49 protein-coding genes, 1 pseudogene and 1 riboswitch (2 of these 51 running past the window's edge) are annotated in these 57,021 nt (G+C 73.8%); of the genes and pseudogenes, 26 read left to right on the forward strand and 24 right to left on the reverse strand.

The window, feature by feature from the left end; all coding sequences use genetic code 11:
- Positions 1–551: the 3' portion of a glutamine-hydrolyzing GMP synthase gene (guaA, locus tag EV386_RS17860; RefSeq protein WP_242608028.1), read on the forward strand. Its footprint begins 1,039 nt before the window's first position; only the last 551 of its 1,590 coding nucleotides appear in the window; the start codon falls outside the window, past its left edge; its stop codon occupies positions 549–551.
- Positions 552–647: 96 nt separating this feature from the next.
- Positions 648–1,238: an aromatic ring-opening dioxygenase LigA gene (locus EV386_RS17865; protein ID WP_207216567.1), complete on the forward strand. Its 591-nt coding sequence runs from the start codon at positions 648–650 to the stop codon at positions 1,236–1,238.
- Positions 1,239–1,307: 69 nt separating this feature from the next.
- Here the strand turns inward: EV386_RS17865 and EV386_RS18435 are convergent, their stop codons facing one another.
- The gene (locus EV386_RS18435; RefSeq protein ID WP_165399992.1) at positions 1,308–1,949 is read right to left on the reverse strand and encodes a hypothetical protein; all 642 of its coding nucleotides are present in this window, start codon (positions 1,947–1,949) and stop codon (positions 1,308–1,310) included.
- Between the two features lie 2 nt (positions 1,950–1,951).
- Positions 1,952–3,595, reverse strand: coding sequence for a PspC domain-containing protein (locus EV386_RS17870; RefSeq protein ID WP_130416608.1), 1,644 nt, complete (start codon positions 3,593–3,595; stop codon positions 1,952–1,954).
- Between the two features lie 147 nt (positions 3,596–3,742).
- Between EV386_RS17870 and EV386_RS17875 the strand changes: the two genes are divergently transcribed.
- Together EV386_RS17875 and EV386_RS17880 are read left to right on the forward strand one after the other, a co-directional pair.
- Positions 3,743–5,134 carry an ATP-binding protein gene (locus EV386_RS17875; RefSeq protein ID WP_130416609.1) on the forward strand — a complete coding sequence of 464 codons (1,392 nt, stop codon included), beginning with the start codon at positions 3,743–3,745 and terminating at the stop codon, positions 5,132–5,134.
- 59 nt (positions 5,135–5,193) lie between these two features.
- Positions 5,194–5,814: a LuxR C-terminal-related transcriptional regulator gene (locus EV386_RS17880; RefSeq protein WP_242608119.1), complete on the forward strand. Its 621-nt coding sequence runs from the start codon at positions 5,194–5,196 to the stop codon at positions 5,812–5,814.
- On the opposite strand, the gene cobA is transcribed toward EV386_RS17880, so the two are convergent.
- The 4 genes from cobA to EV386_RS17900 form a co-directional block, all read right to left on the reverse strand.
- A complete protein-coding gene (gene cobA / locus EV386_RS17885) occupies positions 5,772–6,614 on the reverse strand; it encodes a uroporphyrinogen-III C-methyltransferase (protein ID WP_130416611.1) in 843 nt (280 codons plus the stop codon). The two genes, EV386_RS17880 and cobA, sit on opposite strands and share 43 nt — an antisense overlap.
- A complete protein-coding gene (locus EV386_RS17890) occupies positions 6,611–8,323 on the reverse strand; it encodes a nitrite/sulfite reductase (protein ID WP_130416612.1) in 1,713 nt (570 codons plus the stop codon). Before EV386_RS17890 ends, cobA begins: the two co-directional genes overlap by 4 nt.
- 188 nt (positions 8,324–8,511) lie before the next feature.
- Entirely contained in the window at positions 8,512–9,678 is a 1,167-nt protein-coding gene (locus EV386_RS17895) for a YeiH family protein (RefSeq protein WP_130416613.1), read from the reverse strand.
- Positions 9,678–9,866: a hypothetical protein gene (locus EV386_RS17900; protein ID WP_130416614.1), complete on the reverse strand. Its 189-nt coding sequence runs from the start codon at positions 9,864–9,866 to the stop codon at positions 9,678–9,680. The genes EV386_RS17895 and EV386_RS17900 overlap by 1 nt, the downstream gene beginning before the upstream one ends.
- Positions 9,867–10,156: 290 nt before the next feature.
- Between EV386_RS17900 and EV386_RS17905 the strand changes: the two genes are divergently transcribed.
- Together EV386_RS17905 and EV386_RS17910 are read left to right on the forward strand one after the other, a co-directional pair.
- A complete protein-coding gene (locus tag EV386_RS17905; protein WP_130416615.1) occupies positions 10,157–10,525 on the forward strand; it encodes a hypothetical protein in 369 nt (122 codons plus the stop codon).
- Between the two features lie 36 nt (positions 10,526–10,561).
- Positions 10,562–11,041, forward strand: coding sequence for a DUF456 domain-containing protein (locus EV386_RS17910; protein WP_130416616.1), 480 nt, complete (start codon positions 10,562–10,564; stop codon positions 11,039–11,041).
- Between the two features lie 95 nt (positions 11,042–11,136).
- Here EV386_RS17910 and EV386_RS17915 read toward each other — a convergent pair whose 3' ends face one another.
- Positions 11,137–11,781, reverse strand: a complete 645-nt coding sequence (locus EV386_RS17915) for an NAD(P)-dependent oxidoreductase (RefSeq protein ID WP_130416617.1) — start codon at positions 11,779–11,781, stop codon at positions 11,137–11,139.
- A gap of 144 nt (positions 11,782–11,925) precedes the next feature.
- Between EV386_RS17915 and pcrA the strand changes: the two genes are divergently transcribed.
- On the forward strand, positions 11,926–14,574 hold the full coding sequence (gene pcrA / locus EV386_RS17920) for a DNA helicase PcrA (RefSeq protein WP_130416618.1): 2,649 nt from the start codon (positions 11,926–11,928) through the stop codon (positions 14,572–14,574).
- 234 nt (positions 14,575–14,808) lie between these two features.
- Here pcrA and EV386_RS17925 read toward each other — a convergent pair whose 3' ends face one another.
- Together EV386_RS17925 and EV386_RS17930 are read right to left on the reverse strand one after the other, a co-directional pair.
- A complete protein-coding gene (locus tag EV386_RS17925; protein ID WP_130416619.1) occupies positions 14,809–15,360 on the reverse strand; it encodes a Clp protease N-terminal domain-containing protein in 552 nt (183 codons plus the stop codon).
- A 34-nt stretch (positions 15,361–15,394) separates the two neighbouring features.
- Entirely contained in the window at positions 15,395–15,607 is a 213-nt protein-coding gene (locus EV386_RS17930) for an RNA polymerase subunit sigma-70 (RefSeq protein ID WP_130416620.1), read from the reverse strand.
- A gap of 229 nt (positions 15,608–15,836) precedes the next feature.
- On the opposite strand from EV386_RS17930, the gene sucC reads away from it, so the two are divergent.
- From sucC to purN, 4 genes are all read left to right on the forward strand, one after another.
- A complete protein-coding gene (sucC, locus tag EV386_RS17935) occupies positions 15,837–17,024 on the forward strand; it encodes an ADP-forming succinate--CoA ligase subunit beta (RefSeq protein WP_130416621.1) in 1,188 nt (395 codons plus the stop codon).
- A gap of 34 nt (positions 17,025–17,058) precedes the next feature.
- Entirely contained in the window at positions 17,059–17,955 is an 897-nt protein-coding gene (sucD, locus tag EV386_RS17940; RefSeq protein WP_130416622.1) for a succinate--CoA ligase subunit alpha, read from the forward strand.
- 98 nt (positions 17,956–18,053) lie between these two features.
- Positions 18,054–19,283: a cell division protein PerM gene (locus tag EV386_RS17945; RefSeq protein WP_130416623.1), complete on the forward strand. Its 1,230-nt coding sequence runs from the start codon at positions 18,054–18,056 to the stop codon at positions 19,281–19,283.
- A gap of 41 nt (positions 19,284–19,324) precedes the next feature.
- The gene (gene purN / locus EV386_RS17950) at positions 19,325–19,969 is read left to right on the forward strand and encodes a phosphoribosylglycinamide formyltransferase (RefSeq protein ID WP_130416624.1); all 645 of its coding nucleotides are present in this window, start codon (positions 19,325–19,327) and stop codon (positions 19,967–19,969) included.
- Between the two features lie 69 nt (positions 19,970–20,038).
- Here the strand turns inward: purN and EV386_RS17955 are convergent, their stop codons facing one another.
- Complete coding sequence (locus EV386_RS17955) at positions 20,039–20,620, reverse strand: ArsR/SmtB family transcription factor (RefSeq protein WP_130416625.1); 582 nt, start codon at positions 20,618–20,620, stop codon at positions 20,039–20,041.
- A gap of 109 nt (positions 20,621–20,729) precedes the next feature.
- Here EV386_RS17955 and EV386_RS17960 point away from each other — a divergent pair, with 109 nt between their 5' ends.
- On the forward strand, positions 20,730–22,031 hold the full coding sequence (locus EV386_RS17960; RefSeq protein ID WP_130416626.1) for an MFS transporter: 1,302 nt from the start codon (positions 20,730–20,732) through the stop codon (positions 22,029–22,031).
- 12 nt (positions 22,032–22,043) lie between these two features.
- Here the strand turns inward: EV386_RS17960 and EV386_RS17965 are convergent, their stop codons facing one another.
- From EV386_RS17965 to EV386_RS17980, 4 genes are all read right to left on the reverse strand, one after another.
- Positions 22,044–23,249, reverse strand: a complete 1,206-nt coding sequence (locus EV386_RS17965; RefSeq protein WP_130416627.1) for an ABC transporter permease — start codon at positions 23,247–23,249, stop codon at positions 22,044–22,046.
- On the reverse strand, positions 23,246–23,902 hold the full coding sequence (locus tag EV386_RS17970) for an ABC transporter ATP-binding protein (RefSeq protein ID WP_242608120.1): 657 nt from the start codon (positions 23,900–23,902) through the stop codon (positions 23,246–23,248). Before EV386_RS17970 ends, EV386_RS17965 begins: the two co-directional genes overlap by 4 nt.
- A gap of 98 nt (positions 23,903–24,000) precedes the next feature.
- Positions 24,001–25,614, reverse strand: coding sequence for a hypothetical protein (locus tag EV386_RS17975; protein WP_242608029.1), 1,614 nt, complete (start codon positions 25,612–25,614; stop codon positions 24,001–24,003).
- Entirely contained in the window at positions 25,611–26,579 is a 969-nt protein-coding gene (locus tag EV386_RS17980; protein WP_130416629.1) for a hypothetical protein, read from the reverse strand. The genes EV386_RS17975 and EV386_RS17980 overlap by 4 nt, the downstream gene beginning before the upstream one ends.
- Before the next feature lie 507 nt (positions 26,580–27,086).
- Here EV386_RS17980 and purH point away from each other — a divergent pair.
- Positions 27,087–28,757: a bifunctional phosphoribosylaminoimidazolecarboxamide formyltransferase/IMP cyclohydrolase gene (gene purH / locus EV386_RS17985; protein WP_130416630.1), complete on the forward strand. Its 1,671-nt coding sequence runs from the start codon at positions 27,087–27,089 to the stop codon at positions 28,755–28,757.
- A gap of 78 nt (positions 28,758–28,835) precedes the next feature.
- On the opposite strand, the gene EV386_RS17990 is transcribed toward purH, so the two are convergent.
- The gene (locus EV386_RS17990) at positions 28,836–30,266 is read right to left on the reverse strand and encodes an NAD(P)/FAD-dependent oxidoreductase (RefSeq protein WP_130416631.1); all 1,431 of its coding nucleotides are present in this window, start codon (positions 30,264–30,266) and stop codon (positions 28,836–28,838) included.
- Positions 30,267–30,319: 53 nt separating this feature from the next.
- On the opposite strand from EV386_RS17990, the gene EV386_RS17995 reads away from it, so the two are divergent.
- Complete coding sequence (locus EV386_RS17995; protein WP_130416632.1) at positions 30,320–30,646, forward strand: DUF3017 domain-containing protein; 327 nt, start codon at positions 30,320–30,322, stop codon at positions 30,644–30,646.
- A 224-nt stretch (positions 30,647–30,870) separates the two neighbouring features.
- Here the strand turns inward: EV386_RS17995 and EV386_RS18000 are convergent, their stop codons facing one another.
- On the reverse strand, positions 30,871–31,875 hold the full coding sequence (locus EV386_RS18000) for an MIP/aquaporin family protein (RefSeq protein ID WP_130416633.1): 1,005 nt from the start codon (positions 31,873–31,875) through the stop codon (positions 30,871–30,873).
- Positions 31,876–32,070: 195 nt separating this feature from the next.
- On the opposite strand from EV386_RS18000, the gene EV386_RS18005 reads away from it, so the two are divergent.
- Together EV386_RS18005 and EV386_RS18010 are read left to right on the forward strand one after the other, a co-directional pair.
- The gene (locus tag EV386_RS18005) at positions 32,071–33,057 is read left to right on the forward strand and encodes a malate dehydrogenase (protein WP_130416634.1); all 987 of its coding nucleotides are present in this window, start codon (positions 32,071–32,073) and stop codon (positions 33,055–33,057) included.
- Positions 33,058–33,157: 100 nt separating this feature from the next.
- Complete coding sequence (locus tag EV386_RS18010) at positions 33,158–36,889, forward strand: ATP-binding cassette domain-containing protein (protein ID WP_130416635.1); 3,732 nt, start codon at positions 33,158–33,160, stop codon at positions 36,887–36,889.
- 140 nt (positions 36,890–37,029) lie between these two features.
- On the opposite strand, the gene purU is transcribed toward EV386_RS18010, so the two are convergent.
- A complete protein-coding gene (gene purU / locus EV386_RS18015; RefSeq protein ID WP_130417032.1) occupies positions 37,030–37,905 on the reverse strand; it encodes a formyltetrahydrofolate deformylase in 876 nt (291 codons plus the stop codon).
- Between the two features lie 165 nt (positions 37,906–38,070).
- Between purU and EV386_RS18020 the strand changes: the two genes are divergently transcribed.
- Positions 38,071–38,577, forward strand: a complete 507-nt coding sequence (locus EV386_RS18020; RefSeq protein ID WP_130416636.1) for a GNAT family N-acetyltransferase — start codon at positions 38,071–38,073, stop codon at positions 38,575–38,577.
- A 175-nt stretch (positions 38,578–38,752) separates the two neighbouring features.
- On the opposite strand, the gene EV386_RS18025 is transcribed toward EV386_RS18020, so the two are convergent.
- The 3 genes from EV386_RS18025 to EV386_RS18035 form a co-directional block, all read right to left on the reverse strand.
- Positions 38,753–39,802, reverse strand: a complete 1,050-nt coding sequence (locus EV386_RS18025; RefSeq protein WP_130416637.1) for a hypothetical protein — start codon at positions 39,800–39,802, stop codon at positions 38,753–38,755.
- Positions 39,803–40,203: 401 nt separating this feature from the next.
- On the reverse strand, positions 40,204–41,004 hold the full coding sequence (locus EV386_RS18030) for an ATP-binding cassette domain-containing protein (protein WP_130416638.1): 801 nt from the start codon (positions 41,002–41,004) through the stop codon (positions 40,204–40,206).
- Positions 41,001–42,179, reverse strand: a complete 1,179-nt coding sequence (locus tag EV386_RS18035) for an ROK family transcriptional regulator (protein ID WP_130416639.1) — start codon at positions 42,177–42,179, stop codon at positions 41,001–41,003. Before EV386_RS18035 ends, EV386_RS18030 begins: the two co-directional genes overlap by 4 nt.
- Before the next feature lie 224 nt (positions 42,180–42,403).
- On the opposite strand from EV386_RS18035, the gene chvE reads away from it, so the two are divergent.
- The 7 genes from chvE (at position 42,404) to EV386_RS18070 (ending at position 50,746) form a co-directional block, all read left to right on the forward strand.
- A complete protein-coding gene (gene chvE / locus EV386_RS18040) occupies positions 42,404–43,528 on the forward strand; it encodes a multiple monosaccharide ABC transporter substrate-binding protein (RefSeq protein WP_130416640.1) in 1,125 nt (374 codons plus the stop codon).
- Positions 43,529–43,612: 84 nt separating this feature from the next.
- Positions 43,613–45,235, forward strand: coding sequence for a multiple monosaccharide ABC transporter ATP-binding protein (mmsA, locus tag EV386_RS18045; protein ID WP_130416641.1), 1,623 nt, complete (start codon positions 43,613–43,615; stop codon positions 45,233–45,235).
- On the forward strand, positions 45,232–46,404 hold the full coding sequence (mmsB, locus tag EV386_RS18050; protein WP_130416642.1) for a multiple monosaccharide ABC transporter permease: 1,173 nt from the start codon (positions 45,232–45,234) through the stop codon (positions 46,402–46,404). The genes mmsA and mmsB overlap by 4 nt, the downstream gene beginning before the upstream one ends.
- Before the next feature lie 156 nt (positions 46,405–46,560).
- Positions 46,561–46,680: riboswitch (ZMP/ZTP riboswitch) on the forward strand.
- A gap of 75 nt (positions 46,681–46,755) precedes the next feature.
- Positions 46,756–48,048 carry a serine hydroxymethyltransferase gene (glyA, locus tag EV386_RS18055; protein ID WP_130416643.1) on the forward strand — a complete coding sequence of 431 codons (1,293 nt, stop codon included), beginning with the start codon at positions 46,756–46,758 and terminating at the stop codon, positions 48,046–48,048.
- Positions 48,048–48,956, forward strand: coding sequence for a bifunctional methylenetetrahydrofolate dehydrogenase/methenyltetrahydrofolate cyclohydrolase (locus EV386_RS18060; protein ID WP_130416644.1), 909 nt, complete (start codon positions 48,048–48,050; stop codon positions 48,954–48,956). The genes glyA and EV386_RS18060 overlap by 1 nt, the downstream gene beginning before the upstream one ends.
- Before the next feature lie 238 nt (positions 48,957–49,194).
- Positions 49,195–49,677 carry a VOC family protein gene (locus EV386_RS18065; RefSeq protein WP_130416645.1) on the forward strand — a complete coding sequence of 161 codons (483 nt, stop codon included), beginning with the start codon at positions 49,195–49,197 and terminating at the stop codon, positions 49,675–49,677.
- A gap of 238 nt (positions 49,678–49,915) precedes the next feature.
- A complete protein-coding gene (locus EV386_RS18070; RefSeq protein ID WP_423218987.1) occupies positions 49,916–50,746 on the forward strand; it encodes an exodeoxyribonuclease III in 831 nt (276 codons plus the stop codon).
- Between the two features lie 95 nt (positions 50,747–50,841).
- Here the strand turns inward: EV386_RS18070 and galK are convergent, their stop codons facing one another.
- The 3 genes from galK to EV386_RS18085 form a co-directional block, all read right to left on the reverse strand.
- Positions 50,842–52,128, reverse strand: coding sequence for a galactokinase (gene galK, locus EV386_RS18075; RefSeq protein WP_130416646.1), 1,287 nt, complete (start codon positions 52,126–52,128; stop codon positions 50,842–50,844).
- A 114-nt stretch (positions 52,129–52,242) separates the two neighbouring features.
- Complete coding sequence (locus tag EV386_RS18080) at positions 52,243–52,914, reverse strand: response regulator (RefSeq protein WP_130416647.1); 672 nt, start codon at positions 52,912–52,914, stop codon at positions 52,243–52,245.
- Complete coding sequence (locus tag EV386_RS18085) at positions 52,911–54,194, reverse strand: sensor histidine kinase (protein WP_130416648.1); 1,284 nt, start codon at positions 54,192–54,194, stop codon at positions 52,911–52,913. Before EV386_RS18085 ends, EV386_RS18080 begins: the two co-directional genes overlap by 4 nt.
- A gap of 152 nt (positions 54,195–54,346) precedes the next feature.
- Between EV386_RS18085 and EV386_RS18090 the strand changes: the two are divergent.
- Positions 54,347–55,003: pseudogene (locus EV386_RS18090) on the forward strand (ABC transporter ATP-binding protein); the annotation flags it as partial.
- 62 nt (positions 55,004–55,065) lie between these two features.
- On the forward strand, positions 55,066–55,860 hold the full coding sequence (locus EV386_RS18095) for an ABC transporter permease (protein ID WP_130416650.1): 795 nt from the start codon (positions 55,066–55,068) through the stop codon (positions 55,858–55,860).
- A gap of 36 nt (positions 55,861–55,896) precedes the next feature.
- Here the strand turns inward: EV386_RS18095 and EV386_RS18100 are convergent, their stop codons facing one another.
- Positions 55,897–57,021 carry the 3' portion of an Mrp/NBP35 family ATP-binding protein gene (locus EV386_RS18100; protein WP_130416651.1) on the reverse strand. It continues 39 nt past the right edge of the window, so 1,125 of the gene's 1,164 nt are visible here — the last part of the coding sequence; the start codon falls outside the window, past its right edge; it ends in the stop codon at positions 55,897–55,899.

Consider the following 57,021-nt stretch of genomic DNA (forward strand, 5'->3'; position numbering starts at 1 on the left):
TCGAGTCCGGCGGCGGCGAGGGCGCGGCCAACATCAAGTCGCACCACAACGTCGGCGGCCTGCCCGACGATCTGACGTTCGAGCTCGTCGAGCCGCTGCGGGCGCTGTTCAAGGACGAGGTGCGCGCGGTGGGCCGCGAGCTCGGTGTGCCCGAGGAGATCGTCTCGCGTCAGCCGTTCCCCGGGCCGGGCCTGGGCATCCGCATCATCGGCGAGGTCACCGCGCACAACCTCGACATCCTGCGCCGGGCCGACGCCATCGCACGCGAGGAGCTCACCGCGGCGGGGCTCGACGGCGAGATCTGGCAGTGCCCGGTGGTGCTGCTGGCCGACGTGCGCAGCGTGGGCGTCCAGGGAGACGGGCGCACCTACGGCCACCCCGTGGTGCTGCGTCCCGTCTCGTCCGAGGACGCGATGACCGCCGACTGGACGCGCCTGCCCTACGACGTGCTCGCCACGATCTCGACGCGCATCACCAACGAGGTGCGCGAGATCAACCGCGTCGTGCTCGACGTGACGAGCAAGCCGCCGGCGACCATCGAATGGGAGTGATAGGGGTCACAAACCGCGCGTGACCTGGCTCTCACTGGGCGCGACATCCTCCTGGCCGATAGCGTGACTTAGGCCACTCCCAGTCAGGAGGAAGAGATGTCAAGCACGGTCACCGTTCGTCCGACCCGCAGTGTTCGGGGCATCGGCCTGGTCGCGGTCGTCGCAGGGGTTGTCATGATCGTCGCGGGGATCCTGGTGTGGGCTCTGGTCGCCTCGCAGTTGGCCGACGAGAAGATCACCGTCTCCGGCGACGCGTCATTCATGGGCGGGATCTTCCAGGGCGACCGTGTCGTGGGCCCGCTGAGCGCGTTCGCCCAGGCCGACGTCATCAACCACCACGCGCTCAACGCGACCGACGGCCAGACCTACGCCGAGCTCGGCTCGGACGACCCGCGGCGCGAGGTCGTCATGACCGCGTCGTTCCTGCGCGCCTCGCTGTTCACCTCGGTCGTGTCGTTCGGCATCTGCGCGCTCGTCATCGCACTCGGCGTGCTGTTCCTGCTGGTGGGCCTGGCGCTGCGCCGACTCGCCACCGGCCCCGAGGTCGCCATCAGCGGCGTCGGCGCGCAGGCGCTGGCGTCGGACGCCGAGGCGTACGGCCGCCACTCCGGCTCGACCGCCCCGACCACGCCGCCGTCGGCCGGCGGGGCTCCGCCCGGGGACGTGAGCGATCCCGGGCCCGTGTAAGCCGCCCGATCGAGCACAGGCCCCGGCCGCCGCACGGCGACCGGGGCCTGCTCGTGAGCCGGGCGTGTCTCACACGCTGGGCCGCGGCTCCGTCCGCGACCGGCGCCGAGCGGCGCCCACGACCGACGCGACGACGAGCACGGCGCCCGCGGCGGCCAGCAGGTAGATCATCGCGAGGCCGACGTCGAGGCGGGCGCCCGCGGCGACCGACAGCGCGCCCACGCCGATCGCGACGATCACAAAGCCCCACACGATCGTGCCCGTGCGCGGTGTGGTGCGAACCAACGGCGCGGGCGGGGGAGTCCATGCGGGCGCCGTGTAGCCGGGCGCGGGGTCTGCGGTCGCGTACGACGGCGTCGCGTAGGTCGGCGTCGCGTACGACGGTGTCTCATAGGACGGTGTCTCATAGGACGGTGTCTCATAGGACGGTGTCTCATAGGACGGCGTCTCGTAGGACGGCGTCGGCGCGGTGGGCTGCGACGGTGGCACGTCGAAGACCGACAGCGGGTCGTCGGCGCGGGCCGGCTCGGCGGGGAACACCTGGGTGTCGCCGGCCGGGGCCTCGACGGGGGCCCCGATCACCTCGGTCTGGCCCTCGGGGTCGGCGCCGGGCTCGATGACGGCGGGCTCGATGACGGCGGTCTCGTCCACGGCGGTCTCGTCGTGCTCGACGGCGTCGTCGGGACGCTCGTCCTGGGGGTTCTGGCTCATCATCAGTCCTTCTCGGTGACGGTGACGTTTCCGGCTCCGGCCGAGACGAGCAGGCGCAGGGTGGCGCCGTCATCGCTGGCCTCGTCGGAGGTGAGGTAGGCGGTCGTGGAGCCGACCCGGCTCAGGGTGCGGGTCTCGTCGTCGACGTCCCAGACGATCTGCCCGGCCAGCAGCCGGACGTCGGCCTCGATGGCTGAGTCGGGCGGCACGACGACGGTCAGGTCGCCGGCCGTGAGCTGGATGGGCACCTCGACCGGGTCGTCGGTGGTCGCCTCGGACAGGTCCAGGCTCGACAGGTCGATGGTCGCGTCGCCGAACTGCACCCGGAACCCGCGCTCGGCCTCGCTGACCGAACGGGGCGTGAAGGTGCCCTCGCCGACGGCGACGCCGCGGCCCTCCACCCCTCGCCAGTTGCCGTGCACGTCGCGCGAGATGTGGGACAGCGGGAAGGTGTCGCCGCTCGTCCCGATGCTCCACGGGACCGCGACCACCAGGCCGACGATCGCCAGGAAGCCGAGCCAGCCGCTCGAGCGCCCACGCACGCCGCTGACCACGATCGCCGCGCCGACGATCACGAGCGCCGCGCCCACCCACGCCAGGATGGGCTCGAACCCGCCGTTGAACGGCCAGGGCAGCGTCAGCCCTGAGCGCTGCTGCGCGAGCAGGAGCGCCCCGGTCAGGAGCAGCAGGCCGAACACCACGCCGACCGTCCCCGCCCCCGCGCTGCGGGTCACGGGCTTCGAGGCGCGCTGCGCGGCGCGCTCCTGGGCGCGCTGCCGCTGGATCTCGGCGCGCGCGTGCGCCTCCTCGCGTGCGGCTCGGGCACGGGACTGCGCGGCCTGGGTCCGGGCGTTGGCGGCCTCGACGCGTGCTGCGGAGCGGGCGCGCTCGGCCTCGGCGCGCGACCAGGCGGCCTGCGCGCGGGGGTCGGCCGACGCCATGGGCGGCACGGGCGGCTGCGAGGGCAGGGGACCCGAGGGGAGCGGACCCGACGGCGGGGTGGCGGGCGCGGTGACGCCGTCGGCAGGAGCCGTGAACGCCGCGGCGCTGGTCGGCCCGAGGGGGCCGGTCGGGCCTGCGTACGAGCCCGCGTGCGGCCCGGCCTGCGCCTTGTGCCGACGGTCGCGCACGAGCCAGATCACCAGCCACACCACGCCCACCCAGAAGGCGACCCAGAACAGCCCGACGACCCAGCCCCAGCCGTCCCACCAGAAGCCGGCGTCCCTGCTCCAGCCGATGCCGACGACGAACGCGGCGGCGGCGCCCAGCAGCGCGACGTCGAAGTCGCCGCGGATCGCCTGCTGCAGGTGGATGCGCCCGTCGCGGCGCTCGGGCAGCAACGCCCAGGCGAGCGCGTAGGCGACCAGTCCGACGCCCGTCAGGAAGAAGCTGATGAAGACGATGCCGCGCACCAGCAGCGGGTCCCAGCCGAGGCGGTGGGCGACGCCGGCGCACACGCCGCCCACCCAGCGGTCCTCGGACCGGGCCAGGCCGGAGCGACGGATCGAGTCGAAGAAGCGGTCACCGCCCGAGGGGGGCGGCCCGGGGTAGGGCTCGTACGGCGGGCTGCCGGGAGGGACGGGCGTCCCCGCCGACGCCGCGTCCGGGCCAGTGCCCGGCTGCGGGGGGAACGGATTGGTGCTCATGACATCGATCCTTGCGGCCGGGGCCCTGCCGGGGCTATGGGGTGGCGCCCTGAGGCGACCCTGAACCGTCCCCTGGGGGTGGCGGCGGGACCCTGATTCTCGGCCCCGGAGGCGTGATGGGGCCGCGCGTCGTGTCACGATCGGGTGGTGAGCTCGCCCACCGCCCCTGCCGGCGTCCGTCCGCGCCTGCCGCTGCGCCGCCCCGAGGCGGGCCGGTGGGTGGCCGGGGTGTGCGCGGGGCTCGCGGCCCACCTGGGCGTGCCCGTCGTCGTCGTGCGCGTCGCGATCGCGTTGCTGACCCCCGTGGGCGGCGCGGGGCTCGCCGTGTACATCTTCTGGTGGGTCACCATCCCCGCGGGCGACCCGCGCGCCGCCGCCGACGCCGCCGCCGACGCCGCCGCGCCCGCGGCGCTGCGCCGTATCGCGCCACGGCTGCGGCTGTCCGGGCCGGTCGCGCGCATGCAGCGGCGCGACATCGTCGTCGGCCTCGTGCTGCTGACGGTCGCCGCCCTGCTGGTCTCGGCGCGCGCGGGCTGGCAGTGGCGGCAGTCGTGGGTGGTCCCGGCCCTGCTCGCGCTGGGCGGCCTCGCGCTCGCCTGGAGCCAGGTCGACGCCGCCCAGCGCGGCGCGTCGGTCGACGGCGCGCGGGGCTGGCCGGCGATCGTGCGCCCCGCGGGCGGGCTGGTCCTGGTCGTGGCGGGCGCGCTGCTGCTGGTGGGGCAGGACACCCCCGGCTGGGCCGTGCTGCAGTCCGCGACCGCGGCCCTGGTGGTGCTGGTCGGCTTCGCGCTCGTGGCGGCCCCGTGGTGGCTGCGGCTGGTGCGCGAGCTCGGCGACGAGCGGGCGGCGCGCGCCCGCGAGGCCGAGCGCGCCGACATCGCCGCGCACCTGCACGACTCCGTGCTCCAGACGCTCGCGCTCATCCGCTCGCGCGCCGACGACGCCGACTCCGTGGCCCGCATGGCGCGCGCCCAGGAGCGCGAGCTGCGCGAATGGCTCTACGACGACCGCCAGGCGCCCGGCACGTCGCTCGCCGCCGAACTGCGCACGCTGGTCGCGCAGGTCGAGGACGGCACCGTCGGCAAACCGGTCGACGGCGCCGCCCCGGCGGGCAGGCCCGTCGCGGTCGACGTCGTCGTCGTCGGGGACTGCCCGCCCACCGACGCCACCACCGCGCTGCTGCAGGCCACGCGCGAGGCGCTGGTCAACGCCGTCGCGCACGGCAAACCGCCGGTGACGGTCTACCTGGAGGTGACCGAGCGCGAGGCGTCGGTGTTCGTGCGCGACCGCGGGGACGGGTTCACCATGGACGACGTGGCGCCCGACCGGTTCGGCGTGCGCGAGTCGATCCTCGGCCGCGTGCGGCGCCGCGGTGGGACGGCCGAGGTCACCAGCCGTGCGGGCTGGGGCACCGAGGTCCGTCTGAGGATGCCGCGGGCCGCGGTGGCCGCAGGAGCGGCGAACGGGACCGCGCCGAACGGGACCACACCGACCCAGAGCGCGCCCCAGGCCGCCGCCGACGAAGGAGCCCATCCGTGAGCACCCCCGCCCCCCAGGTCACCCTGCCGGTGCCCGTCGTGCTGGTCGACGACCACCACATGTTCCGCACCGGCGTGCGCGCCTCGCTCGACGAGCGGGTCACCGTCGTGGGGGAGGCCGCCGACGTCGACGAGGCGGTCGCCGTGATCCACGCCCAGCGCCCGCCCGTGGTGCTGCTCGACGTACACCTGCCGGGCGGCACGGGCGGGGGCGGCGCCGAGGTCGTGCGCCTGTGCGCCGACCTGGTCGGCGCCCAGGTCACGCGGTTCCTCGCGCTGTCGGTGTCCGACGCCGCCGAGGACGTGGTGGCCGTCATCCGCGCGGGCGCCCGCGGGTACGTCACCAAGAACATCTCGGCCCACGAGCTGTCCGGGGCCGTGGTGCAGGTCGCGGGCGGCGACGCCGTCTTCTCCCCGCGCCTGGCCGGGTTCGTGCTCGACGCGTTCGGCACGGCCGCGGGCGAGGTCTCGGTCGCCGACGACGAGCTCGACCGCCTCTCGCGCCGCGAGCAGGAGGTCATGCGGCTCATCGCGCGCGGCTACTCCTACCGGGAGGTGGCCAGCGAGCTGTTCATCTCGATCAAGACGGTCGAGACGCACGTGTCGGCCGTGCTGCGCAAGCTGCAGCTCTCCAGTCGTTACGAGCTCACGCGCTGGGCGGCCGCGCGCCACATCCTCTGACCGCCGGCGACCTCGCCGACCCAGTCGGGCGCGAGCGTCACGACGTCGCCCACGACGACGACGGCGGGGTTGCGCACCCCGGCCTCGGCCGCCGCTTGGGCCAGCGTGCCGAGCGTCGCGAGCGTGGTGCGCTGGCGTGGCCCGAACCCGTCCTCGACGATCGCCGCGGGCGTGTCGATCGGCCGGCCGCCCGCGACCAGCGCCCACGCCGTGTGCGCGAGCCCGGCCACGGCCATGAGCAGCACGAGCGTGTGCCCAGGCCCGCCGGGCGTCCCGCCCAGCAGGGCGCTGACGTCGTCGTGCCCCGACAGCACGGTGAAGCCGCGCGCGACGCCGCGGTGCGTCAACGGGATGCCCGCCGCCGACGGCACCGCGACCGCGCTGGTCACCCCCGGCACCACCTCGACCGGCACGCCCGCCGCGACGCACGCGGCGACCTCCTCGCCGCCGCGGCCCAGCACGTAGGGGTCGCCGCCCTTGAGCCGCACGACGTCGCGCCCGGCGAGCGCGTGCTCGACGATCAGCGCGTCGATCTGCGACTGCCGCACCGGATGGTGGCCGGGGTGCTTGCCGACGTCGACCACCAGCGTCTGCCCCGCCAGGACCCGGGGCAGGTCGTCGAGCAGCGCGCGCGGCGCGAGGCGGTCGACGACGATCACATCGGCGCCCCGCAGCAGGCGCAGGCCCTTGACCGTGATGAGGTCGGGGTCGCCGGGACCGCCGCCCACGAGCCAGACCCGGCCGCGCCTGGGCGCGCGGGCCTCGACGGGCCCGGCCCCGGTCGGCGCGCCTGCGCTCACCGCAGCGCCTCCTCGTCGGCGCGGTGGGCCCACTGGGCGAACGTCTCGCCGTCGGCGTGATCCGCGTCGAAGCGCCGCACGACCCGCTCGACGTACCCGGCGACGTCGTCGGCCGCGACCTTGAGGCCGCGCACCGTGCGCCCCAGCCCGCCGCCCGCGGTGCCCTCACCCGCGAGGCCGCCGCCCAGGTGCACCTGGAAGCCGGGCGCCTGCCGTCCGGCGTCGTCGGTGATGATCTGGCCCTTGAGGCCGATGTCGGCCGTCTGGATGCGCGCGCACGAGTTGGGGCAGCCGTTGACGTGCAGCGACAGCGGCGTCAGGCGGTCCAGGTCGCCCAAGCGCTCCTCCAGCGTGGCGATCGCCGTCGCCGCGGTGCGCTTGGTCTCGACGATCGCGAGCTTGCAGTACTCGATCCCGGTGCACGCGATGGCGCGGCGCTGCCACGCCCCGGGCTCGGCGGCCAGGCCGATCTTCGCCATCGCGGTGATCAGGCCGCGCGCCCGGCGCGGCGGGACGTCGAGCACCAGGAGCTTCTGGTGCGGCGTCAGGCGCACGCGGTGCGAGCCGCGCGCCTCGGCCAGATCGGCGACCTGCCGCAGCTGCGGCCCCGACACACGACCGACCACGGGCGAGAACCCGATGTAGTACTGACCGTCCTTCTGGCGGTGGACGCCCAGGTGGTCGCCCGGCGTCGGCGGGACGGGCGCGGCGGGGCCGTCGGGCAGCGCGTAGCCGAGGTACTCCTGCTCCAAGACGGTGCGGAAGCGCTCGACGCCCCAGTCGGCCAGCAGGAACTTCAGGCGGGCCTTGTTGCGCAGGCGCCGGTAGCCGTAGTCGCGGAAGATCCGCACGACCCCGTGCCACACGTCGGCCGCCCGCTCGGGTGCGACGAACGCGCCCAACCGCTCGCCCAGGCGCGGCGCCGTCGACAGCGCGCCGCCCACCCACAGGTCGTAGCCGACGCCCAGGTCTGGGTGGCGCACGGCCACGAACGCGATGTCGTTGATCTCGTGCACGACGTCGAGGCTCGGGTGGCCGGTGATGGCCGACTTGAACTTGCGGGGCAGGTTCGCCAGCGACGGGTCGCCGACGAACCGCGACTGGATCTCCTCGATGACGGGCGTCGGGTCGATGAGCTCGTCGCGCGCGACGCCCGCGACCGGGCTGCCGAGGATGACGCGGGGCACGTCACCGCACGCCTCCGTCGTCGACAGGCCCACGGCCTCCAGGCGCCGCCAGATCTCGGGGACGTCCTCGACGCGGACCCAGTGGAGCTGGATGTTCTGGCGGTCGGTGAGGTCCGCGGTGCCGCGTGCGAAGTCCTCGCTGACTCCGGCGATGGTCCGCAGCTGCCGCGTGGTCAGCGCCCCGCCGTCGATGCGCACGCGCAGCATGAAGTAGCGGTCCTCGAGCTCGTGGGGCTCGAGTGTGGCGGTGCGCCCGCCGTCGATGCCCGGCTTGCGCTGCGTGTACAGGCCCCACCAGCGCAACCGGCCGCGCAGGTCATCGCTCGGGATCGAGTCGAAGCCCTCGCGGGCGTAGACCCGCTCGATGCGCTCGCGCACCGCGAGCGGGTCGGACTCGGCCTTGAACACCTCGTTGGCGTTGAGCGGCTCGGGGCCGTCGACCTTCCACTGGCCGTTGGAGCGGCCCGCGCGCGGAGGGCGGACGGCGGCCCGGGGGGAGGGCGTGTGGGCGGTGGCGGACATAGGGCACAGGGTCCGGCGCTCGCCGGGAGCGGGCAAGAGAACGGCCCGACTGCTCGCATGCTGGACAGCCCGCGCCGCCCGCTCCGCCCGCGCGGCCCGCTCCGCCAGTCGGCAGTTTGTCGTCGACTCGTGCGCCCGGGCGCGCGAGTCGACGACAAACTGCCGATCGGAGGGTTGTGGGACGGGTGCTAGACCGTCACGTGGGCGAACAGCAGGCTCGCGAGCGCCAGCCCCACGACCAGGTTGAACACCGCCGCCGAGGCGAACAGGACGAGCGGGCGCCAGCCCGCCTCGCGCACGCCGGACAGCCGGAACTCCAGCCCAATCGAGACGAACGCGATGATGAAGAAGATCGTGCTCAGCGCCTTGAGCACCGCGATGTTGGGGGCCGAGGCGTCGGCGCCGACATTGCTGACGTACAGCGTCGCCACGAGCGAGGCGAGGACGAACCCGAGCACGAACTTCGGGAACCGCGTCCACAGCTCGGAGGCCGGGGGAGCCACGGCGCCGGCCTTGCGCTCGACCTTGAAGGCGAAGTACAGGGTCAGCAGGAACGCCACCACGCCGATGAGCACGTTCTGCGAGCTCTTGACGATCGCGGCGACCTGGAGCACGTCGTCGCCCGCGATGGCCGCCGACGCCGTCACGGCCGCCGTCGTGTCGATGTTGCCGCCGATCCAGGCGCCGGCCACGGCCGGGGTGAGGTGGAGCACGTCGACCAGCGCGGGCAGCACGAAGATCGACGGCAGCGCGAACAGGATCACGAGGCTCGCGGCGTAGGCGAGCTGCTCCTTCTTGGCCTGGACCGCGCCTGCGGCGCTGATGGCGGCGCTGACGCCGCAGATCGACACGGCCGAGGACAGCAGCGCACGCAACTTGTCGTCGACGCCCAGGCGTCCGCCGAGCCACCACGTGAACCCGAACACCAGCGTGATGAGCAGGACGGCCTGGAGGATGCCCGGGCCGCCGGCCTTGGCGATGGTGGCGAAGTTGATCGTCGCGCCCAGGACCACGAGGCCGAGCTTGATGAACAACTCGGTGCGGAACGCCGCGGCGAGCCGGTCGCGCACCCCGGCGAGCGAGAGCGCGAGGTTGCCCAGCAGGCCGAGCGCGATGGCGTAGACCGGGTACTCGATCGCCGAGGCGACGCCGTGCAGCGGGGTGTCGGCGAACCAGACCGGCACGTTGTCCGACAGGAATCGGGCCAGCCAGGCCAATCCGAGCAGCACGACGAGGCCGATGACGGCGTAGAGCGGGCCCGGACGGGACTCGGTCTGGACGACGGACTCGTCAAGCGAGGCGGGGCGGCGGGTCCGGGCGGCCTCGGCCGTCGTCGCGGGGGTCTGAGCGCTCATCAGCCCACCAGCCCCTCGGGCAGCAGGGACAGCAAGCCGAGCGCGACGAGCGCGAGCCCGATGATGGTCGCCGCCCAGTCCTCGGACAGGTGGATGCGGCGGGCGGTGGCGACGGTGGCGCCGGGGGCGGGTGTGGTGGCGGACGCGGCGGCGGCGCCGTCGTCGGTGGGGTGGGCGTTGCTGGACATGGGGAGCCTCTTCGTGGGGAGAGCGGACGAGCGGCGAGGCGGGCGACGGCCGACAGGCGCCCCGGGCGGGGTGCGCGCGGGTGCCGCCCTAGGGACAGGTCGCCCGGGTGGAGCGAGGGCGGGTGCGTGACATGGCGCACAAGGTGCAGCGCGATCGCCGCCGACGCCAGAGAAGGGCCGGGTTGTCCACATGGTGGACGGCCCGGCGGGTGGCGATCCGGGCGCCCGGGGTGCGCACCGCCACATGCCCCACGTCAAGGGACCTTCGGCCCCGCCTGTAGCCTGCGAACGTGGATTTCCTTTTCGACGTGTTCGCGTTCCTGCACTTTGTCGGCTGGGCCATCGTGCTCGGCGGCTACCTCGCCTCGATGCGGACCCCCGGTCTGTACCGCGGCGTGTTCCACGGTGCGGCGACGGCGTTCGTGTCGGGCGTCGTGATGATGGGCCTCATCGAGGGTGACTCGGTCACCTCGTACTTCCACCGCGGCACGCTCATCGCCAAACTGCTGATCGCGCTGGTCATCACGGTGCTCGCGTTCGTCGCGCGGCGCCAGGGCGCCAAGGGCGACAACGGGACGGGCGCCGTCGTGCCGTGGGTCAAGCACGCGATCGGCGCCCTGACCATCGTCAACATCGTGCTCGCGGTGTTCGTGCACTGACGTCTGCGACCACCCGGCTGAGGGGAGGACCCGCGCGTGAGCGCGCTCGGTGAGGTGCTCGTCGGCCTCGCGATCCTCGTGGGCCTGGCGGGGACCGTGGTCCAGGTGCTGCCCGGCAACGTGCTCGTGCTCGGCGCGATCCTCGTGTGGGCCTGGGTGACCGGCGGCGCGGCCTGGTGGGTCTTCGCGGTGGCGGCCGTCGTCGTCGCGGTGGCCGAGACCGGGCAGTGGCTCTGGGCGGGCCGTCACCTGCGCCGGGCCGACGTGCCCTGGTCGACGCTCGCCTGGGGTGGGGCCGCGGGCGTCGTCGGGTTCTTCGTGCTGCCCGTGGTCGGTCTGCCGCTGTTCTTCGCCGGCGCGGTGTTCCTCGCGGAGCTGGCACGACGGCGTGACCGCGCGGTGGCCTGGCGGGCGACCGTCGCGGCGCTGCGCGCGGTCGGGGTCACGATCCTGGTCCAGCTCGCGGGCGGGCTGCTGGCGGCGGTGGCGTGGCTCGTGGGCCTGCTCGTCACGTAGACGCGCACGCCCGACGTCCGGGCAGACCCCGCCCGCGCCCGGGGACCGTGTCCTGGTGGCACGTGTCCTGGTGGCAGGAGGGGTCTGCGCGCAGGTCAGTACGCGACGCTGATGTGTGCGCGGTGGTAGTCGGCCTCGTCGATGCGGTCGACGATCGCGCGCGCGAAGTCGGCCCCGCTGATCGCGGAGCGCCCGTTCTCGTCGACCAGGGCGACGTCCCCGCCGATGCGGTAGCGGCCGAGGTCCTCGCCGGGGACGTAGGCGCCGAACGCCTCCGCGGGGGAGACGAACACCCAGTCCAGGCCCTCGGGCTCGGTCTTCAGGTGGTTGAGGATCGCGTGCATCTGCAGGGCCTCGCTGCGGTACTCGGCCGGGATCTGCCCGCCCTCGGCGCCGGTCGGCTCGCCCTCGGCCGGACGCAGCGAGTTGAACCCGCCCACCACGAACAGGCGTGCGCCGTTTCGCCGCGCCAGGTCGGCGAGCGCGCGGTCGACGTCGCCGATCTTGCCGTCGAGCTCACCCCGCGGTGACAGCGTGGAGACGATGACCTCGGCGCCGGCCACCGCCTCGGCGAGGAACGCCGGCGCGGTGACGTTGCCCGTCACGTACGCCACCCCGGGCACGGGGTCCTTCGGAGCGTTTCGGCTCACCGAGGTGACGTCGTGCCCGCGGCTTGCGGCGTCACGGACGACGGCGCCGCCGGCGTACCCGGTTCCGCCGACGACAAGGATCTTCGACATTTCTCTCCTTCAGTCTGAGACGTCGGGCGCTCGGCGCGGCCGACCGCCCGGCGGGTGCAACGCGGAATGGCCGACACTGCTTCCCGTCTCCCGCGGCCGCCGCGCCCCGCAGTGTCCGGGGCGCCGCCTACGCTTGCTCTCGCGATGACCTCTCTCTTCGATCACTTGCCCCTGCCCGGGTTCGGCGCGTCCGCCTCGGGTGACATCTCGCGCCTGCCGTCGACCGCGCCCCGCTGGGACGCCTGGGAGGACGGCGACACCGCCGGCGCCCCCGACTGGGTGCGTGACGCCGCCGCGTCCGCCGACCACGGCGCGCGGGACGACGAGCGTCGCGGCCCGTACGCGCACCTCGACCCCGAGGCGCTGCTCGAAGGGCTCAACCCGCAGCAGCGCGCCGCCGTCGTCCACCACGGGGCGCCACTGCTCATCGTCGCGGGCGCCGGGTCGGGCAAGACCCGCGTGCTGACGCACCGCATCGCGTACCTGCTCGCGACCGGGCGGGCGCGTGCGGGGGAGATCCTCGCGATCACGTTCACCAACAAGGCCGCCGCCGAGATGCGCGAGCGTGTCGCGCACCTGGTGGGGCCCGCGGCGTCGCGCATGTGGGTCTCGACGTTCCACTCGGCGTGCGTGCGCATCCTGCGGCGCGAGTACAAGGTGCTGGGGCTGCGGTCGAGCTTCTCGATCTACGACGCGGCCGACTCGCAGCGCCTGGTCACGCTGGTGACACGCGAGCTCAACCTGGACCCGAAGAAGTACCCGGCCCGCGGCCTGGCCCATCGGATCAGCGACCTGAAGAACGAGCTGATCACGCCGGACGACTACGCCGGGCGCGAGGACAAGGACCCGATCCTCGCCGACGTCTACACCCGCTACCAGGCCCGCCTCCAGCAGGCCAGCGCGCTCGACTTCGACGACATCATCATGACGACGGTGCATCTGCTCCAGGCGTTCCCCGCCGTCGCCGAGCACTACCGCCGCCGGTTCCGGCACATCCTGGTCGACGAGTACCAGGACACCAACCATGCCCAGTACGTCCTGGTGCGTGAGCTGACGGGCGCCGCGCCGGCAGCGCCCGGGGACGCGACGGGCTCGCCCGCCGAGGAGTTCGCGCTGGAGCCGGGCGAGCTCACCGTCGTCGGCGACGCCGACCAGTCCATCTACGCGTTCCGCGGCGCGACGATCCGCAACATCCAAGAGTTCGAGCAGGACTACCCAGACGCGACCACCATCCTGCTGGAGCAGAACTACCGCTCGACGCAGAACATCCTCAGCGCGGCCAACGCCGTCATCTCGCGCAACCTCGACCGCAAGCCCAAGCGCCTGTGGACGGCGTCGGGCGCGGGCGCGCGCATCGTCGGGTACGCCGCCGACGACGAGCACCAGGAGGCCCGGTTCGTCGCCGAGGAGATCGACCGCCTCGGTGACTCGGACGGCGTGCGCCCGGGCGACGTCGCCGTGTTCTACCGCACCAACGCCCAGTCGCGTGCCCTGGAGGAGGTGCTGGTCCGCGTCGGGCTGCCGTACAAGGTGGTGGGCGGCACACGCTTCTACGAGCGCCGCGAGATCAAGGACGCCATCGCCTACCTGCGGGCGCTGGCCAACCCCGACGACGACGTCAACCTGCGCCGCGTGCTCAACGTCCCCAAGCGCGGGCTGGGCGACAAGGCCGAGTCGCTGCTGGCGGCGTTCGCCGAGCGTGAGCGCGTCTCGTTCGGCGCGGCGATCGAACGGGCCGAGGACGTGCCGGGCATGTCCACGCGCACGCTCAACCCGCTGCGCGGCTTCCGCGACCTCATGGCGGGGCTGCGCGCCATGGTCGAGGCGGGCGAGCCGCCCGCGGCGATCCTCGGCGCGGTGCTCGACCGCACCGGGTACCTGGCCGAGCTGCGCGCGTCCGACGACCCGCAGGACGCCTCCCGCGTCGAGAACCTGGCGGAGCTGCACGCCGTGGCCACCGAGTTCTCGCAGACCGACCCCGAGGGCACGCTCGTCGACTTCCTGGAGCGCGTCTCGCTGGTCGCCGACGCCGACCAGATCCCCGACGAGGACGTGGCCGATGGCGAGGCCGAGCATGCGCCCAAGGCCGACCAGGGCGTCGTCACGCTCATGACGCTGCACACGGCCAAGGGTCTGGAGTTCCCCGTCGTGTTCCTCACGGGCATGGAGGACGGCACGTTCCCGCACATGCGCTCGCTGCACGACGACGCCGAGCTCGCCGAGGAGCGCCGGCTCGCGTACGTCGGGCTCACGCGGGCGCGCGAGCGCCTGTACGTCTCGCGCGCCGGCATGCGCTCGGCGTGGGGCATGGCCAACGAGATGCCGCCCTCGCGGTTCCTCGGCGACATCCCGGAGGAGCTGTGGGACTGGCGCCGCCGCGAGTCCGCGACGCAGTACCTGCGCGGCGGCGGCTCGGCGTGGGGAGCGCGCGGGGGCGCGCAGGGGGCGTCGTGGGGCGAGCGGCGGGCCGCGTCGTCGGCTGGCTCGGCGGGCTCGGGCGGTTCGGGTGGATCGGGCGGTTCGGGCGCGGGCTTCGGGCCGTCGCGTCTGGGCAAGCCCAAGGGCGCCGCGTCCTCGCCGTCGACCGGCGCGCGCTTCGGCAGCGCCACGCCGCGCGCCGAGACGGACATCCCGAGCCTGGCCGCCGGCGACCGCGTGACGCACGACGCCTATGGCCTGGGCCGAGTGGTCTCGGTCGAGGGCGTCGGGCCGAACGCGGTGGCCAAGATCGACTTCGGCTCGGACGGCACCAAGCGGCTGCTGCTGCGCTACTCGCCGGTCACCAAGCTCTGACGCGCTGGGGCGCACCCGCGGTGGTTGAGCCTGTCGAAACCACCCGCCCACGTCCGATGGTTGAGCCTGTCGAAACCACCCGCCCACATCCGATGGTTGAGCCTGTCGAAACCAGGGGTGGGCTCAGTGGGGTGGTTTCGACAGGCTCAACCACCGGTGGGGGCTGAGCGGGGTGGTTTCGACAGGCTCAACCACCGGTGGGGGCTCAACGACCGCCGGGGCGGGCTGGCGGGGTCAGGCGGCGTCGCGGCGGCGTTCGACGGCGGCGCGCAGCGCGGCGTCGTCGGAGCCGGCCTGGGCGAGGGCGGCGCGCAGCGCCGAGGCGGCGGGCGAGCCGCCGCGCAGGATCCCGAGCAGCAGGTGCCCCCCGTCGATGCCGGCCGACCCGAGGCGTATCGCCTCGCGCAGCGCCAGCTCGAGCGCCTTCTTCGCGTCCGCGGTGAACGGGATGTGCTTGCGGTCGCGCCGGAGGAGTCCGCCGCCGTCGAGCGAGCCCTCGCCGAAGGTGGCGTCGGTCGCGCGGCGCACCGCGTCCAGGTCGACGCCGATGGCGGCCAGGGCCTCGCCGTCGAGCCCCGCGCCGCCGAGCTCGTCTCGCAGCGCGCGGGCGAGTGCCGCCGCGTCGAGGCCCACGGCGTCGAGCGCGTCGCAGGCCGGGCCGGCGCCCGGCTCGACCAGCGCGACGAGCACGTGCCGTGCGTCGATGGTGCGCGAGTGGGTCGAGCGTGCGACGACCTGGGCGTCGACCACGGCCTCACGGGCGTCCTTGGTGAACCTCTCGAACATCGGATCCTCCTTCGTCGGTCGTCCGGGCCGGGTCTCAGACCCGTCGGCCGAATTTCTTGTGGACGGCCTGCTTGCTCACGCCGAGCACGTCGGCGATCTCCTGCCATGACCACCCGAGGCTCCGGGCGCGTTCGACCTGGAGCGTCTCGAGGCGGTCGGCGAGCTCGCGCAGCGAGCGCACGGCGCGCAGGCCCTGGTGGGGGTCGTCGCTCGCGGCCGAGGCTGCGAGCGTCTGGTGACTGGCCATGCGTCAACCGTAGTTGACGCCGAGTCGAAACGTCAACCTAGATTGACGCGACTTGCGCCGACGCAGAGCCGGCGCGCGTGGCGTGCGTCACGTTCTCGCACCGGGACCGGGGTTCAACCGCCCTGCGGGCCGGGCTACTCTTGGCGAGATGTCTTGACGTCGAGACATCGCAGGCAGCCCCTGCCGGACCACGGGCACAGGGGCTCAACTGAGGGAAGGACGCAGCAGGGTGGACCTGTTCGAATACCAGGCGCGCGACATCTTCGAGAAGCACGGCGTGCCCGTGCTCGGGGGGATCGTGGCGACGACGCCGCAGGAGGCCCGTGCCGCGGCCGAGACTCTGACGAGCGGGGCCGACAGCTCCGTCGTCGTCATCAAGGCCCAGGTCAAGACCGGTGGGCGCGGCAAGGCCGGTGGCGTCAAGCTCGCCTTCTCGCCCGACGAGGCCGCCGAGAAGGCCGGCGAGATCCTCGGCATGGACATCAAGGGCCACACGGTCCACCGGGTGATGGTCGCGCAGGGCGCCAAGATCGCCCAGGAGTTCTACTTCTCGGTGCTGCTCGACCGCGCGAACCGCAACTACCTGGCCATGTGCTCGGTCGAGGGCGGCATGGAGATCGAGCAGCTCGCCGTCGAGCGCCCCGACGCCCTCGCCCGCGTCGCGATCGACCCGATCGTCGGCATCGACGAGGACAAGGCCGCCGAGATCGTCGAGGCCGCGCGCTTCCCGCAGGAGCTGCGCGCCGACGTCGCGCAGGTGATCCGCCAACTGTGGACCGTCTTCAAGGCCGAGGACGCCACGCTCGTCGAGGTCAACCCGCTGGTGCGCACCGAGGACGGGCGCATCGTCGCCCTCGACGGCAAGGTCACGCTCGACGACAACGCCTCCGAGGTCCGCCACCCGGACCACGAGGCGCTCGAGGACAAGGCCACCTCCGACCCGCTGGAGGCGAAGGCCAAGGCGAACGGCCTCAACTACGTCAAGCTCGACGGCGAGGTCGGCGTCATCGGCAACGGCGCGGGCCTGGTCATGAGCACGCTCGACGTCGTCGCCTACGCGGGCGAGGACCACGGCGGCGTCAAGCCCGCCAACTTCCTCGACATCGGCGGCGGCGCCAACGCCGAGATCATGGCCAACGGCCTCGACGTCATCCTGAACGACCCGCAGGTCAAGTCGGTCTTCGTCAACGTCTTCGGCGGCATCACCGCGTGCGACGAGGTCGCCAAGGGCATCGTCGGCGCCCTCGACATCCTCGGCGACGAGGCCTCCAAGCCGCTGGTCGTGCGCCTCGACGGCAACAACGTGGACCTCGGACGCGCGATCCTGCGCGAGGCGAACCACCCGCTCGTCACGCTCGCCGAGACCATGGACGGCGGCGCGCAGAAGGCGGCCGAGCTGGCCGCGGCCGCCGCCTGAGACCGCCCGCACGAGACCTGAGAGAAGCAGGAAAATGTCGATCTACCTGAACAAGGACTCGAAGATCATCGTCCAGGGCATCACGGGCGGGATGGGCGCCAAGCACACCGCCCTCATGCTCGACTCGGGCGCGCAGATCGTGGGCGGCGTCAACGCCCGCAAGGCCGGCACGACGGTCCAGCACAAGGACCACGAGGGCAACGACGTCACGCTGCCCGTGTTCGGCGCCGTCAAGGAGGCCATGGCCGAGACCGGCGCCAACGTGTCGGTGCTGTTCGTTCCGCCGGCGTTCACCAAGGACGCGGCGATCGAGGCCATCGACGCCGACATGCCGCTCATCGTCGTCATCACCGAGGGCGTCCCGGTGCAGGACACCGCCGAGGTCTGGGCCTACCTGCAGGGCAAGTCCACGCGCATGATCGGCCCGAACTGCCCCGGCATCATCACCCCCGGCGAGTCGCTGGCCGGCATCACCCCGCACACCATCACCGGCAAGGGCCCCATCGGCCTGGTGTCGAAGTCGGGCACGCTGACCTACCAGATGATGTACGAGCTGCGCGACCTCGGCTTCTCGACCGCCATCGGCATCGGCGGCGACCCGATCGTCGGCACCACGCACATCGACGCGCTCGAGGCCTTCGAGAACGACCCGGAGACCAAGGCCATCGTCATGATCGGCGAGATCGGCGGCGACGCCGAGGAGCGCGCCGCGGCCTACATCAAGGAGCACGTCACCAAGCCGGTCGTCGGCTACGTCGCGGGCTTCACCGCCCCCGAGGGCAAGACCATGGGCCACGCCGGCGCCATCGTCTCGGGCTCCGCGGGCACCGCGGCCGCCAAGAAGGCGGCCCTGGAGGCCGTCGGCGTCAAGGTCGGCAAGACGCCGTCCGAGACCGCCGCGCTCATGCGGGAGATCCTCGCCGCGGGCTGACGTCCCGCACGACGACGGCGCCCGCACCCCGGTGCGGGCGCCGTCGTCGTGCGGTGTGGCGCCCGCGCGCCGGGCCCCGCGCGGGCGACGATGGGTCCGTGAGCCCCTCCCGCACCAGCCCGCGCACCACCGCGCGCCCGACGCCCGGCGCCGTCGACGCGCGCGCCTTAGGCCCCGCGCGCACGGCGCCCGCGCTCTCGGGCGTCTGGTCCGTCGCTCAGGGCATGGTGCTGAGTTTCACCGTGGTGCTGCTGCTCGCCGTCGTGACCCTGCTCGCCGCGCCCGACGCCGGCGCCGCCCGCGTGCCCTGGGCGACGGCGTCGCGCGTGGCCCAGGGATTGTGGCTGCTCGGCCACGGCGTGCCCGTCGGCGTCGGCGACGCGACCGTGACGATCGTGCCGCTCGGGATCGGGGCGCTCGCCCTGTTTACCACCTACGTCTCGGCCAAGCGGTCGGCGATCGGGTCCCTGTCGGCCGTGGTCACCGGGGCCCTCGCCTACCTGGCGGTGGTGCTCGTGGCGGCGGCCGGCGCCGGAGCGCGCGACGGCGCCCTGGCCCTCGCGGCGGTGGGCGCTCTGGTCGTCGGCGGTGGCGGCATGGCGATGGGCGTGCTGACGCAGCCCGAGGCGCCGCGCGTCGCCGACGTGACCGAGCGGCTGTTCGGTGTGCTGCCGCCCGTGGCGCGGCTCGGTGTGCGCGCGGGGTTCGTGGCGCTCGCGCTGCTGGTCGCCCTGAGCGCGGCGATCGCCGCGGTCTGGATGCTGGCGGGGCGGGGAGCGGTCAACGATATGGTCGGCGCGCTCGCCCCGGGGTGGATCGGTGGCGTGGTGCTCGCCGTCTCCCAGGTCGCGCTCGTGCCCAACCTCGTGGCCTGGGCGGCAGCCTGGACCGCCGGGCCGGGCTTCGCCGTCGGCGTCGACACGGCGTTCTCCCCGCGCGAGGTCATCGACGGACCGCTGCCCGCGATGCCGCTGCTCGCCGCGCTGCCGCGGCCCGACTGGACGGGGGCGCACGCACTGTGGGCGCCGGCGCTCGTCGTGCTGTGCGGGGCGCTGGCCGGTTGGTTCGCCTGGCGGCGCCTGGAGCCGTCGCGTGTGGGCTGGGCCGACCTCGCCTGGGTGCTCGGCGGGATGGCGCTGACCGCCGGCCTGGGCATGGCGGTGCTGCAACTGTGGGCCGGAGGAGCCGCGGGCGCGGGGCGGCTCGCCGTCGTCGGGGCCGACCCGCTGGTCGCGGGCGGGTTCGTCGCCGTCGAGGTGCTGCTGGGCGGCGCCCTCGTGCTCCTGACCGCGCATGAGCGACCGTGGCGGCATGTGACCTCGCGCTGACCGCGCGCCGGCGCGCGCCCGCGCGCGGTTACGCTGCGTGCGTGCAGACCCCCTCCGGCCACACCGTCGACTCGACCCCCGCCACGCGCCTCGTCGTCCTCGCCTCGGGCGCCGGCTCCAACCTCGCCGCGCTCCTCGCGGCCCACGACGCCCCCGCCTACGGGGCGCGCGTCGTCGGGCTGGTGACCGACAAGCCCGCCGCCGGCGCCCTCGACCTCGCGCGTGACGCGGGTGTCGCCTCGGCTGTCGTCGCGCCCGCCGACTTCGAGGACCGCGCCGCCTGGGACCGCGGGATCACCGAGGCGGTCGCGGTGTTCCGTCCCGACGTCGTGGTGCTGGCCGGGTTCATGCGCATCCTCGCGCCGGGCTTCCTCGACCGGTTCCCGGGCCGGGTGGTCAACACCCACCCCGCGCTGCTGCCGTCGTTCCCGGGTGCGCACGCGGTGCGCGACGCGCTCGCGCACGGTGTGCGCGTCACCGGGTGCACGGTGCACGTGGTCGACGCGGGCGTCGACACGGGCCCGATCCTCGCCCAGGCGGCCGTGCCGGTGCTCGACGGCGACGACGAGGCCACGCTGCACGAGCGCATCAAGGTCGCCGAGCGCGCCCTGCTGGTCGAGACGGTGGGTCGCATCGCGCGCGAGGGCCTGACGGTGCGCGACGGCCGCGCCACCATCGGCGCCTGACCCCACACCCCACCACCCACCCGGTGGTTGAGCCCGTCGAAACCACGCCCCCAGACTCAGACCTCGACCTCAACGGCCCCCCGGCGCCCGATCCTCGCCGTCCTCCCGGACGTTTGGCGCAAGGTCCGTCGGACCGACGGCCACCACGACGTTGTAGATCTCCAGCGGCTCACCGTCGTCGCCGCCGGTGGTCGTCTCCTCCCGCGCCCAGCGATCCACGACCTCCTGGAGCTGGCTCGCCAGCTCCCGCGCCTGCGTCGCGCTGAGCGCGGACTGCGCGACGCGGATCGTGAGCGGGCGCCCGTCCTCGGAGGGCGTGATGGTCAGCGCGCGGCGGAACCAGGAGGCGTACCCGCGGGTGAGCAGCTCCATGCCGGGCGTGCCGGGCGAGACGGCGTACGACTCGGCGGCGTTGCGCCAGACGCGGTCGCGACGGTCGCGCGCGAGCTCGGGGGCCTCGACGACGAGGCCCGCCCTCGCGAGTGTGCGCAGGTGAAAGGAGACGGAGTTCGGCGGCTCACCGAGCGCTTTGGCGACGTCGGACGCGCGCCCGTGCCCGTCCCTCTCCAACTGGAGCAGAATCTTGACGCGCAGGGGATGCGCGAGGGCGCGCAGCGCCTCAGGGGTCGTCACCCGCATCGTGTCGGCCACGCCGCCACGCTACCGGGTTGTGCGCCGATTCGTGCGCAAGCACGCGTGAGCACGATTCATTGCGCACTGATTATTGCGCAAGAGAAGTTGCGAGAGTACGTTCCGTCGCATGACCACGGTGAGCCGCGCCACTCAACCCACCCCTGACGCCGAACCCAGCATGCCGCCACTGCGCCACAACCGCCCGTACCTGCTGCTGATGTCGGGCCGCACGGCCCAGCTGGTCGGCGCCGGTGTCGGCGCGTTCGCGGTGCCGCTGCTCGCGTTCGAGGTGACCGGCTCGGTCGCCCGGGCGGGTCTGGTCGCGGGGATCGGGCAGGTCGGCGCGCTGCTCGCCGCGCTGCCGGCCGGCGTTGTGGCCGACCGGGTCGACCGCCGTCGGCTCATCCTGGGGGCAGCGGTCGCAGGTGCGTTGCTGTGGGCGAGCGTGGCCGTGGCGGGCGCGGCCGGACGGCTCACCGGAGCGCATCTGGCCGCCGTGCTGTTCGGCTCGGCGCTCGTGACCGCGCTGGAGGGGCCGGCCGAGTCGGGCGCGATCCGGGCCGTGGTGGACGGCGAGCAGCTGCCGCGAGCCCTGGCGGCCGTGCAGGGTCGCGGGGCGGTGGCGACCTTGGCCTCAGGACCCCTGGGCGGTCTGCTCTACGGCCTCGCGCACGCGCTGCCCGTCGCCGCCTCCGCCGTCGCGCACCTCGCGGTGGTCGTGTGCACCTGGTTCGTCCGCGTCCCGCTCGGCGACGACGCCGCGGCGCGCGGCACGCGGGGCGAGGATGGCCCCGGGACCGGACCCGTCGCGGCGCTGCGCGAGGGGCTGCGGTTCGTGTGGTCGCGCAGGCTGTTCCGGGTGGCACTTGTCGTGTTCCCGATCATCAACCTCGCCGTCAACGGCGTGCTGGTCGCGGTGAACCTCGACCTGATCCGCCAGGGAGTCGCCCCCGTGCGGATCGCGCTCATCGACACCGCCGCGGGCGCGGCGATGCTCGCGGGCGCCGCCGTCGCCGGCCGCGTGCTGGACCGGGTGCGCGCCGGGGCGCTCATGCTCGCGACGCTCGGCTGGATCGCGCTGTGCTTCATCGCGATGGCGGCGCTGCACACCTACCTGGCGTTCCTCCTGCTCACCGCGGCCGCGGTGCTGCCCTTGGCGCCTTCCAACGCGGGCATTCAGGGCTACGTCACGGCCATCACGCCGCAGCGGCTGCAGGGCCGGCTCGCCTCGGTGCTCGGTCTGTCGTTCCTGCTCACCGCCCCGCTCACACCCGCTTTGGCGGGCGCCCTGCTCGCCGCCGTGGGGCTGCGCCCGACGCTGTGGGCGTTCGCGGGCCTGCTCGTGGTCGCCGTCGGCGCGCTCGCGTTCGCCCGGTCGCTGCGCGCCATCGGCACGCCCGACACCTGGCACACCGCGGTCGAGCAGTAGGCGGGGTGGGGGTCAGGTGCCGCCGCGCAGCGCCGCCACCGGCTCGATCGAGGCCGCCTTGATCGCCGGGTACGCCCCGGCCAGCAGCCCGACGACGGCGCCCAGCAACGCCGAGCCCAGGGCCATACGCACGTCGAGGATCGGCGTCCAGTCGCGCGCGGCCGAGACGCCGACGACGACGAGCACGCCGAAGGCCGCGCCCATGAGACCGCCCAGCAGCCCCGTGGTGACCGACTCGACGACGAACTGCCCGGCGATCGCCCGCCGCGAGGCGCCCAGCGCCCGGCGCAGCCCGATCTCCCCGACCCGCTCCAGCACCGACAGCAGCGTCACGTTGGCGATGCCCAGCCCTCCGACCACGAGCGCGACGCCGCCCAGCGCGAGGAACAGCGCGCTGACGTCGGCCTGCACGCTCTCGCGGACACCCGACTCGGTCGAGGGCGCCTGGACCTTATAGGCCTCGGGCGAGTTCGGGTCGAGCGCGATGGGCGCCTGACGGGCCACGACAGGTCCCGCGCCGGTCGCGATGCGGATCTGCAGCTCGTCGGGCGGGCCGGCGTCGAGGTCGCGCTGGGCGGTCCCCGCAGGCAGGATGACGGCGTCCTTGAGCTCGGGCACGCGGCTCATGCCGTCGACCACGCCGATGACCGTGTAGGCCACGTCCCCGATGAACACCGCGGGCTGCCGGTCCACGCGGTGCACGCCGAGGCGCTGCGCCGCCAGGGCGCCCAGCACGACGACGCGGTCGGCCCGCGCGTCGTGGCCCTGGTCGAAGAATCGCCCCGTGACGACATGCCCGCGCACCGCGTCGAGCAGCCCGGCGCTCGCCGCCATCACCTTGGGCGCCGCCTGGGCCGCGCTCGACGGGTCGTTGACGGGCACGGCGGTCACGGTCGCGCGCCCGACGTTGAGCGTCGCGACCGACCCGGCCGCCTCGACCCCCGCGACCTGGCGCACGCGATCCTCGCCGTCCCACGGCAGGCTCGCCAGCGCGCGCTCCTCGCCCTTGATCCGCCCGGTGTCGGGCTTGACGACCACCTGCGTGGCCGCGACGGCGTCGAACTGCTTGTTGATCTGTCCCGCGGCGGTCTGTGCGAGGCCCACGGTCACCACCACGGCGCCGATGCCGAGCACCGTGCCCAGGATCGTCAGGAACAGACGTGTGGGCCTGGTCCCGATGCCGTGCAGGGCCTCGGTCCACAGGTCACGGGGGCTCATGCGATCTCCTCCAGTCGCCCGTCCTCGATGCGCACACGCCGTGCGGCGCGCGCCGAGACGGCGAGGTCGTGCGTGATGACGGCGAGCGTGACGCCGTCGGCGTGCAGCTCGTCGAACAGCGTCATGACCTGGTCCGAGCTGGCCGAGTCGAGGTTGCCCGTCGGCTCGTCGGCCAGCAGCAGGTGCGGCTCGGTGACCAGGGCGCGCGCCACCGCCACGCGCTGACGCTCGCCGCCCGAGAGGGTCGTGGGGGAAAAGTCGACGCGATGGGCGAGCCCGACGCGGTCGAGCGCGGCGCGAGCACGCTGCGAGCGATGGGTGCGCGGCACCCCGCTGTACAACGTGGCGAGCACGACGTTGTCGAGCACCGAGCGCTGCGGCAGCAGGTGGAAGGCCTGGAACACGAACCCGATGCGGCGTGCGCGCAGCCGGGCGCGCTCGCGCTCGGAGGCGGAGCCCGCGGGGCGCCCGTCGAGCAGGTACTCGCCCGACGTCGGACGGTCGAGCAGCCCGAGGATGTTGAGCAGCGAGGACTTGCCCGAGCCGGACGGCCCGACGATCGAGACGTAGTCGCCGCGCTCGACGCGCAGGTCGACCGACCGCAGCGCGTCGACCACCGGCGGACCGGGGAAGCGCCGCGAGACCTGCCGCAGGTCGACGACGGGCGCCTCGGGCTGCGCGCCGTCGGGCGCCCCGGGGGAGTCGTCGGCGTCGGTGTCGTCAGTGTCCGGTCCGTCGAACAGACCGGCCGTCACGTGCCGACCACCACCTGGTCGCCGACGTCGAGGGCGCCGTCGGCGGACACGATCTCCACGAAGCCGGCGGCGGCGAGTCCGGTGGTCACGGTGATCAGCTCGGTCTCGGCGCCCGGCTTGCGGCGCACCTCGACGCGCGACTCGCCGCCCGGCCCGGCCGTGAGCGCCGCGATCGGCACCGCGAGCACCTCGCCCTGCGTGGCGCCGACCGAGACCGTCACGCGCACGTTCTGGTCGCGCAGCGCGTCCACCTGTTCGGGTGTCAGGTCCTGGGGCTCGAGCGTCACCGCGGTGCGTCCGCCCGACGACGAGTCGTCGGACCCGCCGCCGTCCGCGGGGGCGTCGCCGCCCTCGTCCGGCGCGTCGTCGCCCGAGCGCGTGGCCTGGCCGATCGACACGACGGTGGCGTGCGCCGTGGCGCCGTCGGGCAGCTCGAACTCGCCCACGGCGCCCTCGGTCAGCAGCGCGGCGTTGGAGCCGGAGACGCGCGCCTCCAGGCGCAGGGCCGCGCCCGAGACGGCCGCGACCGGCCCGTTGACCAGGCCGCCGCGCTCGACGTAGACCGCGTCGACGCGGCGTGGCAGGCCCGCGACGTAGACGACCTCCGAGGCGGGCAGAGCGGTGAGCGTCGCGGTGGTCGCCTCGGCGAGCTCCTCCTGCGCGTCGGCGAGCGCGCGGCGCGCGGCCTCGACCTGGGCGCGCTCGGCGCTCGTGTCGGCGGGCTGGTCGAGCGCCGCTCGCTGGATCCGGGCGAGGGTGAGCGCGTCCTCGGCGCCGGCGACGTCGATCGGCTCGACGGGCTCGCCCGGCTCGACCGGGGCCGCGTCCTGGGCCTGCTGCGCCGCCTGCGCCTGCGCGAGCGCGCGCTCGGCCGCGCGCACGGCGTTGTCGGCCTCGGTCCGCTCGACGTCGCCCGGGCCCCGCTGGGCGGCGACGACGGCCGCCTCCGCGTCACGGATGGCGGACTCGGCGGCCCGCACCGACTCGCGCGCGCCCTTGAGCGTCGCGTCCGCATCCTCACCGGGGCCGGGGCGCGGGTAGCCCACGGCGGCGTAGAGCGCGTCGACGCCGGCCGCGGTCGCGGCGTCGTACACGTCCGATCCCGCGTCGCCCACGCCGATGCCGAGGGCCGCGAGCGCGGCCTTGAGCTGCAGCACGTCGGGGCCCGACGTTCCCACGCGCAGCGTGCGGTAGACCGGCAGGTCGCCCGGCAGCACGATGACGGGGCGCCCGGCCACCTCGATCAGCACGCTCGCCGCGTCGAGCTGGGCGCCGACGTCGGGCACCTGGCCCGTGACGACGGCGGGCCCGGAGACGTCTCCGGCCTCGATCCGCACGTCGACGGCGTCGGCGTACGCGGCGTCGGCGCGCAGCACGACGTCGTTGCTGATCGTCCGCCGCTCGACGGCGGCCGTGATCGGCCCGGCCTCGGGCGGGGCCGCGTCGGCGGCGGCCTGCGCGGGGGAGATCACGAACCTGCCCGCGAGCAGCCCGGCGACGAGGCTCACCACGGCGGCCCCGGCGACCACGAGCACCAGGCGCGGCCCGCGCAGCCCGCGTGAGCCAGCGGGCTGCTCGGCGTGGGCGGGGCCGGCCTCGGACGGGGTCACCAGCCCGCCTTCTGGAAGGCGTCCTTGACGGCGGCCAGCTCAGCCTGGTGCGTGTCGACGTACTCCTTCTCGTGCTCGAACCGGACCGTGCGCTCCGTGGCCTCGTACTTGACCTTCTCCTTGCAGTCGAAGTCCGCCAGGGCGGTGTCGCGCTCAGCCTTCTTGTCCGCCTCAGACGGCGTCGGGGCCTCAGTCGACTCCGGGTCGACGTTCTCCCACAGGGCGTTCGAGCGCTCGAAGAAGTCGTCCATCGCGTCCTGCGGAGTGGCGTAGCCGCCGAACCCGGCGTCGGCCATGCACGAGGCCCACGCGGCGTTGACGTCGGAGACGCGGGGGTCGTTCTCGATGGTCGACTGAAGCACGTCCATGTCGTCCGAGAACGCCTGGATCTCCTCGCTCTCGAACACCTCCTCCTGCTCTGCGCCGTGGACCTCGAGCTGCGCGGCGCCGTAGCAGCCCTGGTCGGCCAGCGTCGGCTCCTCGTCCACCTCGAACTCCGAGCCGCCGTAGAGCGCCTCGAAGTAGGCGGTCTGCTCGGACTCCGACAGCGACGCGATGTACTCGCCATTGGGGTCGACGAGGTTGTCCTCCTCCGGGGCCTCGAACGAGGCGTCGTCCTGGTTGAGGATGCCGTAGCCGTGCTGCTCGGTGTACTCGCGCGAGGTGAAGTCGATCTCAGCGGCCTCAATGCTGCCCGTCGTGCTGTAGTCGACGGGCGTGTACTCGAAGCCCTCGGCCGTCATGCAGCGGGCCACGGCCTCCTCGACCTTGAGCTGCTTGGCGTTCTGCTCAGCCTCGTCCCACCCGCCGTAGACGTCGGAGAAGAAGGCCTCCAACGGGCTCTCGGCCTGGTCGTCCTTGCCGCCCTTGTCGCTGGTGCAGGCGCCAAGCAGGGCGACGCAGGCGGCGATCCCCGCCGTGCCGGCGAGGCGGAGCGCGTTCGATCGGGTGGTCACGGGCCTCATGCGGCTCTCCTTGTGCGGTCATTGCTGACCGAGTCGTTGCGGACGGATCAGTGCGGACGGATCAGTGCGGGTGGGTCAGTGCGGGTGGGTCAGCGCGTGCGACAGACGCACATGTTCTGTGATCGCACAGCACTGGCACAGCGTGAACAGATCATCTGTCTACAGAGTGTCCATCATCCTCCCAGTTTCGCCGCGTACCCAAAAGGTGTCGTCATGGGTGTCACGCAAGCCCGCGTCCTAGTAGCGCGAGTGCGCGTGTGAGGCGCAATCACCACGAACACAACGGGCCCGAAACGATCAGCCCGAGGCGTGCCAGCGGCCGCACGCCGTGCCGTGGCCCGCCGGTAGAATCGAGGCAGGCCGTGACTGGCGAGGGTGGGTCACCACCGGGGAGCGGCCGGGGCGCCCGCGCGCGAGCGAGGGACGCCGCCCCGTTCGCGCGCCGCCCGCCTGGGCGCCGGGGTCCTTCGACCGCAACCGCCCGAACGACCCTTCGAGGAGCACTCGATGTCCGTGACCGACAGCGCACTGTCGCCCCGAGTCCACGCCACCACGCCCGACGTCCAGCTCGCCGACGACTCGCGGCGCCCCGTCAAGCGCGCGCTGCTGAGCGTGTTCGACAAGACCGGCCTGGTCGAGCTCGCCACCGCGCTGCACGCCGCGGGCGTCGAGCTCGTCTCTACCGGCTCGACGGCCTCGACCGTCGCCGACGCGGGCCTGCCGGTCACGCGCGTCGAGGACCTGACCGGGTTCCCCGAGTGCCTGGAGGGGCGCGTCAAGACGCTGCACCCGCGCGTGCACGCCGGCATCCTGGCCGACGCGCGCAAGGCCGACCACCTGCGCCAGCTCGACGAGCTGGGCATCGCGCCGTTCGAGCTCGTCGTGGTCAACCTCTACCCGTTCGCCGCGACCCTGGCCGCGTTCGAGAAGGCGGGCAGCGCCGACGAGCACACCATGGTCGAGCAGATCGACATCGGCGGGCCGTCCATGGTGCGCGCCGCCGCCAAGAACCACCCGTCGGTCGCCGTCGTCGTCGACCCGGCGCGCTACGACGACGTCGTGGCGGCCGTGCGTGCGGGCGGGTTCACCTACGCGCAGCGCAAGGCGCTCGCGGCCGCCGCGTTCGTCCACACCGCGACCTATGACGTCGCCGTCGCCTCGTGGATGACGACGGCGGTGGCGCCCACCGACGTCGTCGACGGCCTCTCCTCAGGCTTCCCCGTGTGGACGGGCGCCACGTGGCAGCGGGCCGCCGTGCTGCGCTACGGCGAGAACCCGCACCAGGCCGCGGCGCTGTACACCAACGGCGACGGCACGCGCGGCCTCGCCCAGGGCGAGCAACTGCACGGCAAGGAGATGAGCTACAACAACTACCAGGACGCCGACGCCGCCTGGCGCGCCGCCTGGGACTTCGACGAGCCCGCGGTCGCCGTCATCAAGCACGCCAACCCGTGCGGCATCGCGGTCGGGCAGGACATCGCGCAGGCCCACCGCCGCGCGCACGCGACCGACCCGGTCAGCGCCTACGGCGGCGTCATCGCAGCCAACCGCGTCATCACGCGCGAGGCGGCCGAGCAGATCGCCCCGATCTTCACCGAGGTGGTCGTGGCGCCGGGCTTCGAGCCCGGCGCGCTCGACGTGCTGCGGGCCAAGAAGAACCTGCGCCTGCTGGTGGTCGACGCCCCGCCGCGCGCCGCGCTCGAGACCAAGCCGATCAGCGGGGGCCTGCTGGTCCAGACGGCGGACCGCTTCCAGGCCGAGGGCGACGACCCCGCGTCGTGGACCCTCGCGGCGGGCGAGGCCGCCGACGAGGCGACGCTCGCCGAGCTCGCCTTCGCGTGGAAGGCCGTGCGCGCGGCCAAGTCGAACGCCATCCTGCTGGCCCGCGACGGCGCCGCCGTCGGCATCGGCATGGGTCAGGTCAACCGCGTCGACTCGTGCCGCCTGGCCGTCGAGCGCGCCAACACGCTCGCGGGCGACCAGGAGCGGGCGCGCGGCGCCGTCGCCGCGTCGGACGCGTTCTTCCCGTTCGCCGACGGCCTGCAGGTGCTGCTCGACGCGGGCGTGCGCGCCGTCGTCCAGCCCGGCGGCTCGATCCGTGACGCCGAGGTCATCGAGGCGGCGAACGCCGCCGGCGTGACGATGTACTTGACGGGCGCCCGCCACTTCGCCCACTGAGCCGGTCGGTGGTTGAGCCTGTCGAAACCACTCCATTGCGACGTGGGGTGGTTTCGACAGGCTCAACCACCGCGGGGCTCAACCAGCGACGGCCGCGTCGCGTAGCCGCACCGCCGGGTCGACGGCGCGGGTCAGATCGACACGCAGCGGCGTGGGCCCGTTCATGAGCCGTCGCGCCGCGCCGACCTCGCGCGGGGAGTCGACCAGGAGCACCGCCCGGACCGTCGCGACCGGGTGCCCCTGCGGGGTCACCTGCGGATGGCGGTCGAGCGCGCGCTCCAGGTAGAGCGCGGCCCACGGACCCACGGCGGACGGATCGCCGCGCAGCACGACGTCGTCGGCCTCCGACGGCAGCCCGAGCAGCGCGAGGTCGTGCCCGAGCTGGCGGGAGAACACATATGGCGCGTGGCGCGGCACGGGAGCCAGCCCGAGTCGCGCGCGCAGGTCCTCGGGGTCCGACGGCGACGGGTCGAGCCCGAGCATGGCCCGCACGGTCACCTCGGGGTCGTGCAGCGCCGCCGACCAGTGGCCGCCCGGAACGGGCCCGAACACCGGGTGCTGGCGCACGGCGACGTCGCCGACCGCCCACACCCGCGCCAGCGCCGCGGGCGCGAGCCGGCCCGCCGGGTCGGTCGGTCCCGCATGGCCCATCAGGCGTCCCGAGGCGTCGACGTGGAGGCGGCCGTGCGCGTCGAGCGGGAGCGTCCCGGCCAGCCAGCCCGTCGCGGGCCGTGCGCCGACCGCGGCGAGGACCACGTCGGCGGACACGATGTCGGCGGGCGCGGTGTCGGCGGTCGCGCTCGCGAGGGTGACGCCGTCGGGCCGCACCGCCGCGACGCGCGACCCGGTCAGCAGCCGTACGCCCGCCGCCTCGAACCAGGGCGCCAGGCGCGCCCCGACCCCCGCGCCGAGCTGGCGCGCGAGCGGCGCCGCGGCGGCCTCGACGACCGTGACCTCGGCCCCCTGACCGGCGGCGACGCCCGCGATCTCCGCGCCGATCCATCCCGCCCCCACCACGACCAGCCGCAGTCCGGGCCGCAGCGCGGCGCGCAGGCGGGCGGCGTCGTCGGCGGTGTGGAGCGTCCACGCGGACTCCCATCCGCCCGGACGCATCGGCTCCGAGCCCATCGCGAGCACGACGGCGTCGGCGTGGATGCGGTCGCCTGACGCCGTGTGCGCCGTGACGCCGTCGGGCGAGACCGTCAGACGGCGGGCGGGGTCGGCGAGCCGCACCTCGTCGGCGAACTTCTCGACGTCGACGCCGAGGTCGTCGCTCAACCACACGGGATCGGGCCGCGTGAACAGCTCCTTGGACAGCGGCGGGCGGTCATACGGGGCGACGCCCTCGGCGCCCAGCATCGTGACGCGGCCGTCGAAGCCGTGCTGACGCAGCGCCGCGACCGTTTGGGCGCCGGCGAGGCCCGCGCCGACGACGACCACGCTGCGCACAGGCTCCGCGGGCGGGTGGGGCAGGGTCGGGAAGCGTCGCGGTGCGGGGCGGGGAGGCACGTCCACCACGCTATCGGGCCGGGCGCGGCCCAGTGCGCCGGTAGTCTCTCCGGGTGGAATCCCGCCCCCTGCTCCCCGGGCCGGACGCGCCCGGGACGCCCGCACCGCCGCGCCGCGGGCCCAACCCGGCGCGCTCGCTCGTGCTCGCGATGACCGGCGTGGTGACGGCGGGACTGCTCGGCGCGCTCGTCAGCGCGCAACTGGGCGCGTTGACGGTCGCCGCGACGCTCGCGGTGGCCGGGGTGTGGCGGGCGGTCGCGCCGCGCACGGTCAGCGCCGCGGGGATCGCGGTGCGCAGCAAGGCGCTCGACGTGCTCCTCTACCTCGGGGCGGCCGTCGCGATCGCGGTGCTCGCGCTGACGGTGCCCTACCTAGGCTGACCGCCCCGGGCCGGGCGCGCCGGAATGGGGCGTGCGCGCCGGGATGGGGCGTGCGCGCCGGGATGCGCCGTGCGCGCAGTGCTGGGCCATGAGACCTGCGCTGGGCAGAGGGCCCCGGGGCTGGGTGACCGCCGCGCCGGCCACCGCGGTCGCCGCCCACGACACACAGCGGCCCCGTCGTCGTCCGGGGACGACCACGGGGCCGCTGCGTGTGCGTCAGAAGGTCAGGCCTTCGGGTCCTTCGGGTCCTGAGCCTCGGGCGCCTCAGCCGCAGCCTCGGCCTCGACCGCGCTCTCGTCGGTGGCCTCGACCTCCGGCTCGACCTCAAGGGCGAGCTCGTCGGCGGGCGCCGCCTCGTCCTCGACGGGCGCGACGTCGTAGGTCTCCTCAAGCTCGTCGAGGGCCTCGCCGCTCACCAGCGCCGGCACCGGCTGGAACGCGCGGTACAGGAGCGCCGCCAGCGCGCCACCGACCAGCGGGGCGACGATGAACAGCCAGTACTGGCCCCAGACGGCGCCGTCACCCGAGAACACGACCGACGCGAACGAGCGGGCCGGGTTGAACGAGGTGTTGGTCACGGGCCACGAGATGATGTGCAGCGCGCCGAGCGTGAGGCCGATGACGACCGCGGGGAACGTGATCTTCGAGCGCTTCGACGTCACGGCGAGCACCACGCCGACAAACACCGCGGCGATGACGACCTCGACCACCAGGGCGTGGGCGAGCGAGAACTCCGACTGACCCTGCGTGAGCACCGACAGCGGCGAGTGGTCGCCCCAGCCGTTGGCCGTGCGGGCCAGGACGTCGCCGCGCGCGGTCAGGCCCAGCAGGGGGCCGAAGGTCGTGGGCACGAGGAACCACAGCACCAGGGCCGAGACCGTCGCGCCGACGAACTGTGCGAGCCAGTACGGCAGCACGTCCTTCCACGACAGGCGCCCCGCGATGGCGGCGCCGAAGGTCACGGCGGGGTTGAAGTGGCCGCCCGAGACGTGCCCGACCGCGGCGATGCCGGCGATCAGCATGATGCCGCCGCCGAGCGCGACCGTCACGATGGTGTTCTGGTTGAGGGCGTTGAACGTGCCCGTGCCGACGATGCCGAGCACGAGGATGAACGTGCCGAAGGCCTCGGCCGCCATTTTGGTGAAGAGTGTGTAGGGAGCCTCGGCGCGCGTCTCGACGGCGTCGGCCGGGGCGGTGACGCCGGTGGGAGCGGCGTAATCCTGGGACATGAGATTCCTTGAGTCTTCGTCCTGAGCTGTCCGGGGCACCGTACAGGCCTTCACTGGACAACCGCTCGGTATAGCGGACGACACGCGCGCACGTCGGCCACGCGCCGCCCATCGAGGCGCGCGTCGGACCGAGCAGGGCTCGACCGACTATGGTCAAGCCTGGATTCCCGTCCCCGAGTACGCAAGAGTGAAGGCATGACTACACCCGTCACCGTCACCGTCACCGGAGCCGCCGGGATGATCGGGTACTCATTGCTGTTCCGCACCGGCGCGGGCCAGCTTCTGGGCGCCGACACACCGATCCGCCTCCGCCTCCTCGAGGTTCCGCAGGCCGTGCGCGTCGCTGAGGGCGTCGCCATGGAGCTCGACGACTGTGCGTTCCCGCTGCTGGTCGACGTGGAGATCACCGACGATCCCAAGGTCGCCTTCGACGGCGCGAACCTCGCCGTGCTGGTCGGCGCCCGGCCGCGCAGCAAGGGCATGGAGCGATCCGACCTGCTCGGCGCCAACGGCGCGATCTTCGGCCCGCAGGGCCGTGCCATCAACGACCGCGCGGCCGACGACGTGCGCGTGCTCGTCGTCGGCAACCCCGCCAACACCAATGCGCTCATCGCCGCCTCGCACGCTCCGGACGTGCCCAAGGAGCGCTTCAGCGCCATGACCCGGCTCGACCACAACCGGGCCATGGCGCAGCTCGCCCGGCACGTGGGTGTGCGCTCGTCGCAGGTGCGGCGCATGTCGATCTGGGGCAACCACTCGGGCACGCAGTACCCCGACGTCTTCCACACCGTGGTGGACGGGCGTCCGGGCGCCGAGTTGGCCGGCGACACGCAGTGGCTCACCGACGAGTTCATCCCGACCGTCGCGCAGCGCGGCGCGGCCATCATCGAGGCGCGCGGCGCGTCGTCGCAGGCCTCGGCCGCGGACGCGGCGATCTCTCATGTGCGCGACTGGTTCCGCGGCACCCCCGACGGCGACTGGACGAGCGCGGGCGTGTGGTCGACGGGGCACTACGGCGTGCCCGACGGCCTCATGTGCTCATTCCCCGTCACGAGCGACGGCAAGGGTTGGACGGTCGTCGACGATCTGGAGCACGGCGAGTTCTCGCGGGGGCGCATCGACGCGTCGATCGCCGAGCTGGTCGAGGAGCGCGAGGCGGTGCGGGCGCTCGGCCTCATCTGAGCGAGGCCCGATCTGAGCGAGGCCCGAGTCGGGCGCGTGACGGGCGCCGTGACGAAAATCCCTGTGCCCGGGGCGGGTGTCCCACCGTAGGGTCGAGCCGATGTCCACCACGACCCTTGACCCAGGCGCCGGTCTGCCCACGAAGGCTCCGGCGCGCCCGCACGCCGTCGACGACCCGTCGCGCCGCCTCGACTGGCGCCGGCTGCACGGCGCCACCGCGGTGCTCGCCCTCGTGGGCCTCGTCGTGGGCGCCGTCGCGCAGACGCTCGGCACCGTCGTCGCCGGCCAGATGGCCCAGGACCCGGCGATGGCCACGCTGCTGGCGCTCGCCGCGTGCCTGGTGGGCGGGGCGCTGCTGGACAGCGCCGGACTCGTGACCTGGGCGGGCGTCGTCGACCGCGCCGAGGGCCGCCTGCGCGGCGACCTGCTGACCGCCGCGCTGCGCCAGCCGCTCGCCGCGCTGGGCGAACAGGCGGCCGGGGAGATCCTCGACCGCGTCGACGACGACACGCACGCCGTCGGCGCGCTCGTGCGCCGACAGCTGTGGGCCGCGGGGCGCACCGTCGCGGGCGTCGTGCCGATGTGGGCGGTGGCCGGCGTGACGTGGTGGCCCGGCTGGTTCGTGTTCCCCGCGCTCGGCGCCGCCGTGTGGTGGCTCGCGCGGCCGCGGCTGGGTGAGATCGCGCGGCGCAAGGTCGAGGAGGAGAAGGCGTGGACCGACCACGCCGCCGCCTTCGAGGAGGCCGTGGCCGCGCGCGACGACCTGCGCACGAGCCTGGGGCGGCCGTTCGCGCTGCGCCGCGTGGCCGAGCTGTCGGCGGTGGCGCACCGCCGCTTCAAGGCCGTGCTCGACGTCGAGTTCCGGCTCGTGCGCACCTCGGGCCTGCTGCTGCACGGCATGCTCGCCGCGGTCGCCGTCGTCGGGGTCGCGATCGCCGCCACCGATGGCATGTCGGTCGCCGCGCTGGTCACGCTGTTCCTCGTCACCGCGCGGTTCGTGGGCCAGGTCGACAACCTGGTGCACCACCTGCCCGACATCCAGGAGGGCCTGGGCGCCGTCACCCGCCTGCGGCAGATGCTCGACGTCGAGCCCGAGCCCACGGGCGGCGACGACGTGCCCGACGGGCCGCTCGACGTCGAGTTCCGCGGGTTGGACTTCGCCTACCCGGCGCAGGACGGCGAACCGTCGTTCGCGCTGCGTGACGTCAACCTGTCGGTGCCCGCGGGCCACACGGTCGCGCTCGTCGGCCGGACCGGCTCCGGCAAGTCGACGCTCGCCTCGGTGCTCTCCCGCGCCGTCGAACCGCCCCGCGGCACGGTGCTGCTGGGCGGCGCCGACGTGCGCGACCTCGACCTGCAACGGCTGCGCGCCGCCGTCGGCGTCGTCACCCAGCGCACCGAACTGCTCGCCGGCACGCTGGGCGAGAACATCACGCTGTTCGCCGACGTCGCCCCCGGCGTCGTCGAGGCGGCCGTGCGCGACCTGGGCCTGGCGGACTGGGTCGCCGGGCTGCCCGACGGGCTGGACACGCTGCTCGGCCCGGGCGGCACGCGTCTGTCGGCGGGCGAGGAGCAACTCGTCGCGTTCGCGCGCCTGCTGGTGCGCGACGTGCAGGTCGTGGTGCTCGACGAGGCGACCGCGCGCATGGACCCGCTGACCGAGGCGCGCGTCGTCGCCGCCTCCGAGCGGCTGCTGCGCGGGCGCACGGGCGTGCTCGTGGCGCACCGCCTGTCGACCATCGAGCGCGCCGAGCTCGTCGCGGTGCTGGACCACGGCCGTGTCGTGCAGCAGGGGCCGCGCGCCGAGCTCGCCGCGCAGCCGGGCCGCTTCCGCTCGCTGCTGGAGGCCGGGGCGTCCGGGTTGCTCGACGGCGAACCCGAGGACGGCGACCCGCGCGCCGACGACGTGGAGCTCGACTCCCGCGACGCCGCGAGCGCCGCGCAGGGCGTGGACGCCGTCGAGGCCGCGGCGGACGCGGTCGTGGCCGCGGGCTCGACGGTGGCCGCCGGCGCCGCCGGACCGGCCGCAGGGGTGGCCGGCCCCGCGACGGGCGCGGCGAGCCCCCCGGGGCCCGACGGGCACACACCGGGCGCCGGCGTCGGCGCCCGCCGCCGGACCGGGCCGCCGCCCGCGCTGCGCCAGCCCGGCGACGGGCTCGGCCTGGGCCGCGCCGTGCTGCGCCAGCTCGCCGTCACCCCGCGCTGGGGCCTGCTCGGCGCCGTGCTGTTCCTGGTCGCGAGCCTCATCTCGGCCCAGGGCGCCGCCGTCGGGTTCCTGTGGGGACACACCGTCGACGCCCTGCGCGACGGCGGCGGCCTCACCTGGCCGCTGGTCGCGATGTCGGCGCTGCTCGTCGCGGCGCCGCTGAGCCTGGCGTGGGCCATCTACGTCTACCCGCGCTGGTGGATCGAGGTGCTGCTGCGGGTGCGCATGGCCGTGCTCGCCGGGCAGACCCAGCAGCACCGGCTGCCCGCGACCCCTCCCGGCGAGATCGTGGCGCGCGCCATGGACGCCGACCGGTTCGTGCGGTACGCCGACCGGTGGGTCGACTTCGTCAACGGCCTGACGATCGTGGTCGTCACGGCGCTGCTGGGCTGGTCGTGGCAGGCGGGCGCCGTGCTGCTCGCGGTCATGGTGGTCCCCGCCGCGGCGTCGGCGCTGGGCCGCCCGATCGCGGGCCGTTCGGCCGCGCGCTCCTCGGCCGCCCGCGCGCGGTTCGGGCGGTCGCTGGTCTCGGCGCTCGACGCCGCGCGCACCGTCAAGCTCGCCGCGCGCACGCCCCAGGTGCACGCGCACCTGAGCGGCGTCGACGCCGGACGCGTCAAGGCGGCCATCTTCGAGCACCGCGTGCAGGCCGTGCTCGACGGCGTCCCGACCGTGATGATCCAGGTCGGCGTCGTCGCGGCCTGGTACGCGCTGCTGCACGGCTCGTGGAACCTCGCCACCGCGCTGCTGGTCGCCAACGCCGTGACGGGCTTCGGCTGGTTCGGCACGGTCGCCGGCGCCGTCGTCACCGAGGCGCCCGGCACGCGCGCCTGGCTGCGCGCCACCAGCCGGTTCGCCGACGGCGCCGACCTGTGCGCGCTGCCCGAGGACGTCGACCTGGTCTCCGGCGCCGCGCCCGCCCCCGCCCCGGGGGCGCGCGACCCGCTCGACCGCCTGGAGCTGCGAGGCCTGACGGCCGTGCACGACGACGGCACGATCGGCGTCGCGGACGTCGACCTGGCCGTGCGGCGCGGCGAGCTCGTGCTGCTGCTCGGCCGTGTCGGCTCAGGTAAGTCGAGCCTCCTGGCCGCGCTCGCGGGGCTCGTGTCCCACACCGGCTCGGTCCGGTGGAACGGCGCCGAGGTGCCCGACGCGCAGACGTTCCTGCGCCCCGGACGCGTCGCCTACGTCGCGCAGGTGCCACGCGTGCTCTCGGGCACCTTCGCCGACAACGTGCGGCTCGACCACGCGCGCGACGTCGTCGGGCCGCTCGAGGCGGCGCGCATGACGGGCGATGTCGCCGAGGCGGGTGGGCCCGGCGCGCTGGTGGGGCACCGCGGGGTGCGCCTGTCGGGCGGGCAGGTGCAGCGGCTCGCGCTCGCGCGGGCGCTCGCGGCCGACGCCGAGGTGCTGCTGGCCGACGACGTCTCCTCGGCGCTCGACGCGACGACCGAGATCGAGCTGTGGGACTCGCTGCGCTCGCGTGGCGTGACGGTGCTCGGCTCGACGTCCAAGCACGCCGCGCTGGCCCGCGCCGACCGCGTGGTGGTGCTGGTCGACGGCAGCGTCGCGGCCGTAGGCCCGTGGCGCGCCCTCGCCCCGGCCTGGTCCCACCTCGCCGGCTGACCCCACCCCGCCGGTTGAGCCCACCCCGCCGGTTGAGCCTGTCGAAACCCCCCGGCGGTTGGGCCCACCCGGTGGTTGAGCCTGTCGAAACCCCCCCCGAGCGCCCCGCGCCCTCGGCCGGCTCCCCGCCGCGGCTCACCTCACCGGAACACGACCGTCCGGTGCCCGTTGAGCAGCACGCGATGCTCGGCGTGCCACCGCACGGCGCGCGCGAGCGTGCGCCGCTCGACGTCCTCGCCGATCGCGACGAGGTCGGACACCGCACGCGAGTGGTCCACACGCTCGACGTCCTGCTCGATGATCGGCCCCTCGTCGAGGTCGCCCGTCACGTAGTGCGAGGTGGCGCCGATGAGCTTGACGCCGCGATCGTGCGCCTGCGCGTACGGCCGCGCACCCTTGAACGACGGCAGGAACGAGTGGTGGATGTTGATGACCTGGCCGGCCAGGTCGCGGCACAGCTCGTCCGAGAGGATCTGCATGTAGCGCGCGAGCACCACGAGCTCGACGTCGAGCTCCGCCACGAGCGCGCGCAGCCGGTCCTCGGCCTGCGCCTTGGTGTCTTTGGTGACGGGCACGTGGTGGAACGGCTTGCCGTAGAACGCCGCGATGTCCGCCAGGTCTGGGTGGTTGCCGACGACGCCGACGACGTCGATGGGCATGCCCTGCGACCGCTCGCGGTAGAGCAGGTCGACGAGGCAGTGCGCGGCCTTGCTCACGAGCAGCAGCGTGCGCACGCGCCGGCCGACGACGTCGAGCTGCCACGTCATGCCGAACGCCTCGAACGCGGGCGTCAGCGCGGCGACGAGCTCGTCGCGTGTGGCCGACGAGACGACCTGCAGGCGCAAGAAGAACAAGCCGGACGTCGGGTCGCCGAACTGCTGCGACTCGGTGATGTTGTCCCCGCGGGCGGCGAGCGTGCCGGTCACGGCGGCCACGATGCCGGGCCCGTCGGGGCACGAGACGGTCAGGACCCACTCGGCGCACTCGGCGCCGCCGGCGGCAGGGGCGCCGCTCAGCGCGGTGCTCGGCGCGGCGGCGGGTGAGTCGGTGCTGACGCTGGTGGGAACGGTGGTGGACGCGGCGGTGGGCGCGGTCTCGGAGGTCGGGTTCACGACGGCATCACGGGACTACGGTACGGCCACAGCGCGCACGCGAGCGCCGTCGTCTGGTTCGATGCGTATATGAACGACGCCACGCAGGCCACCCGCATCGCTCTGGTCGAGGACGCCCACGCGGGGGAGCTGCTCACGTTGCGCCGCGCCGCGTTCGTCACCGAGGCGCAGCAGTACGGCGATCCCCACATCCCGGCGCTCACGCAGACGCTGACCGAGCTGCGCCAGGATCTCGCGCGCGAGGACGTCGTGACGATCGGCGCGTGGGAGGGCGCGCGCCTGGTCGGCTCGATCCGCATCGAGCTCGAGGACAACAAGGCCACCCTCGGGCGCCTCGCCGTCGCGCCCGACATGCAGGGCCGAGGCATCGGCACGAGCCTGCTGTTCGCGATCATCCCGCACCTGCCCGAGCAGGTCACCGAAGTCTGGGCGTTCACCGGCAAGGACTCCAAGGAGAGCCTGTCGATGTACGCCAAGCACGGCTTCGAGGAGCACCACGACGACGCCGCCGGCGCCCTGACCTACACCTACCTGCGCCGCGTCCTGCACGAGGTCGACGCCCGCAACACCCCCTGACCCGCCCCAACCCCACGCCCGCGCCCGCGCCGCCCCCTCTGCCCGCCCCGCCCGCCCCGCCCGGCGCGCTCCGCCCGCCCCGCGAGTTCGAGCGAATGCGGGAAGTTCGAGCGGTTGGGGGGAAGTTCGAGCGCCCGGGCGCTCGAACATGCCGCCGATTGCTCGAACACGCGGTTCAACCCGCCAGGCGGACCGGAAGCAGCAGCGGGTGGGGGCGGGCCCTGTCGCGGATCGCGCGGGGGAAGCGCGCGAGCAGGCGCGCGGCGGTCGCCTCCGGGTCGTCGCGAGCCGTGGCGCGGAAGGGGACGACGCCCGTCGCCTCGACGATGGCGTCGGTGCGCCGCTTCTCTGCGAACAGCGCGGCCGCGCCGTCGTACCCGTCGCCGAACGCGCCGTCGGTGTACTTGACCCGGCCGTCGAACTCCGCGAGGACGCGGTGCTCGAGCCACGCGAGGTCGGCGCGATAGTCGCCCAGCCGTGTGCGGACGACGGCCTGCGTCACCGGGCGGGGGAGGCCCACGCGCAACGCCACGTAGCGCAGCCATGTCTCCCACGGCGACTCGGCTCCGGCGTCGGCCAGGGTGAGCACACATCGTGCTCGGCGGGTCCCGCGCACGGCGCCGAGGGAAGCGACACGTGCGAGCACCGCGTCGCGGTCGACGCCGTCGGCCAGCGCCGCGTCGGCGACCACGAGGGCGCGCAACGGATGCGCGGTGCGCGCGATGTCGATGACGGTGCGCTCGCGCGAGGTCACCAGCAGACCCTCGCGCTCGACGACGTCGCCCTCGGGCAGGCGCGAGAAGTGCCGGGCGATGTCGGCGCTCGCCGTGCCCGCGCGGCGCGATCTTTGGGTCACATGGGTGCGTGGCGGCGTCGTCCACGTGGGCCAGCCCCAGCAGAGCGCGGCCGACTCATGGCTGAAGACCGGCGTGCGCAGTTGAGACGCGACGGCGAGCATGGTCAGGCGCGTCCACGCGGGCTCATCACGCCTGACGGCGTCGAGCGGTGACGCGGCGCGCGAGGAGGCTTGCGCGCGCCCAGCCGCCGCCGGTCGAGGGTCGGAGGGCGTCGGCCGCGAGCCACGTCGCGCGTCGACGGCGCGCAGGTCGTCGACGCGAAGGTAGGCGCCGCGGCGCACCCTCGCGACGTCGCCGCGCGCCAGGTCGCGTCGCAGCAGGTCACGGTCGGCGTCGCGGGCGAGGAGAATCGGCGCGGGCTCGGTCATGGCGTCACGATCGCGGACCTGCGACCGTCGCGGCCCCCGCCGCTCGCCGCCTGTGGGCGACCAGGGAGGCCCGGGGTGTGTGGACACGCTCCCCGCCCGCGCCCATGGGAGCACGCCCAGCCATGCTTCGATCCACACACGCCCGGCGTCGCCGCCCAGTCACCGCCCGGACTCCGCGCCCAGGCTCCGCGCTCGGACTTCGCCCCCAGGTTCCGCGCCCGGGCTTCGCTCCCGGTGTGTCCGAGCCCGCGTTCGAGCATTCGCGCGGCGTTCGAGTATTCGGGCTGAGTTCGAGTCCCCGAGCGCTCGAACTGCGCGCCGATTGCTCGAACTCAGCCCAAATGCTCGAACACCCCGAGAGCCGCCGGGTACCGCGGTCGGCCGGCGGGGCGGGGGAGTCGTCAGGCGTGGAGGAGGGAGGTGGCGCCGGTGATCGCGGCGACGATGAGCTCGTAGGTCGCATTGCGGGCTGCGAAGGTGCCGTTGTTGCGGCCGTGGCGCAGCACCTCGATGCGGTCGGCGACGGCCCGCACGTCGTTGAGGTTGTGGCTGATCAGCACGACGGCGTGGCCCAGGTCGCGCAATCGCTCGATGTGGGTGAGCACCTCGGCGGTGTGGGCGACCGACAGGGACGCCGTCGGCTCGTCGAGCACCACCAGGCGCGGGTTGCCCAGCAGGGTGCGTGCGATGGCGACGGTCTGCCGCTGACCGGCGGAGAGTTGGGCGAGCGGCGTGCGCACCGACGGGATGTGCGAGGTGAGCGCGGTGAGGATCTCGCGCGCCTGCCCCTCCATCAGGGCGTCGTCGAGCGGCGCCCCCGCGCGGTTCGATCCGTGCCGTCTTCCGTCGCGCCCCGTCCTGGTCTTGCGCACCTCGCGGCCGAGGAACAGGTTCTGCACCACGTCGAGGTTGTCGCACAGGGCGAGCTCTTGGAACACGGTCGCGATCCCGAGCGTGTGCGCGACGGCCGCCGACGGGACGGTCACCGGCTCGCCGTCGAGCTCGATGATGCCGGCGTCGGGCTGGAGCACGCCCGAGATGATCTTGGCGAGCGTCGACTTGCCCGCGGCGTTGTCGCCGACGAGCGCCACGACCTCGTGCGCGTGCACGTCCAGGTCGACGTCGGTGAGCGCCTCGACGTGTCCGAACGCTTTGTGGATCCCACGCACGGACAGCACCGGCGGTGTAGATGGTGCGGTCACCGGGCCACTCCTTCGACGTCGGTCTCCTTGCGCGCCAGCTCCAGCGCGCCCAGCAACTCGGCCCGCGGACCGAGCTCACCTGCGACGACGTCGACGGGGGCGAACCGGTGCGGGAGCGCGTGCCGGTGGACCGATTCTCGCAGAGCCTCGACGACCCCCGGACCGGCCTGCGCCAACTCGCCCCCTACGACGACGCGCTGTGGATCAAGGACGGTCACGACGCCGGCCACGACCTGTCCGGCGCGGCGTGCGGCGTCGGTCAGCACGCGCGTGCATCCGGGGTCACCCTGCTGCGCCCGGCGTACGACGTCGCGCAGGGTCACCTCGCCGAGCGCGGGCCGCACGATCTCGAGCAGCGCGGACTCGCCCACCTCGGTGTCGAGGCAGCCCCGGTTGCCGCACAGGCACACTGGCCCGGCGGGCGAGACCTGCACATGGCCGATCTCTCCGGCCGCGCCCGAGCCGCCCCGGTGCAGCCGCCCGCCGAGGATGACGCCGGCGGACGTTCCGTACGAGAGTCGTACGTAGAGGATGTCTTGGACATCTCGCCCAGCACCGAGGCCGTGTTCGGCGACGGCGCCCAGCCCGGCGTCGGAGTCGACGTGCACCGGGCGGGCGAGGCGCTTGGTGAGCACTTGGGCGACGGGCACGTCCGCCCAGGAGCGCAGCGGGCCGCGCACGGCGATGAGCCCGGTGCCGGGCTCGACGGGCGCGGCCATGGCGACGCCGACGCTCAGGAGCCCGTCGAGGTCGACGCCGACGCGCTCGAGCAGGTCGACGATGAGCAGCGCCACGCGGTCGAGGGTCGTGTCGGCGCGGTGGTCGGCGGGCAGCGGGAGGGATTGCTCGACGACGACCTCGTGCGCCAGGTCACCGAGCGCCACGGCCATCGCGCGCGGTCCGATGTGGACGCCTGCGACGAGGCCCGCCTGTCTGGCGATCGTGACGCGCAGCGCCCGACGGCCTGAGCGGGACGTCGTCTGCGTCTCGACGACGCCGGCGCTCGCGAGCTCTTTGACGATGGTGGAGACCGTGGCGGTCGACAGCCCGGTCGCCGCGGCGAGCTCGACCTGTGTGAGCCCTCCGAACCGTTTGACCGCGGCCACGATGCGGCTCCGGTTCGCCTCGCGGAGCGAGCTCTGCGAACCGGGAGACGGCGACGTGTCCCTGGGCACGGGTACGAGGGTAGCGCCGCTCTGGCGTTGAGTTCGACTCTTGAACACAATTTGATCTCGATCCACCGAATCCTGCCTCTCTGGCGTTGAATGTCGAACGCAGGACGGTTACGTTCACGGTGGTCCCACGGTCGGTGCCGCGGTCACACGACGCAGTGCCGGACCTACGACATGGCGGGCTCGCTGCCCGCTCTCCTTAACTCGACGACGAAGAAGGACGGACGATGAGGTCTTGGCGCAAGCTTGTGGCGATTGCCACAGTCACGCTCACGCTCGGCGCCCTGGGCGCCTGCTCCGCAGAGCGGAGCGACGACGCCGGTGGTGATGGGAGCGCCGCTCCCGGGGACACCCTGATCGGCATCGCGATGCCGACGCGCTCGCTGGAGCGCTGGAACAACGACGGCGCACACCTGGAGGGCCTGCTGCAGGACGCCGGGTTCCAGACGTCGCTGCAGTTCGCCGACAACCAGGTGAACCAGCAGATCTCCCAGATTCAGAACATGATCAACGACGGCGCGGACGTGCTGGTCATCGCGTCGATCGACGGCACCGCGCTCGGCCCGGTCCTCCAGCAGGCCGCCGACGCCGGCATCCCGGTGCTCGCCTACGACCGCCTGATCAACGAGACCGAGAACGTCGACTACTACGCGACGTTCGACAACGAGCTCGTCGGCCAGCTCCAGGGCGAGTTCATCGTCGACCAGCTCGGCCTGAAGGACGGCGCCGGTCCGTTCAACATCGAGCTGTTCGCCGGCTCTCCTGACGATAACAACGCCCGCTTCTTCTTCAAGGGCGCGTTCGACGTCCTCCAGCCCTTCCTCGAGAACGGCCAGCTCGTCTCGCCCTCGGGCAAGGTTCCCGCGAACCTCGACGGCTGGACCCAGATCGGCATCCAGGGCTGGTCGTCGGCCACCGCGCAGTCCGAGATGGAGAACCGCCTCAACTCGTTCTACACCGACGGCAAGCGCGTCGACGTCGTCCTCTCGCCGAACGACTCGCTCGCCCTGGGCATCACCCAGGCCCTGCTCGGCGCCGGCTACACCGCCGGCGACTTCCCGATCCTGACCGGTCAGGACGGCGACGTCGCCAACGTCCAGTCGATCATCGACGGCACCCAGTCGATGACCGTCTGGAAGGACACCCGCACCCTCGGCACCCAGGTCGCCCGCATGGTCGAGCAGATCGTCAACGGTGAGGAGGTCGAGGTCAACGACACCGAGAGCTACGACAACGGCGTCAAGATCGTCCCGGCGTTCCTGCTGCGCCCCGAGGTCGTGGTCCGCGACCAGATCCAGGAGAAGCTGATCGACTCCGGCTTCCTCGCGCCCGACGCCGTCACCGGCCTCTAGCGCACGCGCGGCGGGTCCGGGGCCACGCGCCCCGGACCCGCCCGCCCGGCAACAAGTCGATTGCTTCGACGAGGAAGACAGGTCATGAGCACGAACACGACGGCGGACCCCGAGCAGCCGCGCTCGGGAACAGACGCCGATCTCATCCTTGAGATGCGCAACATCGTCAAGGAGTTCCCGGGCGTCAAGGCGCTCTCTGACGTCACCTTCACGGTGCGCCGGGGCGAAGTGCACGCCATCTGCGGCGAGAACGGGGCGGGCAAGTCCACCCTGATGAAGGTGCTCTCGGGGGTCTACCCCTACGGCACCTATGAGGGCGACATCATCTACAACGGCGAGGAGGTGCGGTTCAAGGGGATCCGCGACTCCGAGGCCGCGCGCATCGTGATCATCCACCAGGAGCTCGCGCTGGTGCCGCGCCTGTCCTTGGCCGAGAACATCTTCCTCGGCAACGAGCAGGGGCCCACGGGCCTGGTCGACTGGCACCTGACACGTTCGCGTGCGGCCGAGCTCCTGCGGCGCGTCGGACTCTCCGAGAACCCTGACCTGACCCCGCTGGACATCGGCGTCGGCAAGCAGCAGCTCGTCGAGATCGCCAAGGCGCTGTCCAAGAACGTCGACCTGCTCATCCTCGACGAGCCGACGGCGGCGCTCAACGACGAGGACTCGGCGCACCTGCTGAGCCTGATCGACGAGTTCCGCAAGCAGGGCATGACGTCGATCATCATCAGCCACAAGCTGAACGAGATCGCCGCCATCGCCGACCGCGTGACCGTGATCCGCGATGGCGAGACGATCGAGACGCTCGACTTCCACGGCGACGAGCCGGTCACCGAGGACCGCATCATCCGCGGCATGGTGGGACGCTCGCTCGACCACCGCTTCCCCGAGCACACGCCGCAGATCGGCGAGGAGCTCCTGCGGCTCGAGGACTGGACCGTCTACCACCCGATCGACACCGAGCGGCTCGTCGTCGACGACGTGAGCATCAACGTGCGCGCGGGCGAGATCGTCGGCCTCGCGGGCCTCATGGGCGCCGGGCGCACCGAGCTGGCCATGAGCCTGTTCGGGCGCACCTACGGGTCCAACATCAGCGGCAAGGTGTACAAGCGCGGCGAGGAGATCCAGATCCGCAACGTGCGCGACGCGATCCGGCACGGCATCGCCTACACCACCGAGGACCGCAAGGCGCTCGGACTCAACCTCATCCAGACCATCCGCGAGAACATCTCCGCCTCGGCGCTCGGCAAGGTGTCCAGCAGGCTCGGCGTCATGCGCCAGGGTGGCGAGGAGGTCGTCGCCGAGCAGTTCCGCCAGGAGTTCCGGATCAAGGCGCCCAATGTCGAGGCGCTCGTCGGCAAGCTCTCCGGCGGAAACCAGCAGAAGGTCGTCCTGTCCAAGTGGGTCAACACCGACCCGGACGTCCTGATCCTCGACGAGCCGACGCGTGGCATCGACGTCGGCGCCAAGTACGAGATCTACGGGATCATGAACGCCCTCGCCGACGCCGGCAAGGCAGTGATCGTGATCTCCTCCGAGCTGCCCGAGCTGATCGGCGTGTGCGACCGCATCTACGCCGTCTCCGAGGGGCGCATCACCGGAGAGGTGCCGCGCGCGAGAGCCACCCAGGAAGAGCTCATGCGCTATATGACGATGGAGAAGGCCGCCGCCCACGTGGGCGTGTCCCCGGAAGGAAACCACTCATGAACGTCCTGAGGGATTACCTCGGCCGTAACGTCCGTCAGTACGGCATCGTCGGGGCGCTGCTCGTCATCGTGCTGCTGTTCCAGATCCTGACCGACGGCCGCCTCCTCATGCCGAACAACATGGCCGCGCTGGTCATGCAGAACGCCTACGTCATGATCCTGGCGATCGGCATGGTGGCGGTCATCGTCGCCGGGCACATCGACCTGTCGGTCGGCTCCGTGGTCGCGTTCATCGGCGGTCTGACGGCGATCATGATGGCGCACTGGAACTGGCCCGTTCCGCTCGCGATCCTCGCGGCGCTCGCGGTCGGCGCCCTCGTGGGGTGCTGGCAGGGGTTCTGGGTCGCCTATATGGGGATCCCCGCGTTCATCGTGACCCTCGCGGGCATGCTCACGTTCCGCGGTCTGGCCATCGTGCTCGTCGGCCAGACGGTCTCGCCGTTGCCGCGCCCGTTCAACCAGATCGGCAACGGGTCGCTGCCCAACTTCCTGGGCTTCGCGGGCCAGTTGGACGTGTTGACGCTCGTGATCGGCGCCATCGCGATCGTCGGCCTCGGCGTCGCGCAGTACCGCGCCCGCCGGTCGATGATCACCCACAACCTGCACACCGAGGCGTTCGGCGTGTTCGTCGCGAAGCTCGCCGTCATGGCGGTGCTCATCGGCCTGGTCGCCTGGCGCCTGTCCCTGTCGACCGGCGGCACCCCGATCATCCTCTTGATCGTGGGTGTGCTGATCCTCGGCTTCACGTTCGTGCTGGGCCGCACGCGGTTCGGCCGGCACGTGTACGCCGTCGGCGGCAACCGCAACGCGGCGATCCTCTCGGGCGTCAACACCCGGCGCACCGACTTCCAGATCTTCGTCAACATGGGCATGCTCGCCGCGGTCGCCGCCATCGCGACGACGGCGCGTGCCGGTGCCGGTGTGGCCGCAGCGGGTCAGAACTTCGAGCTTGACGCCATCGCCGCGTGCTTCATCGGTGGCACCGCGGTCACCGGCGGTGTCGGCAAGATCTCGGGCGCCATGATCGGTGCGCTCATCATGGGCGTGCTCAACATGGGTCTGTCGATCCTCGCAGTCGACGCCGCCTGGCAGCAGGCCATCAAGGGTCTGGTGCTGCTGGCCGCGGTCGCACTCGACATCGTCTCGAAGCGTCGCGGCGCCCTGGGCTGACCCTGACGACCCCCCGGCGGCCGGACCCGCCGAGAGCCTGCGTCACCCGATGGCCGAGCCCGTCTCGGCCGTCGCGGCGCGGCCCTCGGCGGGCCCGGCCGCCGGCGTTCGTGGGCCGCCCGCTCCGGGACGGGCGTCAGTCTCGTGGGATACCCTGGTCGGCGTCGTGACTGGCGCAGTCCCGGTCCGCCCCTCGCGGCGGAGACGGGCAGGTGGATGACCACCAGGGAGCGGCACCGCTGTAACGACGACGGGTCGTTCGCCTGGGCCCCGTGTCATGACCACGTGTCACGTCCATCGTCCGTCGCGGCGGCACACGTCGTCGCGGCCCGCAGCCAGGGAGAGGCCGCCATGAGCGCACACACCCCCGACCCCCTTTTGACCGGCGGCATCGCCGACGTCGACCCCGAGATCGCCGCCGTGCTCGACGGCGAGCTCGCCCGCCAGCGCGAGACGCTCGAGATGATCGCGTCCGAGAACTTCGTGCCGAACGCCGTCCTGCAGGCGCAGGGCTCCGTGCTGACCAACAAGTACGCCGAGGGCTACCCCGGCAAGCGCTACTACGGCGGCTGCGAGCAGGTCGACATCGCCGAGAGCCTCGCGATCGCCCGCGCCAAGGCGCTGTTCGGCGCCGAGCACGCCAACGTCCAGCCCCACTCCGGCGCCCAGGCCAACGCGGCCGTGCTGCACGCGCTGGCCTCGGCCGGCGACCGCATCCTCGGCCTTGAGCTGGCCCACGGCGGCCACCTCACGCACGGCATGAAGATCAACTTCTCGGGCCGCCTGTACGACGTCGGCTCCTACGGCGTCGACCCGCAGACCTACCGCGTCGAGATGGACGAGGTCCGCAAGAAGGCCATCGAGCACCAGCCCGAGGTCATCATCGCCGGCTGGTCGGCCTACCCGCGCCACCTCGACTTCGCCGCGTTCCGGCAGATCGCCGACGAGGTCGGCGCCAAGCTCTGGGTCGACATGGCCCACTTCGCCGGCCTGGTGGCCGCGGGCCTGCACCCGAGCCCCGTGCCGCACGCCGACGTCGTCTCCTCCACGGTGCACAAGACGATCGGCGGCCCGCGCTCGGGCTTCATCCTGGCCAAGGAGCAGTGGGCCAAGAAGATCGACTCCGCGGTGTTCCCGGGCCAGCAGGGCGGCCCGCTCATGCATGTCATCGCGGCCAAGGCCGTGGCGTTCAAGGTTGCCGCGTCCGAGTCGTTCGTCGACCGCCAGGAGCGCACGCTGCGCGGAGCGCAGATCATCGCCGCGCGCCTGAGCGAGCCGGACGTCGCCGGTCAGGGCGTGTCGGTGCTCACGGGCGGCACCGACGTCCACCTGGTGCTGGTCGACCTGCGCCACTCGGCGCTCGACGGCCAGCAGGCCGAGGACCTGCTGCACGACGCCGGCATCACCGTCAACCGCAACGCCGTGCCGTTCGACCCGCGCCCCCCGCGCGTCACCTCGGGTCTGCGCATCGGCACGCCCGCGCTGGCCACCCGCGGCTTCGGCGACGCCGAGTTCACCGAGGTCGCCGACATCATCGCCGTCGCGCTGCGCGACGGCGCGGGCGCCGACGTCGACGCGCTGCGCGCCCGCGTGCGCGCGCTCACCGCGGACTTCCCGCTCTACCCGGGCCTGGCGCAGTACTGATGGCCGCCCAGCAACAGCCGTCGGCGCAGCCGCTGGACGGCAAGGCCACCGCGGCGGCGATCAAGGCCGAGCTCAAGACCCGCGTCGCGGCGCTCGCCGAGCGGGGCGTCGTTCCCGGACTCGGGACGCTGCTCGTGGGCGACGACCCGGGCTCGCAGTGGTACGTCGCGGGCAAGCACCGCGACTGCGCCGAGGTGGGCATCGCCTCGATCCGCGAGGACCTGCCGGGCACGGCGACGCCGGAGGAGATCGAGGCGGCCGTGCATCGGCTCAACGAGGACCCGGCCTGCACCGGGTTCATCGTGCAGCTCCCGCTGCCGAAGGGCATCGACACCAACCGTGTGCTCGAGCTCGTCGACCCGGCCAAGGACGCCGACGGGCTGCACCCGACCAACCTCGGGCGCCTCGTGCTGCGCGTCAACGAGGAGGTCACCTCGCCGCTGCCGTGCACGCCGCGCGGCATCGTCGAGCTGATCGAGCGGCACGGGGTGTCGCTGGCGGGCAAGCATGTCGTGGTCCTGGGCCGCGGCGTCACCGTGGGCCGGCCCATCGGGCTGCTGCTGACGCGCCGGGCCGTCAACGCGACTGTGACGCTCACGCACACGGGCACGGCGAACCTCGACGAGCTGGTGCGCCAGGCCGACGTCGTCGTCGCGGCGGCGGGGGTGCGCGGCATCGTGCGCCCCGACATGGTCAAGCCGGGCGCCGTGCTGATCGACGTGGGCGTCTCGCGCGAGACCGATCCGGCCACGGGCAAGTCCCGCGTGGTGGGCGACGTCGACCCCGCCGCGCTGGAGCGGGCGTCGTGGTACAGCCCCAACCCGGGCGGTGTGGGCCCGATGACCCGCGCGATGCTCCTGGCCAACGTCGTCGACACGGCCGAGCGCGCCCTGGCCATTCCCGCCTGACCACCCCCGTCCGCCCACGAGGCGGACCCGGCCCGCGGGGCGGAGCGCTCGTGCGTCGAGCCCTTCGCCCCGTGGGCCGCGTTGCGTGAGCGGTTCGCTTCGCAGGGGCCGCCTCGCTCGTTGGTCTGCTTCGCTCGGTGGGCCGCCTCGCGTGCGCCCTGTGGGGCCGGGCGATGAGTTCCGGAGCCAGCGGGCGTCAGAACGTGCGGCAGACACATCGACGACGGAGGGTGGAGCGATGGGGATCGTCAAGCCGCACTTGTGGTTCGCGAGCGGCGCCGAGCAGGCTGCGGAGTTCTACGCGAGCGTCATCCCGAACTCCCGGGTGACCCACATCGAGACCGCGCCCGCCGGGGTGCCCGACGTCGAGGAGGGGGCGCCGTTCGTCGTCGACCTCGACCTCGACGGGATGCCCGTCCAACTCCTCAACGCCGGGCCCGCGTTCACGCTCGACGAGGCGTTCAGCTTCGTCGTCGAGTGCGAGGACCAGGCTCAGGTGGACCGCTACTGGGACGCGCTGACCGCCGACGGCGGCACGCCGGGCCAGTGCGGCTGGCTCACTGACCGGTTCGGGGTGTCCTGGCAGGTGGTGCCCCAGCAGTTGAGCGCGCTCATGAGCGGCGCCTCTCCTGAGGCGACCCAGCGCACGCTGGCGGCGATGTTCGCGATGGGCAAACTCGACATCGCGGCGCTCGAAGCGGCCGCCCGCGGCGACACCTGACCCCGCCCGCACGGCCCCGCCCCGCTGCTGCCGCCGCGCCGCACCCACTGCCGCCGCACCCACCCCGCCCACGGCGGCCCGCCGCCCCGTCGCGGTGTTCGAGCATTCGTCGCGGTGTTCGAGCGCCCGAGCGCTCGAACACCGCGACGAATGCTCGAACACTCGGTTGGTTGGTGGCGGTCAGCGCGGCGGTGGGGCTTGGCCGGGGGTGTCGGGGGTGGGTGGCAGAATCCCGCGGGTGAGCCAACTCGTCGTCGCCACCGCCAACGTCAACGGAATCCGCGCAGCGCTACGCCGAGGGATCGGCCAGTGGCTCGACGGGCGGGCGCCCGACATCCTGCTGATGCAGGAGGTCCGCGCCCCGGACAATGTGCTGAACGAGGCGTTCGAGGGGTGGCACGTCGCCCATCAGGCGAGCGACATCAAGGGTCGCGCGGGCGTCGCCGTCGCCTCACGGCTCCCGGTGCGCTCCGTGCGCGTCGGACTCGCGGCGCACGGGCCGCAGGGGGAGCCCGAGCCCGCGGTCGACACCGGCCGCTGGGTCGAGGCCGACGTCGAGCTGCCCGACGGCGGTCTGCTGACCGTTGTGAGCGCGTACATCCACTCCGGGTCGACCTGGCCCGAGGACAACCCGGTCAAGATGATCGAGAAGTACGCCTACCTCGACAAGGTCACCAGCCGGCTCGCGCAACTCGGGGCCGCGCCCACACCGGCGCTCGTCGCGGGGGACCTCAACATCGCCCACCACAACGTCGACATCGCGAACTGGAAGGGCAACCTCAAGTCCGCGGGGTTCCTTCCGCAGGAGCGGGCGTACCTGGACAGGTGGTTCGACGAGCTCGGGTGGAGTGACCTCGGGCGCGCGCACGGTGGCGAGGGCCCGGGGCCGTACACCTGGTGGTCGTGGCGTGGGCAGGCGTTCGTCAACGACAAGGGCTGGCGGATCGACTACCAGCTCGCCAACCCGACGCTCGCGCCACACGCGGTCAAGGTCGAGGTCGACCGGGCCGCGTCCTACGAGGAGCGCTGGAGCGACCACGCGCCGGTGATCGCGACCTACGATCTGTGAGGACGCGGGCGGCGCGGCGGCGCTGCGGTGGTTTCGACGGGCTCAACCAGCGGGGGTTGGGTTTCGACGGGCTCAACCAGCGGGGGTGTGGGCGCTCAGACGTCGCGGCCTGCGGCGGCTGACGGCGGTGCTGCCAGGAACGCCGGAGCCGTGAGGCCCGCGTCGGCGAACGCCGCAGCGACCGCGGCCGCCACCTGCTCGACCTCGTCGGCGCGGACCAGTGCGATGGTCGAGCCGCCGAAGCCGCCGCCCGTCATGCGCGCGCCGATCGCTCCGGCCGCGCGCGAGGCCTCGACGGCGAGGTCGGTCTCGCGCACCGTGACCTCGTAGTCGTCGCGCAGCGAGGCGTGCGAGGCGTCCATGAGCCGCCCGGCGCCGGCTGCGGCCGCCTCGTCGGGCGTCCCGCCGGAGCCCAGGCCGCCGCGCACCAGGTCGGCGAACGCGCCGGTGCGGGCGATCTCGGTGATCACGTGCCGCACCCGACGGCGCAGCGAGTCCTCGACGTCGAACGGCGCGAGCCGCTCCAGGGTCGCGTCGAGGTCGGCGGGCGCGACCTCGCGCAGGGCGCGCACACCGAGGTAGTTGGCGGCGGTCTCGCACGAGGCGCGGCGGTCGGCGTACTGCCCGTCGACGAGCTGGTGTGGCGCGCGGGTGTCGATCACCAGGAGGTTCAGACCCGCCGCGGCCAGGTCGAACGGCACGTGCTGGGCGAAGCCGGCGGCGTCGAGTCCGGGGCGGAAGTCGAGCAGCAGCGCCTGACCCTGCGCGCACAGCAGCGCGGCCGACTGGTCGAGGCCCCCCGTGGGCGCCCCGGCGATCTCGTTCTCGGCGCGGCGGGCGGCGGCGACCAGGTGAGCCCGCCCGGCGTCGTCGGCGCCCAGGCCCAGGCCGAACACGTCGTCGAGCGCGACGGCGAACGCGCATTCGATGGCGGCCGAGCTCGACAGCGACGCGCCGAATGGCACGCACGAGTCGATCACGGCGTCGAACCCGCGCACGTTGTGACCGGCATCGCGCAGCGCCCACGCCACGCCGGCGACGTACGAGCCCCACCCGTGCACGGCGCCCGGGTGGACGTCGGCCAGGCGCACGGTCCAGGGCTCGTCGGTCTGCGCCGAGGCGATGCGCACGACGTCGTCCTCGCGGCGGCGCAGCGCGACATAGGTGCGGTGCGGCAACGCCGTGGGCAGGCACAGGCCCGCGTTGTAGTCGGTGTGCTCGCCGATGAGGTTGACCCGCCCGGGCGCCGACCAGACGCCGTCGGGCGTGCCCGGGACCGGGCCGTCCGCGCCGTCGTCGGCGAAGGTCTGGGCGAACAGCGCGCGGACGCGCTCGGCGCCTTCGGCGCGCGTCCAAGCGGGCAGCCACTGGGGTGTGGACATGCGGGGGCTCCTCAAGGGTCGTCGGCGGTGATGAGGCGTGGGGAGTCGAAGGGGTCGGCCCATTGTTCCAGGCTTCGCGTCGCGGGGCCGGTGAATGGCCGATCTGGCGCGCGCTCAGACCTCGCCTGCGTCATGCGTCACGATCGCGATCTGCACACGGTTGTCGACGCCGAGCTTGGCGAGCACGCGTGAGACGTGGGTCTTGACGGTCGCCAGGCCCATGTACAGCTCGGCGGCGATCTCCGCGTTCGTGAGCCCGCGGGCCACGGCCAGGGCGACCTCGCGCTCGCGCGCGGTCAGCGCGTCCAGGAGCCGCAGGGCCGAGGCGCGCCGCCCACCGGGGTCCGCCGCCAGCGTCGCGATGAGTGAGGCCGTGACGGACGGGGACAGGGTCGGCTCGCCCGAGGCGGCGGCGCGCACCGAGGCGACCAGTCGCTCGGGTGGCGTGTCCTTGAGCAGAAACCCCGCCGCCCCGGCGCGCAGCGCGTCGAGCACCATGGCGTCGGCGTCGAAGGTGGTCAGCACGATGACGTGCGTCGCTGGGGCCTCCTCCACGAGCAGGCGCGTCGCCTCGAGGCCGTCCATGCGCGGCATGCGGATGTCCATGAGCACGACGTCGGGGCGTACGCGCCGCACCAGGTCGACGCCGCAGCGCCCGTCGCCCGCCTCGCCGACGATCTCGATCCCGGGGTCCCCGCCCAGCAGGAGCCGCAGGCCCGCGCGCACGAGGGGGTCGTCGTCGACCAGGACGACTCGGGTGACGGGTCGGAGGGGGCCTGCGCTCATGTCGTCCACGGCAGCCACGCTCTGACCAGAAACCGTCCGGCGCGCTCGCCGAAGCTCAGCGACCCGCCGGCGAGCTCGGCCCGCTCGACCAGCCCGGCGAGGCCGAGCCCGGAGGCCGGCAGTGCCGGCGCGACCGCGGCGCTCGCCCGCGCGCCGTGGCCCGCCGACGCCCCCGCGGACGACGCGACCGGCGCGGGGTTGCTGATCAGGAGGCTCAGCCCGTCGGCCTCGTCGCCGCTGACCTCGACGCGCACGGGCGCGCCCGGGGCGTGCTTGCGCGCGTTGGTCAGGGCCTCCTGCAGGATGCGGAAGGCGCTGCGGGAGACGCCGCTCGCGAGCGCGGTGACGTCGGGGAGGTCCACGGGCAGCCGCACGTCGCATCCGGCCGCGCGGGCCTCGGCCACCAGGTCGTCCAGGTCCGCGAGAGTCGGCTGCGGGCGGCTCGGCCTGGCGGCGCCCTCCTCGCGCAGCACGCCGAGCACGTCGCGCAGCTCGTCGAGGGCCTGGTGCGCGCTGTCACGGATGACCGACGCGGCCTCGCGCACCTGTTGCGGCGACAGGCCCTCGCGGTAGGTGAGCGCGCCGGCGTGCATGGCGACGAGCGACATGCGGTGGGCGAGGACGTCGTGCATCTCGCGGGCGATGCGCGCCCGCTCGCCCGCGCGCGCCTGCTCGGTGCGGCGCGCCTGTTCGAGCTCGGCGGCCGCGGCGCGCTCGCGCAACGAGCGCACCAGGTCGCGGCGCGCGCCGATGTAGGCGCCGATCGCCACCAGCAGGGCCGTCAGGACGGCGGCCGTGATCAGCTCTCTCACGAGCGCGTCGATCCTGTCGCCGCCCTCGGGCATGACGGCGAGCGGGCTGAGCAACCGGTGGCCGACGGTCGCCGCGAGCGCGGGGACCATCGCGACGGCGATGCGCCGCCACCGCCGGTGCGTCGCCAGCGAGACGACGGCGATCGTCCAGGCGCCCGCCGGCGCGCCGCCGAGGGTTGTGAACGCGGCCAGCACACAGGCGATGGTCAGCGGCGCCCGCCGACGCAGCAGGAGCAAGCCCAGTGAGGCGACGCCGAGTGCGGCGTCGAGCAGCAGGAAGCCGGGATCAGGGGCGATGTACTCCACGGGGACCTCGGCGAGCGCTGCCGTGCGCTCGCTCTCCGCACCGGGGAGGGCGAACCCGGCGACCCCCACCAGCCCGGCGACGACCACACGCCACGCCTCGCCCCACACGTGGCGGGCACGCGATTGGAGCGGGGAGCCGGGCGCTGGGGTCGGCGAGGCCATCACTGGCACCCTAGCGAGGCGTGCCCGTCGACCGCATCCATCGCATGACCCGCGGGGTCCCCCGTTCGGCGGACCTCGGCGAGGCGGAGGGTCCAGCAGGCGCATCCTCCCGGGCGACGCGGTCGCGGCCTCGTTCGCGCCACCGTGGGGGCATGATCACCGTCGAGCGCCTCGTGTGTCGATACGGGGACGTGCTGGCCGTCGACGACGTCTCGTTCACCGCTGAGCCGGGACGCGTCACGGGGTTCCTCGGGCCCAACGGCGCCGGCAAGTCCACCACGCTGCGCGCCGTCATCGGGCTCACGCGCCCGGCGTCTGGCGCGACCCGCGTCAACGGCGTGCCGTACGCGGCCCTCGCCAGCCCGGGCAGGCACGTGGGCGTCCTGCTCGACGCCGCCGCCCAGCACGTGGGCCGGTCCGGCCGCGAGACGCTGGTGCTCGCGGCGATCCTGCTCGGCGTGGGCAGGGCGCGCGTCGACGCCGTGCTCGAGACCGTCGGCCTGACCGAGCGGGAGGCGGCCCGGCGCGTCGGCACGTACTCGCTCGGCATGCGTCAGCGGCTCGGCCTCGCGGTGGCGCTCCTCGGCGAGCCCGAGATCCTCGTGCTCGACGAGCCGGCCAACGGGCTCGACCCCGCCGGCATCCGGTGGATGCGGGACCTGCTGGCCCGGTTCGCCGCCGACGGCGGCACGGTGCTGCTCTCGTCGCACCAGCTCGCCGAGGTCCAACGGGTCGCCGACGACCTCGTGGTCATCGGCGGCGGCCGGATCGTCGCTCAGGGCGCCAAGGACGACCTGCTCGCGGGGTCCCAGGACCTGGAGGAGCTGTTCCTCCAGCTCACCGCGCCGGACTCGCGCGACGGGATCGTCGCGTGAGCGCCGCGGTGATCGAGCGCGGCGCGGAGCGCGACGCGCGCGCCATCGGGCCCACCCCCTTCGCGCGGCTCCTGCGGATGGAGTGGCGCAAGCAGGTCGACACGCGGGCGAGTCGGTGGCTGCTCGCGCTCACCGCGTGCGCGGTGCTCGTGGTGCTGGTCGTGCTCGGCTTCGTCGACGGCGGCCGGCACTCGTTCGAGCAGCTGGCCCAGGGGGCGTTGCAGCCACTGGGCATCCTGGCGCCGGTCATCGCCATCCTCTCGGTCACCGCCGAGTGGTCGCAGCGCACCGCCCTCGTGACGTTCGCGCTCGAGCCGCGACGCGCGCGCGTCATCGTCGCGAAGACGCTCGCGGCGCTCGGGGTCGCGGCGCTCGCCGTGGCGGGCGCCGTCGCGCTGGCGGCGGTCGAACACCTGGCGCTCATCGGCCTGCGCGACGTCGAGCCGCGGTGGTCGGTCGACCTGGGTGCCCTGGGCGGGACCGCGCTCGCCGTGCTGGTGCTGGGCGTGCTGTGCGGGGTGGGCTTCGGCCTGCTGCTGCTCAACACGCCGGGGGCGATCGTCGCCTACTTCGTGGCCCCGATCGTGATCGCCCTGCTCGGGACATTCGTCCCCGCGCTCAAGGACGCCCAGCCGTGGTTCGACATGGCCACGGCGTCGACGCCGCTCGTCGTCGGAGCGATGACGGGGCAGGCGTGGCTGCACCTGGCGAGCACGACGGCGATCTGGGTGGTGGCCCCGTTCGTCGTCGGCCTGGTGCGCGTCCTGCGCTCCGAGATCCGCTCGGCCTGAGGCGCCCGGCGCACCTCAGCGGCCGACCGGCGACCGTCAGCCGCGAGTCGGCGTGACGTCGAGCCGCATGCCCGCCAGGCCGCGCTTGCGGCTGGCGAGCGTGCGGGCGACGTCGCGCAGCACCTGGGCGCCCGGGGTCGCGGGGTCGGCGATCACGGCGGGTGTGCCGTCGTCGCCGGCCTCGCGCACGGCGGGGTCGAGCGGCACCTGGCCCAGCAGCGGCACCGGCGTCCCGAGCGCCTCGGAGAGCGACGCCGCGACGCGCTCGCCGCCGCCCGAGCCGAAGACCTCCAGGCGCGAGCCGTCGGGCTGTTCGAGCCAGGACATGTTCTCGATGACGCCGACCACGCCCTGGTGGGTCTGCGTCGCGATCGAGCCGGCGCGCGCGGCGACCTCGGCGGCGGCGGCCTGCGGTGTGGTCACCACGACGATCTCGGAGCCGGGCAGCAACTGCGCGACCGAGATGGCGATGTCGCCCGTGCCGGGCGGCAGGTCGAGCAGCAGCACGTCGAGGTCGCCCCAGTAGACGTCGGCGAGGAACTGTTCGAGCGCGCGGTGCAGCATGGGCCCACGCCACACGACGGGCTGGCCGGGCGGGACGAACATGCCGATCGACACGACCTTGACGCCGTGCGCGATGGGCGGCAGCAGCATCGAGTCGACACGCGTGGGCGGGCGGCTGACACCCAGCATGCGGGGGATCGAGAAGCCGTAGATGTCGGCGTCGACGACGCCCACGCTGAGCCCCTCGGCCGCGAGCGCGACCGCGAGGTTGGCGGTCACGGAGGATTTGCCGACGCCGCCCTTGCCGGAGGCGATCGCGTACACCTTGGTCAGCGAGCCGGGCTGGGAGAACGGGATGACGGGCTCCCCGTCGCCGCCGCGCAGCCGTGAGCGCAGCGACGCGCGCTGCTCGGGCGTCATGACGCCGAGGTCGACGTCGACCGACGCGACGCCGTCGAGCGCGCCGACCGCGGCGGTGACGTCGCGCACGATGGTCGACTGCAGTGGGCAGCCCGCGACCGTGAGGTCGACGCCCACCCGAACCCGAGCCCCGGCGCCGGCGGCGCCCGCCCTGGCGGCGCCCGACTCGGCGACGTCCACCGAGCGCACCATGTCGAGGTCGGTGATGGGCCGGCGGATCTCCGGGTCGACGACGGT

The sequence above is a fragment of the Xylanimonas ulmi genome, assembly GCF_004216535.1.
Classification (GTDB): Bacteria; Actinomycetota; Actinomycetes; order Actinomycetales; family Cellulomonadaceae; genus Xylanimonas; species Xylanimonas ulmi.

Coding starts and splice junctions, on each gene's coding strand:
- EV386_RS17865 (WP_207216567.1), top strand. CDS start 648: ATGTCAAGCACGGTCACCGTTCGTCCGACCCGCAGTGTTCGGGGCATC.
- EV386_RS18435 (WP_165399992.1), bottom strand. CDS start 1,949: ATGAGCCAGAACCCCCAGGACGAGCGTCCCGACGACGCCGTCGAGCAC.
- EV386_RS17870 (WP_130416608.1), bottom strand. CDS start 3,595: ATGAGCACCAATCCGTTCCCCCCGCAGCCGGGCACTGGCCCGGACGCG.
- EV386_RS17880 (WP_242608119.1), top strand. CDS start 5,194: ATGTTCCGCACCGGCGTGCGCGCCTCGCTCGACGAGCGGGTCACCGTC.
- EV386_RS17890 (WP_130416612.1), bottom strand. CDS start 8,323: ATGTCCGCCACCGCCCACACGCCCTCCCCCCGGGCCGCCGTCCGCCCT.
- EV386_RS17895 (WP_130416613.1), bottom strand. CDS start 9,678: ATGAGCGCTCAGACCCCCGCGACGACGGCCGAGGCCGCCCGGACCCGC.
- EV386_RS17900 (WP_130416614.1), bottom strand. CDS start 9,866: ATGTCCAGCAACGCCCACCCCACCGACGACGGCGCCGCCGCCGCGTCC.
- EV386_RS17915 (WP_130416617.1), bottom strand. CDS start 11,781: ATGTCGAAGATCCTTGTCGTCGGCGGAACCGGGTACGCCGGCGGCGCC.
- pcrA (WP_130416618.1), top strand. CDS start 11,926: ATGACCTCTCTCTTCGATCACTTGCCCCTGCCCGGGTTCGGCGCGTCC.
- EV386_RS17925 (WP_130416619.1), bottom strand. CDS start 15,360: ATGTTCGAGAGGTTCACCAAGGACGCCCGTGAGGCCGTGGTCGACGCC.
- EV386_RS17930 (WP_130416620.1), bottom strand. CDS start 15,607: ATGGCCAGTCACCAGACGCTCGCAGCCTCGGCCGCGAGCGACGACCCC.
- sucD (WP_130416622.1), top strand. CDS start 17,059: ATGTCGATCTACCTGAACAAGGACTCGAAGATCATCGTCCAGGGCATC.
- EV386_RS17960 (WP_130416626.1), top strand. CDS start 20,730: ATGACCACGGTGAGCCGCGCCACTCAACCCACCCCTGACGCCGAACCC.
- EV386_RS17965 (WP_130416627.1), bottom strand. CDS start 23,249: ATGAGCCCCCGTGACCTGTGGACCGAGGCCCTGCACGGCATCGGGACC.
- EV386_RS17980 (WP_130416629.1), bottom strand. CDS start 26,579: ATGAGGCCCGTGACCACCCGATCGAACGCGCTCCGCCTCGCCGGCACG.
- purH (WP_130416630.1), top strand. CDS start 27,087: ATGTCCGTGACCGACAGCGCACTGTCGCCCCGAGTCCACGCCACCACG.
- EV386_RS18000 (WP_130416633.1), bottom strand. CDS start 31,875: ATGTCCCAGGATTACGCCGCTCCCACCGGCGTCACCGCCCCGGCCGAC.
- EV386_RS18005 (WP_130416634.1), top strand. CDS start 32,071: ATGACTACACCCGTCACCGTCACCGTCACCGGAGCCGCCGGGATGATC.
- EV386_RS18010 (WP_130416635.1), top strand. CDS start 33,158: ATGTCCACCACGACCCTTGACCCAGGCGCCGGTCTGCCCACGAAGGCT.
- EV386_RS18020 (WP_130416636.1), top strand. CDS start 38,071: ATGAACGACGCCACGCAGGCCACCCGCATCGCTCTGGTCGAGGACGCC.
- EV386_RS18025 (WP_130416637.1), bottom strand. CDS start 39,802: ATGACCGAGCCCGCGCCGATTCTCCTCGCCCGCGACGCCGACCGTGAC.
- chvE (WP_130416640.1), top strand. CDS start 42,404: ATGAGGTCTTGGCGCAAGCTTGTGGCGATTGCCACAGTCACGCTCACG.
- mmsA (WP_130416641.1), top strand. CDS start 43,613: ATGAGCACGAACACGACGGCGGACCCCGAGCAGCCGCGCTCGGGAACA.
- mmsB (WP_130416642.1), top strand. CDS start 45,232: ATGAACGTCCTGAGGGATTACCTCGGCCGTAACGTCCGTCAGTACGGC.
- glyA (WP_130416643.1), top strand. CDS start 46,756: ATGAGCGCACACACCCCCGACCCCCTTTTGACCGGCGGCATCGCCGAC.
- EV386_RS18060 (WP_130416644.1), top strand. CDS start 48,048: ATGGCCGCCCAGCAACAGCCGTCGGCGCAGCCGCTGGACGGCAAGGCC.
- EV386_RS18065 (WP_130416645.1), top strand. CDS start 49,195: ATGGGGATCGTCAAGCCGCACTTGTGGTTCGCGAGCGGCGCCGAGCAG.
- galK (WP_130416646.1), bottom strand. CDS start 52,128: ATGTCCACACCCCAGTGGCTGCCCGCTTGGACGCGCGCCGAAGGCGCC.
- EV386_RS18080 (WP_130416647.1), bottom strand. CDS start 52,914: ATGAGCGCAGGCCCCCTCCGACCCGTCACCCGAGTCGTCCTGGTCGAC.
- EV386_RS18085 (WP_130416648.1), bottom strand. CDS start 54,194: ATGGCCTCGCCGACCCCAGCGCCCGGCTCCCCGCTCCAATCGCGTGCC.